This window comes from Pseudomonas sp. Pseusp88, from assembly GCF_047303955.1.
Lineage (GTDB): Bacteria > Pseudomonadota > Gammaproteobacteria > Pseudomonadales > Pseudomonadaceae > Aquipseudomonas.
The window spans coordinates 1-50,703 of the sequence record NZ_JBGLYM010000036.1 but is presented as its reverse complement, the minus strand read 5'-3'; the positions used below and the strand labels follow the sequence as shown (position 1 = coordinate 50,703).

General features: G+C 59.7%; 44 protein-coding genes and 1 pseudogene. 21 read left to right on the top strand and 24 right to left on the bottom strand.

Annotation, left to right across the window (positions count from 1 at the left end; all coding sequences use genetic code 11):
- Nucleotides 1-145: 145 nt before the first annotated feature.
- The gene (gene tyrS, locus ACCD02_RS28180) at nt 146-1,345 is read right to left on the bottom strand and encodes a tyrosine--tRNA ligase (RefSeq protein WP_413309218.1); all 1,200 of its coding nucleotides are present in this window, start codon (nt 1,343-1,345) and stop codon (nt 146-148) included.
- Nucleotides 1,346-1,556: 211 nt separating this feature from the next.
- Here tyrS and ACCD02_RS28175 point away from each other — a divergent pair, with 211 nt between their 5' ends.
- Nucleotides 1,557-3,011 (top strand): peptidoglycan DD-metalloendopeptidase family protein, encoded by a 1,455-nt coding sequence (locus tag ACCD02_RS28175; RefSeq protein ID WP_413309216.1) that lies wholly within the window; start codon nt 1,557-1,559, stop codon nt 3,009-3,011.
- Nucleotides 3,012-3,014: 3 nt separating this feature from the next.
- Nucleotides 3,015-4,115, top strand: a complete 1,101-nt coding sequence (locus ACCD02_RS28170) for an anhydro-N-acetylmuramic acid kinase (protein WP_413309214.1) — start codon at nt 3,015-3,017, stop codon at nt 4,113-4,115.
- 63 nt (nt 4,116-4,178) lie between these two features.
- On the opposite strand, the gene erpA is transcribed toward ACCD02_RS28170, so the two are convergent.
- Together erpA and argC are read right to left on the bottom strand one after the other, a co-directional pair.
- The gene (gene erpA, locus ACCD02_RS28165) at nt 4,179-4,529 is read right to left on the bottom strand and encodes an iron-sulfur cluster insertion protein ErpA (RefSeq protein WP_413309212.1); all 351 of its coding nucleotides are present in this window, start codon (nt 4,527-4,529) and stop codon (nt 4,179-4,181) included.
- Nucleotides 4,530-4,728: 199 nt separating this feature from the next.
- Nucleotides 4,729-5,763 carry an N-acetyl-gamma-glutamyl-phosphate reductase gene (gene argC, locus ACCD02_RS28160; protein ID WP_413309210.1) on the bottom strand — a complete coding sequence of 345 codons (1,035 nt, stop codon included), beginning with the start codon at nt 5,761-5,763 and terminating at the stop codon, nt 4,729-4,731.
- A 133-nt stretch (nt 5,764-5,896) separates the two neighbouring features.
- On the opposite strand from argC, the gene hemJ reads away from it, so the two are divergent.
- The 5 genes from hemJ (at nt 5,897) to coq7 (ending at nt 9,558) form a co-directional block, all read left to right on the top strand.
- Complete coding sequence (hemJ, locus tag ACCD02_RS28155) at nt 5,897-6,322, top strand: protoporphyrinogen oxidase HemJ (protein WP_413309208.1); 426 nt, start codon at nt 5,897-5,899, stop codon at nt 6,320-6,322.
- Nucleotides 6,323-6,564: 242 nt separating this feature from the next.
- Complete coding sequence (locus ACCD02_RS28150) at nt 6,565-7,497, top strand: DUF805 domain-containing protein (RefSeq protein ID WP_413309206.1); 933 nt, start codon at nt 6,565-6,567, stop codon at nt 7,495-7,497.
- A 53-nt stretch (nt 7,498-7,550) separates the two neighbouring features.
- A complete protein-coding gene (locus ACCD02_RS28145; RefSeq protein ID WP_413309204.1) occupies nt 7,551-8,339 on the top strand; it encodes an SDR family NAD(P)-dependent oxidoreductase in 789 nt (262 codons plus the stop codon).
- Nucleotides 8,340-8,402: 63 nt separating this feature from the next.
- Nucleotides 8,403-8,741, top strand: coding sequence for a histidine triad nucleotide-binding protein (locus ACCD02_RS28140; RefSeq protein ID WP_413309202.1), 339 nt, complete (start codon nt 8,403-8,405; stop codon nt 8,739-8,741).
- 169 nt (nt 8,742-8,910) lie between these two features.
- Complete coding sequence (gene coq7 / locus ACCD02_RS28135) at nt 8,911-9,558, top strand: 2-polyprenyl-3-methyl-6-methoxy-1,4-benzoquinone monooxygenase (protein WP_413309200.1); 648 nt, start codon at nt 8,911-8,913, stop codon at nt 9,556-9,558.
- A gap of 81 nt (nt 9,559-9,639) precedes the next feature.
- On the opposite strand, the gene speD is transcribed toward coq7, so the two are convergent.
- Together speD and ACCD02_RS28125 are read right to left on the bottom strand one after the other, a co-directional pair.
- Nucleotides 9,640-10,434, bottom strand: coding sequence for an adenosylmethionine decarboxylase (speD, locus tag ACCD02_RS28130; protein ID WP_413309226.1), 795 nt, complete (start codon nt 10,432-10,434; stop codon nt 9,640-9,642).
- 252 nt (nt 10,435-10,686) lie between these two features.
- Complete coding sequence (locus tag ACCD02_RS28125; RefSeq protein ID WP_413309198.1) at nt 10,687-11,109, bottom strand: OsmC family protein; 423 nt, start codon at nt 11,107-11,109, stop codon at nt 10,687-10,689.
- A gap of 206 nt (nt 11,110-11,315) precedes the next feature.
- Between ACCD02_RS28125 and crp the strand changes: the two genes are divergently transcribed.
- Complete coding sequence (gene crp, locus ACCD02_RS28120; protein ID WP_413309196.1) at nt 11,316-11,960, top strand: cAMP-activated global transcriptional regulator CRP; 645 nt, start codon at nt 11,316-11,318, stop codon at nt 11,958-11,960.
- A 3-nt stretch (nt 11,961-11,963) separates the two neighbouring features.
- Here crp and ACCD02_RS28115 read toward each other — a convergent pair whose 3' ends face one another.
- The 4 genes from ACCD02_RS28115 to ACCD02_RS28100 are packed head-to-tail and all read right to left on the bottom strand — an operon-like array spanning nt 11,964 to nt 15,158.
- Nucleotides 11,964-12,659, bottom strand: a complete 696-nt coding sequence (locus tag ACCD02_RS28115) for a biotin/lipoate A/B protein ligase family protein (RefSeq protein WP_413309194.1) — start codon at nt 12,657-12,659, stop codon at nt 11,964-11,966.
- A gap of 25 nt (nt 12,660-12,684) precedes the next feature.
- Nucleotides 12,685-13,494: an indole-3-glycerol phosphate synthase TrpC gene (gene trpC / locus ACCD02_RS28110; protein ID WP_413309192.1), complete on the bottom strand. Its 810-nt coding sequence runs from the start codon at nt 13,492-13,494 to the stop codon at nt 12,685-12,687.
- Nucleotides 13,491-14,540 carry an anthranilate phosphoribosyltransferase gene (gene trpD, locus ACCD02_RS28105; protein ID WP_413309224.1) on the bottom strand — a complete coding sequence of 350 codons (1,050 nt, stop codon included), beginning with the start codon at nt 14,538-14,540 and terminating at the stop codon, nt 13,491-13,493. The genes trpC and trpD overlap by 4 nt, the downstream gene beginning before the upstream one ends.
- Before the next feature lie 18 nt (nt 14,541-14,558).
- On the bottom strand, nt 14,559-15,158 hold the full coding sequence (locus tag ACCD02_RS28100) for an aminodeoxychorismate/anthranilate synthase component II (protein ID WP_413309190.1): 600 nt from the start codon (nt 15,156-15,158) through the stop codon (nt 14,559-14,561).
- A gap of 480 nt (nt 15,159-15,638) precedes the next feature.
- Between ACCD02_RS28100 and estP the strand changes: the two genes are divergently transcribed.
- Nucleotides 15,639-17,573, top strand: coding sequence for an esterase EstP (estP, locus tag ACCD02_RS28095; RefSeq protein ID WP_413309188.1), 1,935 nt, complete (start codon nt 15,639-15,641; stop codon nt 17,571-17,573).
- Between the two features lie 132 nt (nt 17,574-17,705).
- On the opposite strand, the gene trpE is transcribed toward estP, so the two are convergent.
- The 12 genes and pseudogenes from trpE to ACCD02_RS28035 form a co-directional block, all read right to left on the bottom strand.
- Entirely contained in the window at nt 17,706-19,187 is a 1,482-nt protein-coding gene (trpE, locus tag ACCD02_RS28090) for an anthranilate synthase component I (RefSeq protein WP_413309186.1), read from the bottom strand.
- Nucleotides 19,188-19,257: 70 nt separating this feature from the next.
- The gene (locus tag ACCD02_RS28085; RefSeq protein WP_413309184.1) at nt 19,258-20,088 is read right to left on the bottom strand and encodes a phosphoglycolate phosphatase; all 831 of its coding nucleotides are present in this window, start codon (nt 20,086-20,088) and stop codon (nt 19,258-19,260) included.
- Nucleotides 20,085-20,759, bottom strand: a complete 675-nt coding sequence (rpe, locus tag ACCD02_RS28080) for a ribulose-phosphate 3-epimerase (RefSeq protein WP_413309182.1) — start codon at nt 20,757-20,759, stop codon at nt 20,085-20,087. The genes ACCD02_RS28085 and rpe overlap by 4 nt, the downstream gene beginning before the upstream one ends.
- Before the next feature lie 203 nt (nt 20,760-20,962).
- Nucleotides 20,963-22,390, bottom strand: coding sequence for a hypothetical protein (locus tag ACCD02_RS28075; RefSeq protein WP_413309180.1), 1,428 nt, complete (start codon nt 22,388-22,390; stop codon nt 20,963-20,965).
- 78 nt (nt 22,391-22,468) lie between these two features.
- Nucleotides 22,469-23,617 carry an iron-containing alcohol dehydrogenase gene (locus ACCD02_RS28070; protein ID WP_413309178.1) on the bottom strand — a complete coding sequence of 383 codons (1,149 nt, stop codon included), beginning with the start codon at nt 23,615-23,617 and terminating at the stop codon, nt 22,469-22,471.
- 162 nt (nt 23,618-23,779) lie between these two features.
- A pseudogene (locus tag ACCD02_RS28065) lies at nt 23,780-25,153 on the bottom strand (sigma-54 interaction domain-containing protein).
- Between the two features lie 158 nt (nt 25,154-25,311).
- Nucleotides 25,312-26,136, bottom strand: coding sequence for an ABC transporter permease (locus ACCD02_RS28060; RefSeq protein WP_413309176.1), 825 nt, complete (start codon nt 26,134-26,136; stop codon nt 25,312-25,314).
- 11 nt (nt 26,137-26,147) lie between these two features.
- Entirely contained in the window at nt 26,148-27,395 is a 1,248-nt protein-coding gene (locus ACCD02_RS28055) for an ABC transporter permease (protein ID WP_413309174.1), read from the bottom strand.
- 91 nt (nt 27,396-27,486) lie between these two features.
- Nucleotides 27,487-28,521, bottom strand: a complete 1,035-nt coding sequence (locus ACCD02_RS28050) for an ABC transporter substrate-binding protein (RefSeq protein WP_413309172.1) — start codon at nt 28,519-28,521, stop codon at nt 27,487-27,489.
- Nucleotides 28,522-28,585: 64 nt separating this feature from the next.
- On the bottom strand, nt 28,586-29,710 hold the full coding sequence (locus tag ACCD02_RS28045; RefSeq protein WP_413309170.1) for an ABC transporter ATP-binding protein: 1,125 nt from the start codon (nt 29,708-29,710) through the stop codon (nt 28,586-28,588).
- Between the two features lie 260 nt (nt 29,711-29,970).
- A complete protein-coding gene (locus tag ACCD02_RS28040) occupies nt 29,971-30,603 on the bottom strand; it encodes a response regulator (protein WP_413309222.1) in 633 nt (210 codons plus the stop codon).
- Nucleotides 30,597-32,570, bottom strand: coding sequence for a histidine kinase (locus ACCD02_RS28035; RefSeq protein WP_413309220.1), 1,974 nt, complete (start codon nt 32,568-32,570; stop codon nt 30,597-30,599). The genes ACCD02_RS28040 and ACCD02_RS28035 overlap by 7 nt, the downstream gene beginning before the upstream one ends.
- A 161-nt stretch (nt 32,571-32,731) precedes the next feature.
- On the opposite strand from ACCD02_RS28035, the gene ACCD02_RS28030 reads away from it, so the two are divergent.
- Nucleotides 32,732-33,754 (top strand): alpha/beta hydrolase family protein, encoded by a 1,023-nt coding sequence (locus ACCD02_RS28030; protein WP_413309168.1) that lies wholly within the window; start codon nt 32,732-32,734, stop codon nt 33,752-33,754.
- A 139-nt stretch (nt 33,755-33,893) separates the two neighbouring features.
- On the opposite strand, the gene ACCD02_RS28025 is transcribed toward ACCD02_RS28030, so the two are convergent.
- From ACCD02_RS28025 to ACCD02_RS28015, 3 genes are all read right to left on the bottom strand, one after another.
- Complete coding sequence (locus tag ACCD02_RS28025) at nt 33,894-34,661, bottom strand: DnaJ domain-containing protein (protein WP_413309166.1); 768 nt, start codon at nt 34,659-34,661, stop codon at nt 33,894-33,896.
- Entirely contained in the window at nt 34,662-35,333 is a 672-nt protein-coding gene (gene murU / locus ACCD02_RS28020; RefSeq protein WP_413309164.1) for an N-acetylmuramate alpha-1-phosphate uridylyltransferase MurU, read from the bottom strand.
- 82 nt (nt 35,334-35,415) lie between these two features.
- Nucleotides 35,416-36,426 carry an aminoglycoside phosphotransferase family protein gene (locus ACCD02_RS28015; RefSeq protein WP_413309162.1) on the bottom strand — a complete coding sequence of 337 codons (1,011 nt, stop codon included), beginning with the start codon at nt 36,424-36,426 and terminating at the stop codon, nt 35,416-35,418.
- A gap of 128 nt (nt 36,427-36,554) precedes the next feature.
- On the opposite strand from ACCD02_RS28015, the gene ACCD02_RS28010 reads away from it, so the two are divergent.
- The 11 genes from ACCD02_RS28010 (at nt 36,555) to ACCD02_RS27960 (ending at nt 50,653) form a co-directional block, all read left to right on the top strand.
- Nucleotides 36,555-39,326, top strand: coding sequence for an LPS-assembly protein LptD (locus ACCD02_RS28010; RefSeq protein WP_413309160.1), 2,772 nt, complete (start codon nt 36,555-36,557; stop codon nt 39,324-39,326).
- Nucleotides 39,307-40,629, top strand: a complete 1,323-nt coding sequence (locus tag ACCD02_RS28005) for a peptidylprolyl isomerase (RefSeq protein ID WP_413309158.1) — start codon at nt 39,307-39,309, stop codon at nt 40,627-40,629. The genes ACCD02_RS28010 and ACCD02_RS28005 overlap by 20 nt, the downstream gene beginning before the upstream one ends.
- The gene (gene pdxA, locus ACCD02_RS28000) at nt 40,626-41,615 is read left to right on the top strand and encodes a 4-hydroxythreonine-4-phosphate dehydrogenase PdxA (protein ID WP_413309156.1); all 990 of its coding nucleotides are present in this window, start codon (nt 40,626-40,628) and stop codon (nt 41,613-41,615) included. Before ACCD02_RS28005 ends, pdxA begins: the two co-directional genes overlap by 4 nt.
- A complete protein-coding gene (gene rsmA / locus ACCD02_RS27995; RefSeq protein ID WP_259108435.1) occupies nt 41,612-42,418 on the top strand; it encodes a 16S rRNA (adenine(1518)-N(6)/adenine(1519)-N(6))-dimethyltransferase RsmA in 807 nt (268 codons plus the stop codon). The genes pdxA and rsmA overlap by 4 nt, the downstream gene beginning before the upstream one ends.
- 107 nt (nt 42,419-42,525) lie before the next feature.
- Nucleotides 42,526-42,906 carry a Co2+/Mg2+ efflux protein ApaG gene (gene apaG, locus ACCD02_RS27990; protein ID WP_259108433.1) on the top strand — a complete coding sequence of 127 codons (381 nt, stop codon included), beginning with the start codon at nt 42,526-42,528 and terminating at the stop codon, nt 42,904-42,906.
- Nucleotides 42,906-43,784, top strand: a complete 879-nt coding sequence (locus ACCD02_RS27985; RefSeq protein WP_413309154.1) for a symmetrical bis(5'-nucleosyl)-tetraphosphatase — start codon at nt 42,906-42,908, stop codon at nt 43,782-43,784. The genes apaG and ACCD02_RS27985 overlap by 1 nt, the downstream gene beginning before the upstream one ends.
- Nucleotides 43,785-43,822: 38 nt before the next feature.
- Nucleotides 43,823-44,143 (top strand): thiosulfate sulfurtransferase GlpE, encoded by a 321-nt coding sequence (glpE, locus tag ACCD02_RS27980; RefSeq protein WP_413309152.1) that lies wholly within the window; start codon nt 43,823-43,825, stop codon nt 44,141-44,143.
- 287 nt (nt 44,144-44,430) lie between these two features.
- Nucleotides 44,431-46,353, top strand: a complete 1,923-nt coding sequence (locus tag ACCD02_RS27975; protein ID WP_413309150.1) for a PrkA family serine protein kinase — start codon at nt 44,431-44,433, stop codon at nt 46,351-46,353.
- Nucleotides 46,354-46,492: 139 nt separating this feature from the next.
- The gene (locus ACCD02_RS27970; protein ID WP_413309148.1) at nt 46,493-47,764 is read left to right on the top strand and encodes a YeaH/YhbH family protein; all 1,272 of its coding nucleotides are present in this window, start codon (nt 46,493-46,495) and stop codon (nt 47,762-47,764) included.
- Nucleotides 47,761-49,323, top strand: coding sequence for a SpoVR family protein (locus ACCD02_RS27965; RefSeq protein ID WP_413309146.1), 1,563 nt, complete (start codon nt 47,761-47,763; stop codon nt 49,321-49,323). Before ACCD02_RS27970 ends, ACCD02_RS27965 begins: the two co-directional genes overlap by 4 nt.
- Nucleotides 49,324-49,423: 100 nt before the next feature.
- Nucleotides 49,424-50,653 carry a multifunctional CCA addition/repair protein gene (locus ACCD02_RS27960; protein WP_413309144.1) on the top strand — a complete coding sequence of 410 codons (1,230 nt, stop codon included), beginning with the start codon at nt 49,424-49,426 and terminating at the stop codon, nt 50,651-50,653.
- The last annotated feature ends 50 nt before the right edge of the window (nt 50,654-50,703 follow it).

The following is a 50,703-nucleotide window of genomic DNA, read 5'->3' as shown; positions in this document are numbered from 1 at the left end:
GAAGTGGGGCGAATTATAGATAGATTCTGAGGGGCGTCAAGCGATTATTTCAGGAAGCTTCAAGTTTCTGGCTACAAACCACAAGAAGGACCGGGAATGCCTGCCTCCCGCTTCTAACTTGAAGCTTATAGCTTGCCGCTGACCACTATTCAGCCGTCAGAGTAATCCGCCCGAACGCCTTCTTGCCCGCCTGACACACATGGGTAGCGCCAATCTTGAAGACAAAGCCACGATCAACCACTTCACCATCTATACGCACACCACCGGAACCGAGCAGGTCCCGAGCCACCGCCGAGTTCTTCACCAGGCCCGCCTTATTAAGGACGGCTGCGATAGGCATGTCTTCAGCAGCAGAGATACTGATCTCCGGCAGATCGTCCGGCAACTCGCCTTCCTTCATACGGTTACCCGCGGAACGGTGAGCATTAGCCGCAGCCTCTTCACCATGGAAGCGCGCAACGATCTCTTCAGCCAGCTTGATCTTGATGTCACGCGGGTTGGCGCCAGCCTCGCAGTCAGCCTTGAATGCATTGATCTCATCCATGCTGCGAAAGCTCAGCAGCTCGAAGTAACGCCACATCAGCGCATCCGGGATCGACACCAGCTTGCTATACATGATGCCCGGCGCTTCCTGGATACCTACATAGTTACCCAGGGACTTGGACATCTTCTTCACCCCGTCCAGGCCTTCAAGCAACGGCATGGTGAGGATGCATTGCGCTTCCTGCCCATAGGAGCGCTGCAGCTCACGCCCCATCAGCAGGTTGAACTTCTGGTCGGTACCGCCCAACTCGACATCCGCACGCAGGGCGACGGAGTCATAACCCTGAACCAGCGGGTACATGAACTCGTGAATGGCGATCGGCTGGTTGGCTTTGTAGCGCTTGTCGAAGTCATCGCGCTCGAGCATCCGGGCAACGGTGTACTGCGAGGACAGACGGATGAAATCAGCCGGGCTCATCAAATCCATCCACGTGGAGTTGAACGCAACCTCGGTCCTGGCCGGATCAAGAATCTTGAAAACCTGAGACTTGTAGGTCTCGGCGTAATCCAGAACCTGCTCACGGGTCAGCGGCGGGCGCGTGGCACTCTTGCCGCTCGGATCACCGATCATGCCGGTGAAGTCGCCAATCAGGAAAATGACGTGATGGCCCAGTTCCTGGAATTGACGCAGCTTATTGATAAGGACGGTGTGACCCAGGTGCAGGTCCGGAGCGGTCGGATCGAATCCGGCCTTGATACGCAGTGGCTGTCCACGCTTGAGCTTCGTGACCAGCTCGGCCTCGACCAGGAGTTCATCCGCACCGCGCTTGATCAGCGCCAGCTGTTCTTCAACCGACTTCATATCAGCCCCGTAAATGGCTCGTTTCAAAGGGCTCCAACCATACAAGATCAGCGCCCAATTACAAGTTTTGCCCAGCGCTCATCGGCAAATCCGGACGGGATACGCGCTTAGGGTTGCCTCAGGCAGGATTTGGTTATATTTTATACAGTTATTTCATCTTCATCATGTCATTCATCTTTTCCAATTCATCTTTTTCAAAGTCAAATCACCTATGACAGACACATCGACTAAAGCGCCCCCGCTTTATCCGAAGAGCCATCTGCTCGCTGCAAGCGGAATTGCCGCCTTGCTGAGCCTGGCGCTTCTGGTCTTCCCCTCCAGTGAAGTGGAAGCCAAGAAAACTCATTTGAGCCTTGATATGGAGGCACCTACGCCCTCCGAACAACTGACACAGGAACAAGACGCTCCCGAAGCGGTAGAAGCCACACAAGAAGCAACACCTTCACCCTTTGCCCAGATCGACAACGGCGCCGACGAGCCCGAAGACACCGCGACCACCGAAGCGGAAAAGAAAGACGCCAAGGTAGCGAAGGCAGAGTCCGCCGCCGCGCCGGTCAAGGACGCCAACCACCGCGAAGTCGTCGTCAGCAAGGGCGATACCCTGTCCACCCTGTTCGCCAAAGTCGGTTTGCCTGCAGCGACCGTGCACGAGGTACTGGCCAGCGACAAACAGGCCAAACAGTTCTCCCAGCTCAAGAATGGCCAGATCCTGCAATTCGAGCTGTCCCCTGATGGCCAGTTGAAGCAGCTGCACAGCAAGCTCAGCGAACTGGAAAGCATCAGCCTGACCAAAACCGCCAAGGGCTATGCCTTCAATCAGGAAATCAGCAAGCCCAACGTGCGCACCGCCTATGTCCATGGCGTGATCAGCAACTCGCTGTCACTCTCGGCACAGAAGGCCGGCCTGTCCCATAGCATGACCATGGATATGGCGAAGATTTTCGGCTACGACATCGACTTCGCCCAGGACATCCACAAGGGTGACGAATTCGATGTGATCTACGAACAGAAGGTCGTCAATGGCAAGACCGTCGGCACCGGCAACATTCTCTCCGCCCGCTTTACCAACCGTGGCAAGTCCTACACTGCTGTTCGCTATACCAACAAGCAGGGCACGACCAATTACTACACCGCCGATGGCAACAGCATGCGCAAGGCCTTCATCCGCACCCCGGTTGACTACGCCCGCATCAGCTCGCTTTTCTCCATGGGCCGCAAGCACCCGATCCTGAACAAGATCCGCGCCCATAAAGGCGTCGACTATGCAGCACCGCGCGGTACGCCGATCAAGGCCACCGGTGATGGCAAAGTGTTGTTGGCCGGTCGTCGTGGCGGCTACGGCAATACCGTGATCATCCAGCACGGTGACACCTACCGCACGCTGTACGGACATATGCAGGGCTTTGCCAAAGGTATTCAGACTGGCAGCAATGTCAGACAAGGCCAGGTCATCGGCTATATTGGAACAACCGGCCTGTCGACTGGTCCGCACTTACACTATGAGTTCCAGGTCAATGGTGTGCACGTCGACCCTCTGGGTCAGAAATTGCCAATGGCGGATCCGATCGCCAAGTCCGAAAAACAGCGGTTCATGCAGCAAAGCCAGCCACTGATGGCGCGCATGGACCAGGAAAAGGCCACCATGCTGGCCTCGAGCAAACGATAAGACATGGCCAACTTATATATCGGTGTAATGTCCGGAACCAGCCTCGACGGCTTCGATATCGTGTTACTGGAACAGGATGAGCGGCCACGCCTGCTGGCCACCCACTACATTCCCATGCCCGATGACCTGCGCGCCGAGCTGCTGGGCCTGTGCTCCAGCGGAGTGGACGAAATTGCCCGGGCCGGTATCGCCGAGCAGAAGTGGGTGCACTTTGCCGCGCAGGGCGTTCATGCCCTGCTGGAAAAGCAGAACATCCTTGCCGCAGAGATCCGCGCCATCGGTAGTCATGGCCAGACCATTCGCCACGAGCCGGCGCGCGGTTTCACCGTACAGATCGGCAACCCGGCGCTGCTGGCCGAGCTGACCGGTATTACCGTGGTCAGCGACTTCCGTCGCCGCGACATCGCCGCCGGCGGCCAGGGTGCGCCGTTGGTGCCTGCGTTCCACGAGGCTCTATTCGACGACAACAAAGATCATCGCGCCGTGCTTAATATCGGCGGCTTCAGCAACCTCAGCCTGATCGAGATCGATAAACCGGTCTCAGGCTTCGACTGCGGCCCCGGCAACGTCCTGCTCGACGCCTGGATTCAGGCCCAGCGTGGCGAAAGCTATGACCGCGACGGTGCCTGGGGCGCCAGCGGCAAGGCTGACCCCGCACTGCTCAAGGCATTGCTCAGCGATCAGTTTTTCCAGACCAAAGGGCCCAAGAGTACTGGCCGTGAGGTATTCAACCTGGGTTGGCTGCATCACCACCTGTTCCAACTGCCGACCCTGGCACCCGAGGATGTCCAGGCAACGCTGCTTGAACTGAGTGCACTGAGCGTCACCGAGTCCCTGCAATCGGCGCAGACCCATACCAAAGAGTTGCTGGTCTGCGGCGGCGGCGCGCATAACAAGGCATTGATGGATCGTTTGGCGACGTTGCTGCCACAGACCAAAGTCAGCAGCACGGCAGCCTTCGGCGTCGATCCGGACTGGGTCGAAGCCATGGCCTTTGCCTGGCTGGCCCATTGCTGTCTGGAAGGCGTACCGGCCAACCGACCTACAGTGACTGGCGCCAAAGGCCTGCGGGTTTTGGGCGCAATCTACCCCGCCGGGGCCTGATACCCGCAGAAAGCAAAACGCCGCGTTCGATACGCGGCGTTTTTATTTGGAGCAACAGCAGGATCAGATCGAGAACGACGAACCGCAACCGCAGGTCGTGGTGGCGTTAGGGTTCTTGATGACGAACCGCGAACCTTCCAGACCTTCCTGATAATCCACCTCGGCGCCTGCCAGATACTGGAAGCTCATCGGATCGACCACCAGACTCACGCCTTCGCGCTCGACGATGGTGTCATCGTCAGCGATGTCTTCATCGAAAGTGAAACCGTACTGAAAGCCCGAGCAGCCGCCGCCGGTCACGAAGACGCGCAGCTTCAGGCGATCATTGCCCTCTTCATCGACCAGGCTCTTCACCTTGTGCGCTGCACCCTCGGTGAATTGCAAAGCGGTAGGAGTGAAGGATTCGACGCTCATGTTAACTGTCTCCCGGCACCAGGCCGTCATAATGCGTAATGACGGGCATTATCCGCTTCTCCTAGAAAATTGGTCAACTATTAGAAGGGCAGCTTTGAGCTTCAAGCGACAAGCTTCAAGCGGGTAGTCGCAAGTGACTCGCATTCACCCGCTTGCGCTCTTGGCTTGCCGCTTGAAGCTCGCAACTTACTAGCTTCTTTTAAGGCAGCATCCCCGCATGGGCAAGACCAAGCTTCTCATCCAGGCCGAACAGGATATTCATGTTTTGCACCGCCTGGCCCGACGCACCTTTGACCAGGTTGTCGATCACTGACAGCACGACCACCAGGTCACCACCCTGTGGACGATGCACAGCGATGCGGCAGACGTTGGCGCCACGCACGCTACGGGTTTCAGGGTGGCTGCCAGCCGGCATCACATCGACGAACGGTTCGTTGGCATAGCGCTTCTCGAACAGCGCCTGCAGATCTACCGAGGTATCAACGACGGTGGCGTACAGGGTGGCGTGAATGCCACGGATCATCGGCACCAGATGAGGCACGAAGGTCAGCCCGACATCGCCACCGGCTGCGCGGCGCAGGCCCTGGCTGATTTCCGGCAGATGACGGTGGCCTTTGACAGCGTATGCCTTGAAGCTTTCACTGGTCTCGGAATACAGCGAGCCAACACTGGCACCACGGCCCGCGCCGCTGACACCCGACTTGCAATCAGCGATCAGGCGGGACGTATCAGCCAGGCCAGCTTCGATCAAGGGCAGCAAGCCCAACTGCGTAGCGGTCGGATAGCAACCCGGCACCGCGATCAGGCGCGCCTGTTTGATCTGCTCGCGATTGACTTCCGGCAGGCCGTAGACCGCTTCTTTCAGCAGTTCCGGCGCGCCGTGGGGCTGGTTGTACCACTTGGCCCATTCAACCGGGTCCTGCAGGCGAAAGTCAGCCGACAGGTCGATAACCTTGGTGCCTGCCTCGATCAGTTCGCCCGCCAGGGCGTGCGCTACGCCGTGGGGTGTGGCGAAGAATACGACGTCGCAGGCGCCAAGGGTCTTGACGTCCGGCACGCTGAACGCCAGGCCATCGTAGTGGCCTCGCAGATTCGGATACATGTCGGCAACGGCCAGACCTGCCTCAGAGCGCGAAGTGATGACCACCACCTCAGCTTGCGGATGCTGTGCCAACAGACGCAGCAGCTCGACCCCGGTGTAACCCGTGCCGCCGACGATACCGACCTTGACCATGACCTGCCCTCAACGAACCTACTGGAAAGGCGTCGATGATATGAGCCTGAGCCCCTTGCGACAACCTGCAACGTGCGTCCGGCCGCTCAAGCCTCTACTATTTGGCCTCCGTGAACCTGTGGGATAACTAGAAATGCTTTATTTGTGGGTCAAAGCGCTGCACATCGTCTCGATGGTCTGTTGGTTTGCCGGCTTGTTCTACCTGCCGCGCCTGTTTGTCTACCACTCCATGAGCGAAGACGCTGTCAGTCGCGATCGTTTCGCGGTGATGGAGCGCAAGCTGTATCGCGGCATCATGGGCCCGGCGATGATCGCCACGCTGATTTTCGGCATCTGGATGCTCACCCTCGCGCCAGGCTTCCTGAAACAGGGCTGGTTGCACGCCAAGCTGACCCTGGTGTTTCTGCTGATCGGCTATCACCACGTCTGCGGCGCTCAGATCAAACGCTTCGCTCGCGGCGAGAACGGACGCAGCCATGTGTTCTATCGCTGGTTCAATGAAATTCCCGTAGTGATTTTGCTGGCAGTGGTTATTTTGGTTGTCGTCAAACCGTTCTAACTGCTTTGAGGAGGGGAACTCCTGGCGCTCCCCACCCCCAAAGAGAGTCTGTCGGCCTTGCTGCCCCTGAATAACGTGCGCGTCCCCATAGTTTCGAGCGCGCCTGCTGGCCTGGACACATACCGCAAGGTACAAAGAACAACCTGAAACCCGCCGGTTGAAGGTCTAGCTGAGATGACCACACATGCAGCCTGCTGCCATAGCATGTGCAGTCGACGTTATCACCAGACAAGGAAGCCTCTATGGCCGACACCCATTACAAGATCGTGTTCGAAGGACAACTGCGCCCCGGCGTCGACCTGGAGACGGCCAAGCTGAATCTCGCCCGACTGTTCAAGAGCGAGACCTCCGCCGTCGAGAAGCTGTTCAGTGGCAACGCCATGGCTCTCAAGCGTGGCTTGACCCAGGCCGATGCGCAGCATTATCTCAAGGCCCTCAATGACGCAGGCGTCGAAGCCCGCATCGAAGCGGACCCGGCCATCAGCTTGAGCCTGGAGGAAGTCGATGCGACCGGCACGGCTGCCCGTACCGCCGAATCGATTGCGCCGTCGTCGCCCTATGCGCCACCCCGCGCCCCGGTAGGCAGCGCCGTGCAGGAATACGCCGAACTCAAGATCATGAGTGTCCATGGCCGTATAGGCCGGGTGCGCTATCTGGCCTGGACACTGGTTCTGACTGTCGTTGCAATAGTGACAGCCCTTTGCTGCGCCCTGCTGGCCAGCGTTAACCTGATCCTCGGCGGCCTGCTGGGTGCCGTGGTGGCCGCCGCATTCATCTGCGTCAGCATTCAGATCGGCGTACAGCGCGCTCACGACCTCGGCTGGTCAGGCTGGCTGCTGCTGCTGAACCTGGTGCCGTTCGTCGGCAGCGTGTTCCCTATCCTCTTGGTGGTGATGCCGGGTAATACCGCCGCCAACCAATATGGACCGCCGCCTCCGCCCAATAGCCAGGCGGTCAAAGTCCTGGCCTGGCTGTGGGTGGTGTTCCTCGTGGTGATCATCGCTGCTGGCGTAGCCGGAGGCCTGACGGCGTTCCAGCAGGAGCTCGATAACAGCGCGACCGAATACGAACAGAACCTGCCCGGCGATGACGATGAGGACACCGACGGCAACGTCAAGGACTCAGCCGCTCCCGCCACCTTCTTCAAGGGCGACGAAAACAGCGGCAAAAAGTGACGTAAGCGCTCTGGCACAGGTCTCATCGCCGGACCTCATCAATGGAGAACTGCATGACCCGCTACGCCCTGATCACTGGCGCTTCCAGCGGCATCGGCCTGGCCATGGCCGAGGCCCTGGCACGACGGGGGCATAACCTGCTGCTGGTTGCCCGGCAACGCGACCTGCTGGAAACCATCGCCATTGAGCTGACCCAGCGCTTCGGCGTGGAAGTGCTGTTCCGTGCCTGTGACCTGGGCGAACCGCTACGCCTGTCCGGCTTTCTCCTTGAACTGGAAGACGGCGAACACCCCATCGACCTGCTGGTCAATTGCGCCGGCATCGGCACCAGCGGTCCTTTCCTGGCTCAGGACTGGGGCCTGGAGCAAGACCTGATCGACCTGAATATCCTCGCGCTGACCCGTCTCTGCCACACCGTTGGCAATCTGATGGCCGTGCAGGGCGGCGGGCAGATTCTCAATGTGGCGTCTGTCGCCGGCTTCGCGCCGGGACCGTGGATGAGTGCGTATTACGCCAGCAAGGCCTACGTCCTGCATTTCTCCGAGGGCTTGCGCGAGGAAGTGCGCAAGACCGGCGTGAAAGTCTCGGTGCTCTGCCCGGGCCCGACCCGTTCCGAGTTCTACCGGACCGCCGCGATGGACACCGACAAGCTCAGCGCCAAAACGAAAATGATGAGCGCAGAAGAAGTTGCGCTCTATACCGTACGTGCCCTGGCGAAAAATCGCGCGGTGATCATTCCCGGCTGGCGCAATCGCCTGATGACCCTGACACCACGATTCGCCCCACGCTGGCTGACCCGCAGGATTACCGGCGCTATCAATAAGTCCTACTGCATACACTGACGCATGGCCGGCCGAGCGCTACACTCGGCACACCCGACATCCACCCACAAGGAGCCCATGGCTGTGGATACTTTGTTCACCAAGATCATCAACCGGGAGATTCCGGCGAAGATCATCTACGAAGATGATCAGGTGCTGGCCTTTCACGACATCGCCCCCCAGGCGCCCGTGCATTTCCTGGTCATCCCGAAAAAGCCGATCCGCACCCTCAACGACCTGACCGAAGAGGACAAGGGCCTGGCTGGTCATATCCTGTTCACCGCCCAGCGACTGGCCCTGGAACTGGGCTGCGAGGAGGGTTTTCGCGTGGTCATGAACTGCAATGAGATGGGCGGGCAGACCGTCTATCACATCCATATGCATGTGCTCGGGCAGCGCCAGATGCATTGGCCGCCGGGCTGATCAAGGTTTGATTGATATTTGTGGGACCTGCTTTAGCCAGGAATGCGCTTTCCCGGCTAAAGCCGGCCCCGCATAAAATACGCTCCCTCCTGCCCCACGCTGACCCAGCTCAAACCTGTCCGGCACAATTGGGGTAAACTGGCGACCGTGGATTTATCCGGAGGTGCCCATGGCTACCGAACGTCACTACTCGCCCCTTGATCGTATTCTGTTGCAAGCCGATGCCGCGATGCGCACGTTACTGCCGCTGAGCGCACATCCTCATCGCCCTTCCCCGGCCATTGTCCAGCCTGAAGCCAAGATGGATGAGGTCGACACCAAACATGTCGCCGGGCTGATGCGCATCAACCATACCGGCGAAGTCTGTGCCCAGGCCCTGTATCAAGGTCAGGCGCTGACCGCCAAGCTACCCAAAGTCCGCGCGGCCATGGAGCATGCGGCGGAAGAGGAAATCGATCACCTGGTCTGGTGCGAACAGCGCATTCACCAATTGGGCAGCCATACCAGCGTGCTCAATCCGCTGTTCTACGGCTTGTCCTTCGGTATTGGCGCCGTGGCGGGGTTGATCAGCGACAAGGTCAGCCTCGGCTTCGTCGCGGCCACCGAAGATCAGGTCTGCAAGCATCTGAACGATCATCTTGAGCAACTGCCGCCGGAAGACGAAAAGTCCCGGGCGATTCTTGAACAGATGCGCATCGACGAAGAACATCATTCCGAAAGCGCACTTGAGGCCGGCGGTTACCGTTTCCCGGCACCGGTGAAATTCGGCATGAGCCTGTTGGCCAAGGTCATGACCAAGAGTACGTATCGCATCTGATCCGTGATCCCGGATAACCTCCGGGATCAACACCAACAAAAAAGGCGCCTCAATGGGCGCCTTTCTTGTTTGCTGAATCAATCAGACCGGCATGTTGCGGCCGTAGAAGATTTCCAGCATTTCGTGTTTCACACGCTCGGTAACCTGTTCGCGTTGTTCCGGCGAGAGGTTGCTGGTGGCGTCGCCGAACAGGTAGTTATCCAGTTCGAAGTTCTTCAACAGCATCTTGGTGTGGAACAGGTTCTCCTGATACACGTTCACGTCGGTCATCTGGTAACCGTCGCGGGTGTCGCTGGAGAGATAGTTCTGGATCGAGTTGATCTCGTGGTCGATGAAGTGCTTCTTGCCTTCAACGTCACGAGTAAACCCGCGCACGCGATAATCGACGGTGACGATATCCGACTCGAACTTGTGGATCAGATAGTTCAGCGCCTTGAGCGGTGAAATCACGCCGCACGTCGACACATCGATGTCCACGCGAAACGTCGCGATGCCATCGACCGGATGGATTTCCGGATAGGTGTGGACCGTGATATGGCTCTTGTCCAGGTGCGCAAGAATGGTTTCCGGCAACGGGCCTGGCGACTCTTCGATCTGGCTGTCGGTAGGCGTTACCGGCTGCTCGGAGATCAGGATCGTCACGCTGGCGCCCTGGGGGTCGTAATCCTGGCGAGCGATATTGAGGATGTTGGCGCCAATGATATCGACCACATCAGTGAGAATCCGCGTCAGGCGTTCGGCGTCGTACACACTGTTGATGTACTCGACGTAGGCCTGCTGGTCCTGCGGGGTTTCCGCATAGCAGATGTCATAGATGTTGAAGCTCAAGGTCTTTGTCAGGTTATTGAACCCGTGGAGCTTGAGTTTGCTTTTCACCGTTAAAAACTCTCTATAAATGTGCGGCCCGGCCGCGTGATCAAGCATGCCCGTCAGATGAGCCAGGCTCATTTGCGTAGGACGGTTAACACCTCTTCGCGTTGGCGATTTTGGTTGTCTGTCGGGCACAGCCGCTGAAGACCTGCGGCCTGTGCCCTGAAAAAGGGGCGCATTATGCAGACGTCAGCAACGGTCTGCCAGAGTCTGCGCCTCTTTTATGATAGTTGGGTGTCGCTGATCAGCGGATACCGCTCAACCCAACTCGACGATTTCGTAATCGTGAGTGATCTTGACCCCGGCATTGCCCAGCATGATAGACGCCGAGCAGTATTTCTCCGCCGACAGTTCGATGGCGCGCTTGACCTGGGTCTCTTTAAGACTGCGGCCCTTGACCACGAAATGCAGGTGGATGGCGGTAAAGACTTTCGGATCCTCGGTGGCGCGCTCGGCCTCAAGGAAGGCTTCGCAGCTTTCGATTGGCTGGCGCGCCTTCTTCAGGATACTGACCACATCGAAGTTGCTGCAGCCGCCCAGGCCGATCAGCACCATTTCCATCGGTCGCACGCCGAGGTTGCGGCCGCCACTTTCCGGCGGACCATCCATGACCACTACGTGACCACTGCCGGATTCGCCGAGGAACATGGCTTCACCAGCCCATTGAATGCGTGCCTTCATCGCCAGGACTCCACTGAAAAAAGGGTCGCCAGCTTAGCATAGCGTCGCTGGCGCACCGAGAATGTCGCTAAACGATACGTGTAATGGCATGTACGTAGGAAATTTCGGAAATGATACAAATGCGGCTCTGATAAGCTGCGGCAACGGTTTGTCCGGCCGATAACTAAAATAACGCCGTGAGGCGAAGTACTTTTCGGGATGCAGGCATGGTTGCGATTACCGCTACACACAAGATCAAGAACCTCGACAAACTTCTGTCCCACGCCCAACGTCGCCGCTGCGCCGCTAAAAGCAACATCATCTGCGCTGGGGAGCGCTCCGATTCGTTGTATTTCATCGTCAAGGGGTCGGTCACTATCCTGATCGAAGATGATGAAGGTCGGGAGATGATAGTTGCCTACCTTAATAGTGGTGATTTCTTTGGCGAACTGGGGCTGTTCGAACAGCCTGGGCTGGAAACCCAGCGCAGCGCCTGGGTGCGGGCCAAGACCGAATGCGAAGTGGCCGAGATCAGCTACGTCAAGTTCCGTGAGCTCTCGCAGCAGGAGCCGGACATTCTGTATGCCCTCGGCAGCCAGATGGCCGAGCGTCTTCGTGCCACGACACGCAAGGTCGGCGACCTCGCCTTCCTCGATGTCACCGGCCGTGTCGCCCGCACCTTGCTCGATCTGTGCAAGCAACCCGATGCCATGACTCATCCCGACGGCATGCAGATCAAGATCACTCGTCAGGAAATCGGGCGTATCGTTGGCTGTTCGCGGGAAATGGTTGGTCGTGTGCTCAAGGCGCTGGAAGAACAGCAGCTTGTTAATGTGAAGGGCAAGACCATGGTGGTCTTCGGCACACGCTGACGCTTAGAGAGTGTCGAGCAACCGACGATACGCTTCAGCCAGCGGCGCCAGCACCTGCGCGCCAGGGAAGGCTTCGTGTAACGCGATGTGGCTGTCCGCAGACACTCGCTGATCCTGTTCACAGAGTTCATTGAAGCGGTTGACCGCCGCGACCATCTCCCGCCGCTCGTCTTCCAGCAGCAACGCGCCGTGTACCAGTACCACAGGACGCCGCCCGCCCTGACTCTGACGCCAGCGTTGTGCCGTGCCGACCATCTTGCGCCCATCGAGATTGACGTTGAAGCGCCCGTCGCAGAACGCCCCTTCGACTTCACCCAATGACGCTGCACCACCCAACCCGGTCAATACATCCAGAATCGGCTGACACAGACGCCGGTAAGCCAGCTCGATACGGTCACGATCGGCATCGTTGCCCGGCTGCGCATAAACCAGGGCAATATTGACCGTGGCTGAGGATTGCGGCACCGGCTCACCGCCGCTTTCACGCAGCAGAATCGGCCAGCCACTGTCGCTGAGGGTCTCGCTGGCTTCGACGAAACCCGGCAGCCGACTCATGCGCCGGGGCATGACCAGGGCGCGATCACTGGGCCGCCACATCAACAATCCGGAGTCGACCTCCCCCGCACAGACCGATGCCAACAGATCCTGCTCGGCCTTGAGGCCTTTCTCGACGCAAATATCGACAACTTGCTCAGCCATGCGGGCCTCTCCGACACCAACCGGATTAAGAGTTTTCCGGGAAAAACAGCCGCTGCAACTCTACACCTGGCTCTTCGGCACGCATGAAGGCTTCGCCGACCAGAAAGGAGTAAACGTCGTTGATTTCCATCAGCTCGACATCGGCACGGTTGAGAATGCCGCTTTCGGTCACGACCAGACGATCGCGCGGAATACGCGGCAGCAGGTCCAGGGTGGTTTCCAGGCTGACTTCGAACGTATGCAGGTTACGGTTATTGATGCCGACCAGCGGGGTATCCAGGGTTTTCAGCGCACGTTCCAGCTCATCGCCATCATGCACTTCGACCAGCACATCCAGGCCGACGCTCTTGGCGGTCGCCGCCAGCTCGGCCATCTTGACGTCGTCCAGCGCCGACACGATCAACAGGATGCAATCGGCACCCAGGGCGCGGGCTTCGATGATCTGGTAATTGTCGATCATGAAGTCCTTGCGGATCACCGGCAACGAACAAGCGGCACGCGCTTCTTTTAAATAGGCATCGGCGCCCTGGAAGAAGTCGATATCGGTCAGGACCGACAGGCAGGTCGCGCCGCCTTTTTCGTAACTCCGGGCGATCTCACCCGGGTAGAATTTCTCGCGAATCACGCCTTTGCTCGGCGAGGCCTTCTTGATCTCGGCGATGACGGCCGGCTGCTTGCGCTTGGCCTGCGCGATCAGCGCCTTGGCAAAGCCACGTGGTGCATCGGCCTCGGCGACCAGGTCTTCAAGATCGGACAGGCTGACACGCGCACGGCATGCCGCGACTTCTTCAGCCTTGCGGGCGAGAATCTTTTCCAGAACCGTTGGCACGCTCATCCTTCATTCTCCTGCTTGAATACCGCGGTAAAGGCACCCAGCTCTTCCAGCTTTTCCCGGGCCAAACCTGTGTGCAGCGCATCGTGAGCCAATTCCACGCCTTCTTTAAGCGTAGTGGCATGGTCGGCGGCGTAAAGTGCGGCACCGGCGTTCAAGACAATCATTTCGGCAGCCTTCTGGCCATTTTCGGTCTTGCGTCGGCCCAGAGCATCGCGAATCAGCTCAAGGGACTGCGCCGGGCTGTCGACCACCAGGCCGAACAGGCTCTGGCTTTTCATACCCAAGTCTTCGGGCTGGACCCAGTACTCGGTGATTTCGCCGTTCTTCAGCTCAGCGACAAACGTCGGCGCCGCCAGGCTGAATTCGTCCAGGCCATCCTGGGAATGCACCACCAGTACATGCTTGCTGCCAAGGCGCATCAACACTTCGGCCAACGGACGGCACAGGGCCTGGCTGAATACACCGACCACCTGATGGCGCACGCCAGCGGGGTTGGTCAGCGGACCGAGCATATTGAACAACGTACGCAGGCCCAGATCACGGCGCGGACCGGCGGCGTATTTCATCGCGCCATGATGGGACTGGGCAAACATGAAGCCGATGCCGACGTTATCGATGCAGCGGGCAACCTGTACGGGCGTCAGGTTCAGATAAACACCGGCCGCCTCCAGCAGATCCGCGCTGCCGCTCTTGCCGGATACCGCGCGGTTGCCATGCTTGGCCACGGTGCAACCGGCTGCAGCAATAACGAAGGCAGACGCCGTGGACACGTTGAAGATATTCGCACCATCACCACCAGTGCCGACGATATCCACCACGCCGTCGAGAGTCTTGAGTTCGACCTTGCTCGCCAGCTCGCGCATGACCGATACGGCACCGACGATTTCGTCGATGCTCTCGCTCTTCATGCGCATGCCCATCATGAAGGCGCCGATCTGCGCCTCCGTGCACTGGCCGGTCATGATTTCGCGCATGACATCGCGCATCTCGTCGGTACTCAGGTCCAGCTGGGTCACCACCCGGGCCAGAGCGGTCTTGATATTCATAGTCATAGAAAGCAGTCCTTAACCCTGACGAGTGCCGCCGGTTTGCTTGAGGAAGTTGGCGAACAGCTCGTGGCCCTGCTCGGTGAGGATCGACTCAGGGTGGAACTGGATGCCCTCGACGTTCAGGGTCTTGTGGCGCAAGCCCATGATTTCGTCCTGGGCACCGTCTTCCAGAGCAGTCCAGGCGGTAACTTCCAGGCAATCAGGCAAGGTCTCGAGCTTGACCACCAGGGAGTGATAACGGGTCACGGTCAACGGGTGGTTGAGGCCCTCGAACACGCCCTTGTCTTCATGAATGACCGGGCTGGTCTTGCCATGCATGACTTTACGCGCCCGCACCACATCACCGCCAAAGGCCTGACCAATGGACTGATGGCCCAGGCACACGCCGAGAATTGGCAGTTTGCCAGCGAAGTGCTTGATCACCTCCAGCGAGACACCGGCTTCGTTCGGCGTGCACGGGCCCGGCGAGACGACGATGCGCTCGGGGTTCAGGGCTTCGATTTCAGCGACCGTCAGCTCGTCGTTGCGAATCACTTTAACCTCGGCACCCAACTCGCCCAGATACTGGACGACGTTGTAAGTGAAGGAGTCGTAGTTATCTATCATCAGCAGCATGCTGTGCTTAACCTCTTGAATTTTCTGACTTTATAGCGCCATCCGATCAATCGCCCGCAGAGTCACGCACTAGAGGCTGACGATCCCGCGCAGGGATCAGGCAAATCGGTCGAAGGCATGTCGATACAGGTCCGGCGAAGCCGGCAGGGAAGATAGTCAGGCGCGCCAACGCCAACGGGCGTGAGCCTTGATAACGCGCATCAAGAGTTTGCTGACATTCAACACGGGAGAGGTCTCGTTCATACGTTCCGGCACAGTAGCGTACGCCGCCATATGGCGCAATATCGCCGTACCTGGCTGGCATGACGAGGGGCAATTCTGCGCAAGAATCCGCTCGTTGTAACGCATCAGATACGAAAAAAATCAGGGTATCGGCCAAAATCCGGACCCTGCTGACGTCAGGTGCCGTACGGGCTGGACGCTGGGCGATTGTTGGCTACTTTTCGTAAGGCATAAAAACAACGAGACAGGATGTTCTCAATGACTAAATCCCTGATATCCCTGCCCCTGGTTGCCTGCGCACTGAGTCTGGCCTGCTCTTCGGCACTCGCCGCGTCTTCACCTTACTCGACGATGATCGTATTTGGCGACAGCCTGGCCGATGCCGGGCAGTTCCCCGACGCAGGTGGCCCGCAAGGCGCTACCCTGCGCTTTACCAACCGAACCGGCCCGACTTATCAGAGCGGCAGCGGTGAGTTCTTCAGCCTGAATTCATCGACCTTATTGGGCAGCCATCTGGGCATTGCTGCGGGCGACCTGGGCGCATCCACCTCGCCGGTGAACGCGGCCCTGGGGCGCGCGGATGGCAATAACTGGGCGGTGGGCGGCTATCGCACGGACCAGATCTACGATTCGATCACCTCGCAATCCCAGGTCAGCGATAACAGCAGCGGCACTGACGTTCTGCTCCGCAGCCGTACCGGCTATCTGCCTGCCAATAATCTCCGCGCAGACCCCAATGCGCTCTATTACCTCACCGGTGGCGGCAATGACTTCCTGCAAGGCCGGGTGACCAGCCTCGGTCAAGCGGTGGGGGCCGCCGATCAACTGGCCGCCAGTGCCCGGGTTCTGCAACAGGCCGGTGCGCGTTACATCATGGTCTGGCTGTTGCCGGATATCGGCCAGACCCCGGCCGTCTCCGGAACGCCGCTGCAACTGCCATCGACCCTGCTCAGTGGCGTATTCAATCAGGAACTTGTCAGACAGCTGGGGCAGATCGACGCCAATATCATCCCGCTCAACATCCCGCTGCTGCTCAAGGAAACCCTGGCCGACCCGACCCGCTTCGGCCTCGCGGCCAATCAGAACCTGGTCGGCACCTGTTTCAGCGGCAACAGCTGCGTGCAAAATAGCCAGTACGGCATCAGCAGCACCACGCCTGATCCAGGCAAACTGCTGTTCAACGACGGCGTACACCCGACGGTCACCGGGCAAAAGCTGATCGCTGACTACGCCTGGTCCATTCTTGCCGCGCCCTGGGAAACCACCCTGCTACCGGAGATGGCCAACGCGTCACTGCGCGCTCAGCAGGACGAGCTGCGTGCGCAATGGCTGGCCGACTGGGGCAACTGGCAGGCGATCGGTCAGTGGCAAGCGATAGTCTCGGCCAGCGGCCAGAAGCTGGATATCGATGCCCAGAGCAATTCCGCCAGCGCCGACGGCCATGGCTACAACCTGACCGCAGGCGGCAGCTATCGTCTGGCCGAAGACTGGCGCGTGGGGATGGTCGCAGGCGCCTACCGGCAGAATCTGCAGGCAGGCGAGCGGGATTCGGACTACAAGCTCAACAGTTATATCGCTACCGCGTTCCTGCAATTCCAGGCCAATCACTGGTGGGCCGACCTGTCAGCGTCCGGCGGACGGCTTGACTACGCCAACGCCAAACGCAAGTTTGCCCTGGGCGTCAGCGAAGGCGCAGAAAAAGGTGATACCGACGGCAGCCTGTGGGCTTTGAGCAGCCGTCTCGGTTTTGATATCGCCGGCGCCAACAGCCCGTGGCATCTGTCGCCGTTTATCAGCGCCGACTACGCCCATATCGATGTCGATGGTTATTCGGAGAAAGGCGCACGCTCAACGGCCTTGAGCTTTGATGACCAGACCCGCAAGTCGCGGCGTCTGGGTGCAGGACTGCAAGGCAAGTTCCAACTGACGCCCGCAACTTCGGTTTTCGGCGAGATCGCCCACGAGCGTGAGTTCGAGAACGATCAACAGGACGTGACCATCGCTCTCAAGAGTCTGCCATTCAATGACTTCACCCTCACCGGCTACACCCCGCAACGCAGCCTGAACCGCGCCAGCCTTGGCGTTGCGCAGAAACTCGGGCGGGATGTGACCTTGCGTGGCGGGTATAACTGGCGCAAGAACGATGACATCACCCAGCAGGGGGTGAACGTGGCGGTGAGTGTGGATTTTTGACGGAGCACCGTCGCGGAACACACACGAACTTCTGTAGGAGCTGCCGAAGGCTGCGAATGGCACTACACCGCTTTCGCAGCCTGCGGCAGCTCCTACATATTTCATTTCAGATCATGAATCAGGAATGCCGGATCAATCCTCGGCAGTCTGCTCCGCCAACGCCACCGCCTTGAACATCGCCCGGCGCTTGTTCAGGGTTTCTTCCCATTCCAGCACCGGCACCGAGTCGGCAACGATGCCGCCGCCGGCCTGAACGTGCAGCTCACCGTTCTTGATCACCGCCGTACGGATGGCAATGGCGGTGTCCATATTGCCGTTCCACGCGAGGTATCCAACCGCACCGCCGTAGACACCGCGCTTGACCGGCTCCAGCTCGTCGATGATTTCCATGGCGCGGATCTTCGGCGCGCCGGACAAGGTGCCCGCCGGCAGGATCGCCCGCAGCGCGTCCATGGCCGTCAGCCCGCTTTTCAGTTGGCCGGTGACATTGGAGACGATGTGCATGACGTTGGAATAGCGCTCGATGACCATCTTCTCGGTCAGCTTGACCGAGCCGATTTCCGAGACGCGACCGGTGTCGTTACGGCCCAGGTCGATAAGCATCAGGTGCTCGGCGATTTCCTTGTCGTCGGACAGCAGATCGACCTCCAGCGCATGATCGGCTTCCTCGGTGGCACCGCGTGGGCGGGTACCGGCAATCGGGCGCACGGTGATCAGGTTGTCTTCGACCCGCACCAGTACTTCCGGGGAACTGCCAACGACATGGAAATCGCCGAAGTTGAAGAAGTACATGTACGGCGTCGGGTTGAAGCAGCGCAGCGCCCGGTACAAATCGATGGGCGCGGCCTTGAAGTCGATGGACATGCGTTGCGACGGCACCACCTGCATGACGTCACCGGCCAGGATGTATTCCTTGATGGTGTCGACGGCACGCTCATAGTCGCCTTGGGTGAAGCTGGAGCGGAAGACCGGGTCGGCTGCCTGCGGTCGGCTCAGGTCCAGGCCGCGACGCGGGGTGATCGGCTGGCGCAGCTTTTCCATCAGCTCTTCGAGACGGGCCAGGCCGCCTTCGTAGGCATCCGGCTGCGCAGGATCAACCAGCACGATGGCGTGCATCTTGCCCGCCAGGTTGTCGAACACCACTACGGCGTCGGACACCATCAGCAGGATATCCGGCACGCCCAGCGGGTCCGGGTTGCGATTCTTGCCCAGGCGCTTTTCGACGTAACGCACGCAGTCATAACCGAAGTAACCCACCAGACCACCATTGAAACGCGGCAGGCCAGCGATGGTCGGCACCTTGTAGCGGGCCTTGAAGGTTTCGACGAAGGCCAGCGGATCTTCCGACTCCAGGCTTTCGATCTCGACGCCGTCGTGGGTCACGCTGATCTTGTGCTCATGGGCACGCAGAACCGTGCGGCACGGCAGGCCGATCATCGAGTAACGGCCCCATTTCTCGCCGCCCTGCACCGACTCCAGCAGATAGGAGTTCGGCTCGTCGGCAAGCTTGAGATAGATGGATAACGGGGTATCGAAGTCGGCCAGGGTTTCCAGGGCCAACGGGATGCGGTTGTAGCCTTCAGCGGCCAGACGCAGGAATTCTTCGCGGTTCATGAACAGCCTCGTGGTATGAGGTTAAACAGTCAGTCAGGCAAACGGTGCCGGGTATCCGGCCAGATACAAGTCAGGCGCGCCAACGCCAACGGGCCAGGGCCTTGATGACTTTCATCCAGAGTTTGTGAGTGACAACCACGATGGATTCTCTAAAGGAGGGAGCGTGAACAGGAGGCAACGTTATCTCAGCGCCTTCGTCTAAGCAACCGGCAGAGCTACCGGGAATCAGCTTGCGCAGATCGTCGAGCACCAGCGCCGGGGATTCCTCGGATATCGGACGACCATGGTTATAGCCATAGCTCATGCCGACACAGGCAACGCCCGCCGCCTTGGCCGCCAATACGTCACTGCGCGAATCACCGACGAACAGCGATTGCGAGGCCGGGATATTGGCCATTTTCATGACAAAGAACAGCGCCGCCGGGTCAGGTTTTTTCTGCGGCATGGTATCGCCGCCGATGATCCAGCGGAAAAACCGCCCCAGCTTCATCTCATCCAGAAGCGGCGCGACGAAGCGCTCCGGCTTGTTGGTGATCAGGGCCATTTCCACGCCCATTTTCTGCAACCACTTGAGGGTCTCGCGCACGCCGGGATAGACCACGGTGAACTCATGCTTTTCGGCGTAGGCCTCCATGAACAGCTCCAGGCCCTGCTCGGCCAGGGCATCATCGACGCCGCTGTACTCGATATCATTGGCCAGGGCGCGGCGCACCAGGATCGGCGCACCGTTGCCGACCCAGTGCCGCACCGCCTCCAGCCCGGCGACCGGACGCCCCAGGGCCAGGAGCATCTTGTCCACCGCCACGGCCAGGTCCGGCACCGAGTCGACCAGGGTGCCGTCCAGGTCGAACATGATCAGCTTCGGCAGACGGCCGGGGAACAGCGTTTCGAAGCCGCTCATGCGCGGGCTGACGCCAGTTCGCTACGCATTTTGTCGATGACTTCCTTGTAATCGGGGGCATTGAAGATGGCCGACCCGGCGACGAAGGTGTCGGCACCGGCAGCGGCGATCTCGCGGATATTGTTGACGTTGACGCCGCCATCGATCTCCAGGCGGATTTCACGACCCGACGCATCGATCAAGGCCCGCGCCTCGCGCAGCTTGTTCAGCGTACCGGGAATGAATTTCTGCCCGCCAAAGCCCGGGTTGACGCTCATGAGCAGGATCATGTCGACCTTGTCCATGACGTATTCCAGCAGGTTCAGCGGCGTGGCCGGGTTGAACACCAGGCCGGCCTTGCAACCGCCTTCCTTGATCAACTGCAGCGAGCGGTCGATGTGCTGGGTGGCTTCAGGGTGAAAGGTAATGTAGCTGGCACCGGCTTCGATGAAGTCGCCGATGATGCGATCCACCGGGCTGACCATCAGATGCACATCGATAGGCGCCGTGATGCCGTATTTGCGCAATGCCGAACAGACCATCGGACCGATGGTCAGGTTAGGCACGTAGTGATTGTCCATGACATCGAAGTGAACGATGTCGGCGCCCGCAGCGAGAACATTATCGACTTCCTGGCCCAGGCGGGCGAAGTCAGCGGAAAGAATCGACGGAGCAATGTGGAAGGGCTGCATGACGCACCTTTTAGCTGGAATCACGGTGGCGCGCATTGTACCTCATGACGGCTCTCTCACAGCAAACCCCTGTCTTCGGGAGCTCCGCCCTGCGGGACCGGCTTTAGCCGGGAAAGCGCCACTTCATCCGCTGTATTTTCTTGATCCGGATAACGGCTTCCCGGCTGAAGCCGGTCCCACATGATCGCGTTGGAAATCCTCCCTTACTCGGCAACGGTCTCGGCCACCGTCCGCACAGCAGGCTTCACCGGCTCAGGCTTGATATCCGGCACCGGCAGATCCTTGGCAAAAGTCCCATCGTTCTCGCCCTTGAAGAAGTTCTTGCCGTAAATCAGCAGACACAGCACCACGCCAATGGCGAATGCCCAACTGGCGCCCTTGATCGCCAGTACGGCACCGATCACCCCGGCAATGCCCAGGTCGCGCTGGCTGCGGGCTTCGAGGATCCCCAGACGCACGCTGACATACCCCTGAATCAGCAAGGTCAACGCCAATGCCACGCCAAGAATCGGCTGTACCAGCGTCACTACCGGCAACAGCAACAGGCCGGTATTGGTGCCCCAGCGGAACGAGCCGACGCCGCCGATGATCGATTTCATCGCCTGCGGACCGCCCTTGAAGCGTTCGATGACCACCACCAGCATGGCCGCCCATTTCGGCCCGCACATGGCCACGTCCGGGCCGAAGATGCTCATGAAGGCATTGCGCGCGCCGAAAATCAGGTGGGCGCGGTCCGGGTTGTAATCGACCTTCTCGTCGGTGCGGATATGCTCGGCTTCGTCGAGCAGCGACTTGGCGCTGAGCACGTCACCGAAGACGATGATGTACACCGCGAGCATGGTCGGCAGCGCCGAAATGAACATCGACAGCGGCGGCATGCCCAGGCCGAATACGGTGTAGTTGTTCCACAGCCCGGCGAAGTCCGGCTTGCTGATGCCCCACTGGATGGTCGGCCATGGCGCTTCACCGAAAAGCGGCGCGACGACCACTGCCAGTAGAACGATGGGCAGGATGCCGAGCTTGGCGAAGTTCCACCAGAAGCGATTGCGTTGTTTCAGCGCGTTGAAGTGCTGGGAAAAGATCAGGTAGAAGGCAATGCCCACGGTGATGGAGATGGTCCACGGCAGCACGTTGAACTTGCCGCCAACCTGGAACACCGCGCTCACCGCACTCAGGCCGGCGCCAACGATAATCCCTGACTTGATCGCCGAGGGCACGTACTCCACCACCTTCTTCGCCATCCCCGTGGCGCCGAGGGCGATGGAAAACACCCCGAGCATCAACTGGAAGGCAATCAAGGCATGGACGCGCTCCGGGCCGATGGGGAACTGCGCGCAGTAGGCCATCAGCAGCGGCACCGCCGGGGTGATCCAGCCCGGTACGGTAGGGTCACCGAGCAAGTGGTGAGTCAGGTACAGCAAGCCATTGAGCATGACCACGGCCAGGGCCACTTCGAATGGCATGCCCAGCAGTTCAGTCATCAGCGGGATGGCGGCCAGGTCCACGGCACACATCAGCAGGCCTTGCAGGTAGTCCGGCAACTCGAACTTGTAGTGAACCAACGGAAGGCGGACCTTGAATGGCCCCAATGGAATATACGGGCTCTCGCGCCCCACGCAATCTTTGGACATGAACGGTACCTGTTTATTGGTTTTATAAGGCAATGCGCCCGGCACCATGAGGATGTCGGGCGGCGATACAGCGGGTAATCAGTAAGCGGCGCGGTAGATCTGCTCAATATCCGCGGCCGTCAGCTTGCGCGGGTTATTGCGCATCAGCCGGTCGATCTTGCTCGCTTCTTCGGCCATGGCCGGGATCGCGTCTTGCGGCACATTGAAGCTGCGCATGCCACGTGGAATGTCCACGGCGACACACAGATCGGTCATGGCCTGGACCGCCCGATCGGCGGCTTCATGATCGCTCAGGTGGGCAACCCGCACGCCCATGGCTTCGGCGATATCGCGAAAGCGCTCGACGCAGGCCATCTTGTTCCAGGCCATGACGTAAGGCAGCAGCAAGGCGTTGCTGACCCCGTGGGCAATATTGAAGCGCCCGCCCAGCGGGTAAGCCAGGGCATGCACCGCGCCGACCCCGGCATTACCGAACGCCATGCCGGCCATCAGGCTGGCGGTGGCCATGTCTTCCCGGGCCTGCAGGTTGGCCGGGTTGGCGTAGGCCTTGGGCAGCGCCTTGGCGATCAGCTTGATCGCGCCCAGCGCCAGGGAATCGGTGATGGGTGAAGCGTTGACTGACAGGTAGGACTCGATGGCATGCACCAAGGCATCGACGCCACTGGCCGCCGTCACGCTGCGCGGGCAGGTCAGGGTCATGGTCGGGCTGACCAGAGCCACGTCGGGCAGCAGATAATCGCTGACGATGCCTTTTTTCAGCTGCGCCTGCTTGTCGGAGAAAATCGCCACGTTGGTCACTTCAGAGCCAGTACCGGCCGTGGTCGGAATGGCAATCAGCGGCGGCCCCTTGCGCTTGACCTGATCGACACCGAACAGCTCGGCCAGCGGCCCTTCGTGCCCGGCGAACGCGGCAACACCCTTGGCAATATCGATGGCGCTGCCGCCGCCGACGCCGATCAGGCCGTCATGTCCGCCTTCGCGGTAGGCACGGGTGCAGTCTTCGACAATGGAGATCTCGGGCTCGGGCTTGACCTGATCGAAAATCTTGTACGGGCGGCCACCCAGTTGCGCCAGGGCAATATCCACGGTGCCGGAAGTGACCAGAATGGCATCGGTCACGATCAACGGATTGGAGATATTCAGGCGGGTCAGTTCGGCGGCCAGTTGCTCGATGGCGGCGGAGCCGGTCAGCAACTTATTGGCAATCTTGAAGGCGCAAATGCTCATCGGCTCGTCCTTTATTAATTGTTATGACGTCGAGCACTGATAGCCAAAGCCGTGCCAACACGCGCAAAGCCCCGTGACACAAGGGTTGGCGTGATTCAGCAGGATAATTGAGGGGTTTGAGCGAGTAGTTTTCTGATCGCTGGAACGGCTTTGATTGAAATCCTAATCAGTGCGTTCCCAACGCTTCATCTTCTGCACCACCGTGGCCTGGCTCACACCCAGGGCCTTGGCAGCCTGGCGCGTGGTCTTGTGCAGCTGCAGCGCGGCACGAATTGCCGTGCGTTCGGCGTTCTCCAGGACCTTGCGCAGGGGCAGGCGACTGTCGTCGGTGTGTTGTGGATCGAGGTTGAGAATTTCTTCCGGCAGGTCCAGGGCCTCGATGATATCGCCACGACTGGTCACCACCAGGCGCTCGATGATATTGATCAGCTCGCGGATATTGCCCGGCCATGGGTAATCGCAGAGCAGATCCAGCGCCTCAAGGCTGAGTTGCACCTGACGCTGATAGCGTTCGTTGCAACTGGCCAGGTAGTAATGCAACAGCGGCGGGATTTCTTCGCTGCGCTCGCGCAGGGCGGCGATGCTGATCGGCACGACGTTGAGGCGGTAATACAGGTCGGCACGAAAACGCCCTTCGGCCACCAGTTGTTTGAGGTCGTGATGGGTGGCGCTGATGATGCGCACATCGACCTCCTTGAGCTCCAGGCCGCCCACCGGGATAAAACGGTTTTCTTCGATGACTTTGAGCAGTTTGACCTGCACCGGCAACGGCAGGTCGCCGATTTCATCGAGAAACAGGGTGCCATGGTTGGCCAGCTCCAACAGACCGCGCTTGCCCTTGGGTCCCGCGCCGGTAAAGGCACCGGGGGCATAGCCGAATAGCTCGGCCTCGATCAGGTTCTCCGGCAACGCCCCGCAGTTAAGGGCCAGGAACGGCTCCTTGGCGCGGCCGCTGGCGTTATGAATGAACTGCGCCACCAGGGTCTTGCCGACGCCGGTCTCGCCTTGCAGCAGGACTTTCACATCCGTGGCCGCCACCTGCCGGGCCAGGGCGAATACGCGACCGGAGACTTCCTGATCGGCCATCAGCGGGGAATGCAGAAGGTTGTCGCGCTGCCCGGCATGCAGGCGCGCCGTGCTGCTGCGCAGTTGCTTGAGTTGTTGCAGTTCGTCGCGCTCATGCTTCATGCGCAGCAGTTCGGTCATGTCGCGCACGGTGCTGACCACATAGCGAATGCTGCGGTCGGCAGCGAGAATCGGCGTGGCACTGACCAACAGCTTCTTGCCCTGGCTGAGACTCTGCATCACCGAGATCGGCTTGCCTTCCTGCAAAACGCGCAGCGAAGCGGACTGGGAAATCACCCCTTCCTTGACCAGCTCCTGCATGGGGCGGCCGATCAGCGCGGCGCTTTCCAGGCCGGTAAGCCGCTCCTAGGCACGGTTGACCTTCAGCGTCTTGCCATCGCCGTCGGTGATGTACACACCGTCGTGCAGGGCATCGAGCAGTTCTTCGAAACTGGGGTCGTTGAGGTTCACCGAAAGCTCCGGGCGGGTGGGGAGCGGTGAAGTTTAGCGGTTTAAGGGATGGATGGTCTTCGCGGCAAAAGCCGCTTCTGCGGTGGATATGGTTTCTGTGGGACCGGCTTCAGTCGGGAAGACGCCTTCCCGGCTAAAACCGGTCCCACAATGCCGGACTACTCCGCCGCCGTGCGCAACTTCTCACTGCGTCCACGCAACCATTCCAGCACCAGCAACAGCACGACGGAGAAGGCAATCAGCAGGGTCGCCGCAGCGGCGATGGTCGGGCTGAGGTTTTCGCGGATGCCGCTGAACATCTGCCGAGGCAGGGTGGCCTGCTCGGGACCTGCCAGGAACAGCGTCACGACCACTTCATCGAAGGAGGTAGCGAAGGCGAACAGCGCACCGGAAATCACCCCCGGGGCAATCAACGGCAACGTCACTCGACGGAACGCGGTCACCGGCGAGGCGCCCAGGCTGGCCGCAGCCCGGACCAGGTTGTAGTTGAAGCCCTGCAGGGTCGCCGACACGGTGATGATGACGAATGGCACACCCAGCACCGCATGCACCAGGATCAGCGAGGTGTAGCTGTTACCCAGGCCCAGCGGGGCGAAGAACAGGTAGCTGGCAACCCCGATGATCACCACCGGCACGACCATCGGCGAGATGACCAGGGCCATCACCAGGGACTTGCCGCGGAAATTGCCGCGGGTCAGGCCGATGGCTGCCAGGGTGCCGAAAACCATGGCCAGGATGGTCGCGGCCGGGGCCACGATCATGCTGTTCTTCAGCGCGCGCATCCACTCGTTGGAGCCAAAGAAGTCCTGATACCAGTGCAGGGAGAACCCTTGCAGCGGGTACACCAGAAAGCTGCCGGAGTTGAACGACAACGGCACAATTACCAGCACCGGCAGCACCAGGAACAACAGCACCAGGCCACACAGGATACGCAGGGCGTAATACCAGACGCGCTCTACGGGCGACGTGTAAGGACTCAGCATGGTGACTCTCCTCAGCTCAAACGCAGGCGGCTGGCGCCGACCAACCAGCTATAGATCAGATAAAGCACGATAGTTGCCAGCAACAGCAGGCCACCCAACGCAGTAGCCATACCCCAGTTGATACTGGTGTTGGTGTAGAACGCGACGAAGTAGCTGACCATCTGATCGTTCGGGCTGCCCAACAGCGCAGGGGTGATGTAGTAACCGATGGCCAGGATGAACACCAACAGGCAGCCGGCGCCGACACCGGCATAGGTCTGCGGGAAATACACGCGCCAGAAGCTGCGGAAAGGCGGGCAACCCAGGGAGATTGCGGCACGCATGTAAGTCGGGGAAATGCTCTTCATCACGCTGTAGATCGGCAGGATCATGAACGGCAGCATGATGTGAACCATGGAGATGTACACGCCGACCCGGTTGAACACCAGCTCCAGCGGCTTATCGATGATGCCCATGGCCATCAGGGCACTGTTGATCAGGCCACTGGATTGCAGCAACACGATCCACGCGGCGACCCGTACCAGAATCGAAGTCCAGAACGGCAACAACACCAGAATCATCAGCAGGTTGCTCTGCCGTGCGGGCAGGTTGGCCAGCAGGTAAGCCAGCGGATAGGCCAACAGCAGGCAGATCACAGTGATCACCAGGCCCATCCAGAAGGTACGGGCGAAGATATCCAGGTAGATCGACTGATCAGGCGTCGCGGCGGCCACTTCACCCAGATCATCGATCCGGTGGTCAACGGCGGCCAACAGGTAATAGGGAGTCACGCTACTGGTATTGCGGCGAATCGCCTGCCAGTACGCCGGGTCGCCCCAACGCTCGTCAAGGGCTTCGAGGGCTTCCTTGTAGGACGCCGGCTCTTCCTTGAATGGCAGGGCGCGGGCGGTTTTGGTCAACAGGCTGCGATAGCCTGCTACCTCGATATTCAGACGCCTGGACGTTTCGCCCAGAGTCGAGTTTTTGCGGGCTTCGCCCAGGTCCACGCTCAGCGCTTTATAGACCGGTTCGGACGGCAAGCCTTTGCCATCCCACTTTTTCACTTCGACGACGGTGTTCGGCAAGCCATTGACGACTTCCGGGTTGCCCACGCTCTTGAAGAGCAGTGCTGCAATCGGTACCAGAAACACCAGCAGCAGGAAGATGACCAGCGGCGCAATCAGGGCCTGGGCCTTCCAGCGATTGACCCGCTCGGCACGAGCCAGGCGTTGCTTCAAGGTGGGGCTGGCGCCTTCAGTCAGGGGCACGGCGATGGCCATAGCGAACTCCGAAATCTTTGAACAAGGGATGTGCGCCCTCCCGTGTCAGCCGACAACGGGAGGAACACACCCAGGATCTAACTAACGTTAATTACTTGGCAGCCCAAGAATTGAAACGCTGTTCCAACTGCTCACCGTTATCGGTCCAGAAGGCAACATCAAGCTGCACCTGATTGGCGATGTTTTCTGCCTTGGTCGGCATGTTCGCCTGGTTTTCTGCGGTCAACAGGCTGACTGCCTTGGTGTTGGCAGGGCCGTAGGCGATGTTTTCCGAGTAGGTCTTCTGCTGGTCAGCGCCGAGGGTGAATGCGAGGAATTTCTTCGCTTCAGCCGCGTTTTTCGAACCCTTCGGAATTGCCCAGGAGTCGAAGTCGTAGACGCCGCCGGTCCACACCACTTTCAGGTTGCTTTCCTTGGCGACCGCAGCGATACGACCGTTGTAGGCCGAGCTCATCACAACGTCACCGGATTGCAGGTACTGTGGCGGCTGAGCGCCAGCTTCCCACCACTGGATGTTCGGCTTGAGCTCATCCAACTTTTTGAATGCGCGGTCCTGACCGTCTTTGCTGGCCAGCACTTTGTAGACATCTTTCGGCGCAACGCCGTCGGCCATCAGCGCGAACTCCAGGGTGTACTTGGCGCCTTTGCGCAGGCCACGCTTGCCCGGGAATTGCTTGACGTTCCAGAAGTCAGCCCAACTGGTCGGTGCGGTTTTCAGTTTGTCGGCGTTGTAGGCCAACACAGTCGACCATACGAAGAAGCCAACGCCACAGGTCTGGATGGCACCCGGTACGTAGTCTTCTTTCTTGCCGAGGATGGCCGGGTCGATCTCTTCGAACATGTCTTCGCTGCAACCGCGAGCCAGTTCAGGGGATTCGACTTCTACCAGGTCCCAGGAAACGCTTTTGGTGTCGACCATGGCTTTGACCTTGGCCATTTCACCGTTGTATTCGCCAGCAATGATCTTGCCGTTGCCAGCCTTTTCCCACGGTGCGTAGAACGCTTTTTCCTGGGCCGTCTTGTTCGCACCGCCAAAGGAAACAACAGTCAGATCGGCGGCTGCCATGGCTTGCGCTGCGCACATCATGCCCAGCGTCATTGCGGTGAGTTTCATCGTTTTCAGCATTTGTACGTCACTCCACGAGCAGTTGGTTTCGCGATGGGGAGAGGGCGATCTGTTCGCCTCTTGGTTATTGCACTTCTTGCAAGGGATCGAGTGCGCGGACGTGCTCGACCTGCCAGCCAATCGGTACGACATCGCCAACGCTCAGGGCCGGGTCCAGTTCGGCGACGGGTTGCTTGACGAAGAAATCGGTCTTGCCTGCCACTTCCAGGCGCACACGTACGTGGTCGCCCAGATAGATGAATTCAGCGACACGCCCGGAGAAGCGATTCACACAGCTTTCGCTCTTGCCATTGAGGCTGATGCGCTCGGGGCGAATCGACAGGGTGACCGGATCACCGGTGCGACCGACGTTGACCGCCAGCGCCTCGACTCTCTCGCCTCGTTCCAGCTCGATCACGCAGCGATCGTCGTTCTGGCTGATCAGGCGGCCGTTGAGACGGTTGTTTTCACCGATGAAGTTAGCCACGAAAGTGTTGCAAGGCTCTTCGTACAAGGTACGTGGCGGTGCAATCTGCTGGATCTCGCCCTGGTGGAACACGGCCACGCGGTCGGACATGGTCAGGGCTTCGCCCTGGTCGTGAGTCACGTAGACCACAGTCACACCCAGACGCTGGTGCAGATGCTTGATTTCCATCTGCATGTGTTCGCGCAATTGCTTGTCCAGTGCGCCCAGGGGTTCGTCCATCAACACCAGTTGCGGCTCGAATACCAGAGCACGGGCCAGGGCCACACGCTGCTGCTGGCCACCGGACAACTGGGCCGGGTAGCGATGGGCAAAGCTGCCCAGTTGCACCATGTCCAGGGCACGCTTGACCTTCTCGCCGATGTCGGTCTTGTTCAGGCCACGTACCGACAGCGGGAACGCCAGGTTCTCGGCCACGGTCATGTGCGGAAACAGCGCGTAGTTCTGGAAGACCATGCCGATGTCGCGTTTGTGCGGCGGCACATTGTTGATGGAGCGGCCATCAAGCAGGATTTCACCGGCGGTCGGCGTCTCGAAGCCGGCCAGCATCATCAGGCTGGTGGTCTTGCCCGAACCCGATGGCCCGAGCAGGGTCAGGAATTCGCCTTTGCGAATATCCACATTGAGGTCTTTGACGATGAGAGCTTCGCCGTCGTAGCTCTTCTGCACACCACGAAAGCTGACTAGAACATCTTTCGCCCCAGCGCTTGTATCGACGTCGCTCATTGCCCACACCTTTGTTTTGTCTGCGTGGATCTAGCCTAGTTTAGGCCGCAGGCCCCGCAAATCGGGAGGCAGGAGAGATTCGCCTAAGCACAATGGAAGGTTGCCTGTAGGGAACGCCCTACAAGGATGGCGGGGATAGGTATGTCGGTTTTTACCTGGGCTGACGCCTTCGCACCTGTGGGACCGGCTTTAGCCGGGAAGGCGCATTCCCGGGCAAACCCGGTCCCACGCTTGGCTCAGACCAAGAGGTCGTTTTTGGATCAGAGCAATTTGTGCTCAACCGCGTACTTGACCAGATCCGCCAGGGAATTGAGGTTCATTTTCTGCATCAGCCGCGCTTTATGGGTGCTGATGGTCTTGCTGCTCAGGGCCAGTTGCTGAGCAATATCGTTAACGTTGGCGCCCTGAGCCAAACGCTCGAATACCGAAAACTCACGCTCGGACAACAGCGAGTGCAGCGGCCGATTGTCGGTCAGGCCCACCTCGAAAACCATGCGGTCGGCCAGGTCCGGGTCGATATAGCGTCCGCCACCGGCGACCCGACGAATCGCTGTCAGCAACAAGGCCGGATCGCTGTCCTTGGTGGCATACCCTGCCGCGCCGACTTTCAGCGCCCGAGCAGCCATTTGTGCTTCATCATGCATGGACAACACCAGAATCGCCGGCGGATTGGTCAATGCCCGGATCCGCGGGATTGCTTCCAGGCCATTGACCCCCGGCATGGAAATGTCCAACAGCACCACTTCGCAAGCGATGTGGCGCAAGGTATCGAGCAGTTGTTCGCCATTGCTGGCCTCACCGACCACCAGCATGTCCTTGGCCAGGCCGATCAATTGCTTGATCCCCTCGCGCACGATGGTGTGGTCTTCGGCTACCAATACACGAATCACGATATCGACTCCTCGTTGACTGGATCCAATGGAATAAAGGCGCGCAAGGTTGTGCCCTCTCCCGACTCACTGTCCAGCTCCAATCGTCCGCCGAGCATCAAAACCCGCTCGCGCATGCCGACCAGACCGAAGGAAACCGGACGTCCGTGTTCCGGCACAAAGCCGCGGCCATCATCGGCGATGGTCATGCACATCAGGCCGCGCTCGCTGTCCAGGGTCAGACTGACTTCCACAGTATGGGCCTGGGCGTGGCGCATGACATTGGTCAGCGCCTCCTGAAGGATGCGGAACATACCAATGGCCCGGGCATCGCTCAGCGTTGGCAGGTTATCCGGTACCTGAACCAGGCAGGGAATCTGCGTGCGCGACTCAAAGCGCCGGGCCTGCCATTCAATGGCCGAGGCGATGCCCGCATCAAGGATCGGCGGACGCAATGCCGTGGCGACGTCGCGCACCAACTGGAATAACTGGGCAATCAGGCGCTTCATGCTGTTGAGCCGATCACGCAGGCCGGGGTCGAGATCGGCATAGGCCAGTTCGCACATGGAGGTTTCCAGCTTGAGCACGGTGAGCATCTGCCCCAGCTCGTCGTGAACTTCCCGAGCGATGCGGGCTTTCTCTTCCTCGCGCACGCTTTCCAGATGCGCCGACAACTCGCGCAACTGCTCATGGGCACGGCGCCGGTCGCTGACGTCGCTGAGAAATACCACCAGATATTCGGCATCGCGAAAACGCAGGAAACTCAAGGACACGTCGGCGGGCAGGATGCTCCCATCGGCGCAGGTCAGGTTGGTCTCGAAACTCAAGGGCGCGTCTTCATTGGAGCGCGCGCTGTTCCACAGATTGAGCCAACGGTCCATGTGCAGGCCGGGCTCGAAATCAATCAAAGGTCGATCCACAGCGCCGCCTGCGTCATAGCGCAGCATCGATTCCGCCGCCCGGTTGGCATAACGCACGCGACTGTCCCAATTGACCCAGAGAATCCCCAGCGTGCTCTGATCGATGGAAAACTGCGCCAGACGCAACGCCTCCTCACCCCGTTGGCGACGCGCGATGTCCTGCCGGGCACTGAGCAAGGCCTGCTCCAGCTCTTGCTGTTGGCGACGCTGCCAGATCACGATGGTGAAGCAGGCCAACAACAAGACCAGCAGCAGGAAGCTGATGTTCTGCCAGAACCCCGGCGATGTATTGGCCTGGGGATACTTGAGCGGAAACCAGCGGGTATGCAGTTGATCCAGGTCCCTGGCCGGAATGGCACGCAGGGCGACGGCAACAATGTCGGCCAGCTGCGGCCAGTCCTTGCGCGTTGCAACCCGCAACAATTGCGGATAACCGATATCACCTACGACCGCCAGTTCGCTGAACTCCGGCTCCCGGGACAGACGACTGAGCTGCGCTTCATCAACCACGGCGTAGCGTGCCTGCTGGGTCAGCAGCAATTGCAGGGCCTGACGTTCCTGAGGCACGCCTTGCAGGTTCAGGTGCGAGTAGGTGCTGCGCAGGTAGTCGGCGGTGGCACTGGGCATGCGTACGGCCACACGCGACTGATCACCGAGCTTTTCCAGATCCACGGTACCGGCGCCGTCACGCTCACCGACGATGAGTTGCGAAATCCGCAGGTAAGGGTCGGAAAACACCCAGCGACGCAAACCAGCCGGAGTCTGGGTCAGGCCGGGAGCGATATCGACGGCGCCTTCGGCCAGGGCTTTCTCCAGAGCGGCCTGATCAGGAAAATTGCGCCACAACAATTCCACACGCAGGCTTTTTTCCAGCCAGTTCATTACATCGACGTTGGCTCCCGACAACTGCTGCAAGCGCCGGTCGAACTGCGCATATGGCGCCTGCATCACCAGGCCGACGCGCAACTGGCTGCGCTGATTGAGCCATTCACGCTGTTCCAGACTCAGCTGGATACCCGCCTCACTTTCATTCGGCGCAGCCTGAGCGCGTGCTATCGACAGCACGGCCATCAAGAGCAGCGCCAGACCGCCGATAAATCCATTGCGCAATGAACAACTGGTCAATGTGTCACTCCCTCGTGCTCCTCTGGCTGCGTCATGCATGTCTGCGCCTGACAAATGCCGGTCAACCCATTAGGCTGCCGGGATCGTTTCTGGCTTTGGAATATCCGATGTCTTACACCTATCGCGCAATGTTTCCCGCGCTGTGCCTGGCACTGATACTACCCTGTGCCCTGCCCGTTCAGGCAGCGGACCCTGCTCCGGCCAAGCCCGCGGAGGCCAAGGAGCCACCACCGCCCGAGTACGCACCGCTGTTGCAGCGCACCCAGGAAGACGCCATCGCCCTTGAGCGCAGCCTGCCCCAGGCTGACCTGCAAAAGCTGCAGGCTGGCGACGACAATTTTCTCGCCCTGTGGAAACCGGCCAATACGGATGATCCCAAAGGCACGGTGGTCATCGTTCCCGGTGCTGACGAATCCGCCGACTGGCCGGAAGCAGTTGGCCCGCTACGTCGCAAACTCCCCGATGCCGGCTGGGCCAGCCTGAGCATTACCTTGCCTGACGCCCTGAGCGACGGCAGCGACCCTCGCGAAGAGGACGCGGCCACTGGTGATGCGAGCGCAGGCGACAAGGACAAAAAAGAAACAGCTAAAAAAGAGCCGGCGAAAGACGCGCCCAAGGATGCCGCTGCCAGCGAGGCCAGCGCGGCCGCTGCCGCTGAAAAAGAAGCCGCTGCCACCGCAGCCAAAGCGGCCGCCGCAGAAGAGCGCGCCAAGGCCGCCACCGATCGCATCTTCGCCCGTATCGACAGCGCCATCGCCTTCGCCCAACAGAACAAGGCCCGCACCATCGTCCTGCTCGGCCACGGCAATGGTGCCTACTGGGCTGCCCGCTATACCAGCGAAAAACCGTCACCGCTGGTCCAGCACTTCGTCATGGTCTCGGCCCGCGAACCCGTCGACGCCAAGCCATTACTCGCCGCACTGGTACCGACCCTGAAAGTGAAAACCTCGGACTTCATATTCAAGGGCTGGCCGAATGAACAACGCGCAGCCCAGGACCGCCTGCAGGCGAGCAAACGGGTCAAGGGTTCCGCTTTCACGCAGATCCAGCTGACGGCGATCCCCGGCAACAAGGCTGCCGAGCAGGAACAGATGTTCCGTCGGGTCAGAGGGTGGCTGGAGGCGAAGTAGCCAGTATTGCTCTGCGGGACCCGCTTGTGGGACCGGCTTTAGCCGGGCAAGGGCCTTCAGATCCGCTCAATGTCCTTGGACAGATCAGACGCCTTCCCGGCTAAAGCCGGTCCCACGGTAGTTTCTACGCGACAGCCTCTTAACGAAACCCGCGCCTTTCCTTCACCAGCTTGTAGGCGTTATGCAATTCACTGGTGATCTCCGTGGCATCGCGCACCTGCAGCTCGTTGGCCCCGGCCCCGGCAACCTTGTCCGGGTGATAGCGGCTGAGCAGGCGCCGATAGGCGTGTTTGATCTGCGCAGGCTCGGTTTCGGTAGTGACACCGAGCAGGATCAGCGCATGCTGATACTCCTCGGCCCGGGTCGGTAGCGCACGCTTCAGCGGATCGGAATCGGCGGATAGCGCCTCGACTTTCGCCGCTGTCCAGCCCAGCCATTTGCCCCACAGAATGATCAGGTCGCGCTCGACGCGGGTAGGCCGCCCCTCGGCCCAGGCCATGCGCCAGCAGGCACGCAACAGGCCCTCAGCGGCATGGGGCTGAGTATTGAGGCGACGCAGGTAACCGCGCAGCTTGTCGCGTCCGTCCTTGCCCCGGTTGAATGCAGCAATGGCTCGACGCTGGGCCGCCTCACTAAGGTCCAGACGACGCATTTCCACGCGCGCAAGCAGGATATGGCTGTCCCGCACCCGACCATTACTCTTGGCCAGGCGCCCGAGCAGAATGAACACCAGCTCGTCATCGCGCGGCACCGGACGGCCGCCCAGGCGCGCGCGCAGATGCGCCCAGCTGTGCAGTTCAAGACGACGATCCAGTGCCTGCCCCAACAGGGCGCCAAGCAGGGCCCCAGGGATACTGGCAATGACAAAGCCGGTTCCTGCGCCGATCAATGTGGTTGGCCACAGCATCTAGTGAGTCACCGCAAGCAGTTGCTCGACTTCGGCCAGACGCTCATGGGTGCCGACATCTACCCAGCGTCCACGGAAGTGCTCGCCGGTCACCTGCCCTTCGGCCATCGCCGCGCGCAGCAACGGCGCCAGCTTGAAGGCGCCGTCCTGGCAACCGTCGAACAGGCGCGGGTGCAGAATCGCGATACCGCTGTAGGTCAATTTCGGGGTATCGGGAAGACCGTCATGGACCTGCCCGTCGATCAGAGCAAAGTCGCCGCCCGGATGGTGCGCAGGGTTGTCGATCAACACAAGGTGCGCCAACCCGGCGAGGGGGCGACGCAGGGCGGTCATGGCGTAATCGGTCCAGATATCGCCATTGATCACGGCAAAGGGTTCATCACCGAGCAATGGCAGGGCCCGGAAGATCCCGCCGCCGGTTTCCAGCGGCTCGCCTTCGGGGGAATAACGAATGCGCAGGCCGAAGCGCTGCCCGTCACCCAGATGGTCCTCGACCTGCTGCCCCAGCCAGGCGTGATTGATCACCACGTCGGCGAAACCCGCCGCGCGCAGTGCCAGCAGATGGTATTCGATCAGCGGCACACCGCCTGCACGCACCAACGGTTTTGGCGTGTGCAAGGTCAGGGGGCGCATTCGCTCACCCTTACCGGCAGCGAGAATCATCGCTTTCATGCATCCCTCTTCAAAACATTCGAACCTTATTAGAATGATCACCTTCATACAGCCCTGTACGAGGCGTAGCAACCCGCGCCGCTCAGGCGTGTGGCAGGCTGCTCAACAACTGCCGCAAATCGTCCAGTTCAGGCCGCCGCGCCAACACCGCGTCTATATAGGCAAAGAAACGCGGTACGTCAGTCAGATAACGCGGCTTGCCGTCACGATGGCAGATACGCGCAAAAATCCCGATCACTTTCAAATGGCGCTGCACGCCCATCAGGTCGCTGTCGCGCATGAACGCTTCAACGCTGTCCTGAACCGGGATGCCCAACGCACGGGCCTTGCCCCAATACTCCCCCAGCCAACCCTGGACCTGCTCTTCAGGCCAGCTCAGGAATGCGTCCTTGAACAGGCAGGTCACGTCATAGGTGACCGGACCGTATACGGCGTCCTGAAAATCCAGTACCCCGGGATTCGGCGCACTGACCATCAGGTTGCGCGGCATAAAGTCGCGGTGCACCAGTACCTTGGGTTGCGCCAGGGCGCTGTCGATCAGCAAATCACTGGCCCGCTGCCAAAGCGCCAACTGGACCTGATCCAGCTCGACGCCCAGATGACGACGCACATACCACTCTGGAAACAGCTCCAGCTCGCGCCGCAGCAAGGCTACGTCGTAGCTGGGCAGCGGTGCATCCATCGGCAATTGCTGAAAAGCCAGCAACGCTTCGAGGGCATCGGCAAACAAGCCATCGGCGCTGTCGGCATCGATCACATCCAGGTAGGTTTTCGCCCCCAGATCACTGAGCAACAAAAACCCTCGCGTCAGGTCTTCGGCATAAATTTTCGGAACATTAATGCCCGACCGGCTTAATAAATGCGCGATATCCACGAAGGGTTTGCAGTTTTCCTGGGGTGGCGGAGCATCCATGACAATAAAAGTCCGGTCTTCGCCCTGCCAGCGGAAATAACGACGGAAACTCGCGTCACTACTGGCCGCAGTCAACGTGGCCGGGGGTATCGCGCCCCAACCCTCGGCTAAAAAAAGTGCTTGCAATTGCTCATCGAGCCAAACTTTGAGGTGTTGCAGGCGTACATCTTGATCAGGCATTACAAGGGTCTCCGACGGCGCTAGCCGTCAAGCGGGTCATGCTTTATTATCGGGGCCTTTTTCAGCCCATCGAAAGGCGTGCGGCCCCCCCGCGGGCAGATGGCACGCAGGAAGCCCGGACTAATAAGATGGCATTGAAATCCCCCGCGTTTCGTAAAAAATTTCCGTTGCTGGTCACCGGCAGTCTGCTGGTAATGCAACCCCTGGCTACTCCATTCGTGGTTGCCGCTGAACAGTATGACTGCTCAGTCTCTGCTTCGGGAGCGTGGAATTGCGCCCCGAAAAGCCCCACGGCTGTACTGCCACCACGTCCCGTGCACAGCGCGACCGCCGTCAGTTCCAATGGAACCGTGACGGAGACCGGTACTGGCGGTGAGACGGTGGCCACGACCAAACTGGTCACCGAAGCCAAGGGCAAGGGCCTGCGCTCGCGCAGCGCCGACTACAGCCACCTGGACTGGGTACCACGCGAGAAGCTTACCGCTGCGCAACTGGCCGAGACCGCGCCTTATTGCTCCGGTGCCTATATCGAGCCGATCCGTCCGGGCATGAACGACTCGACGCCCAAGGGCGAGTCGCCGACCTTCCTCGGCGCCAAGGCTTCGCGTTACGAGCAGGAATCCCAGACCGCAACCCTGGCCGGTGACGTCGTCATGCGCCAGGGCAGCATGCAGATCCAGGCAGAAGAAGCCAGCCTGCACCAGGCCGAAAACCGTGGTGAGCTCAACGGTGACGTCCGTCTGCGCGACAACGGCGCGCTGATCGTCGGCGACCACGCCGAAATCCAGCTCGACACGGGTGAAGCCAAGGTCGACAACGCCGAATACGTGCTGCACAAGTCGAACGTGCGCGGTAACGCGCTGTACGCCAAGCGCGCGGAAAACGCGATCATCCGGCTCAAGGACGGCACGTACACCACGTGTGAACCGAACAGCAACGCCTGGACGCTCAAGGGCAACAACATCACCCTGAACCCGGCCACCGGCTTCGGTACCGCGACCAACGTGACCCTGCGCGTCAAGGACATTCCAGTCCTGTACACGCCGTACTTCTACTTCCCGATCGACGACCGTCGTCAGTCGGGCTTCCTGCCGCCGACCATCGGCACCGGCAGCAAGACCGGCCTGATGCTGGTCACCCCGTACTACTTCAACCTGGCGCCTAACTACGACGCCACGTTGTATCCACGCTTCATGGCCAAGCGCGGCGAATTGCTCGAAGGCGAATTCCGCTACCTGACCAAGACCAGCGAAGGCCAGTTCGGCGGCGCGTACCTGAACGACAAGGACGACGACCGCAAGCTGCAGACGGACTACGACAAGACCCGCTGGATGATCAACTGGCAGCACAAGGGCGGTCTCGACTCGCGCTGGCTGACTCAGGTCAACTACACCGATATCAGCGATCCGTACTACTTCCAGGACTTGCAGACAGACCAGATCGGCGTGTCGAAAACCGACTACGTCAATCAGCAGGGCTCCCTGACCTATCGCGGCGACAACGTCTGGGCACAGATCAACGCCCAGGCCTACAAGCTGGCGACCGTGGCCAACATCACGCCTTACAACCGCCTGCCCCAGATCAGCCTCAGCGGCGCGTTGCCGTGGGAGCCTGAAGGCCTGAAGTTCAACTGGCAGGCCGAGCTGGTACGCTTTGACCGCGACCTGAAAAACGGCGACTACGTCAACGAAGATGGTTTCTCGGCACCTCGCCTGGACCGAAACGTCCAGGGCCTGGCTCGTGCCAACGGCAACCGTCTGAACCTGCAACCGTCGATGAGCCTGCCACTTGACTGGACCTTCGGTTACCTGAAGCCAACGCTCAAGTATGTCTACACCCAGTACGATCTGGACCTCGACGGTGAAGGCAAGACTACCTTGCAGACCGACGAGAAGTACAACCGCAGCCAGAGCCGCAGCGTGCCTATCGCCAGCGTCGACAGCGGCCTGTACTTCGACCGCAATACCAACTGGTTCGGCACCAACTATCGCCAGACCCTGGAACCCCGCGCGTACTACCTCTATGTACCTGAGGTCGATCAAACGGACATTCCGGTCTTCGATACCGCCGAAACCACGTTCAACTACGCCTCGCTGTTCCGTGACAACCGCTTCGTCGGCTCCGACCGCATCGGCGACGAGAACAAGCTGTCGCTGGGCGTGACCAACCGCTGGATCGAAGACAACGGCTTCGAGCGTCAGCGCTTCAGCATCGGTCAGGCGTTGTACTTCAAGGATCGCAAGGTCCAGTTGCCAGGCGTGGTCTTCAAGGATCGCTCCGACGCACAGTCCGACGTTTCGCCTTACGCACTGGAATACGAATATCGCTTCGACCGCGACTGGCGTGTCAGCTCGGACTTCAACTGGGATCCGGACAGCCACAGCACCCGTTCCGGCAGCGCGATGTTCCATTACCAGCCTGAAAGCAATCCAGGCAAGATCGTCAACTTCGGCTACCGCTACCGCAATGACCTGGTCCGTTACGACCAGACCACCGGCAAGTGGACCGTGGGCGGCGGCGACTATGGCACTCCAGGCACTCCAGGCTACGTCAAGGATTACTACAAGATCCAGCAACACGACTTCTCGGTCATCTGGCCCATCGTGCCGCAGTGGAGCGCTATCAGCCGCTGGGAATACGACTACAACCGCAACCGTACTCTGGAAGCCTTCGGTGGCTTCGAATACGACAACTGCTGCTGGAAAATGCGTCTGATCAGCCGTTACTGGGTCGACTATGACGAGTTCAGCCAGGACGCCCCTCAGAACGAAAAAGGCGACCGCGGCATATTCCTCCAAATTGTGTTGAAGGGACTTGGTGGCGTTACCGGCGCCAAAGTAGAGAGCTTCCTCGACAAAGGCATCCAAGGTTATCGTGAACGTGAAGACCAAGCTTTCTGATTCTCTGCGCCCGCTGTTGCTGGGCGCGTTACTCCTGGGTTCCGCAGTTCACGCTGCGGTACAGCCGCTCGACAGCGTCGTGGCCATCGTCGATAACGACGTGATCATGAAAAGCCAGTTGGACCAGCGTACCCGCGAAGTCAAACAGAACCTCGCCAAACGAGGTGGCGCCATGCCGCCTCCGGGCGTTCTGGAACCTCAGGTGCTGGATCGCCTGATTCTGGAAAACCTGCAATTGCAGGTCGGTGAACGCTCCGGCATTCGCATTACCGACGAAGAATTGAACGCGGCCATCGCCACCATTGCTCAGCGCAATAACATGACAGTGGAGCAGTTCCGCAAGGCCATCGCTCAGGATGGCGGCTCGTTCAACGACGCCCGTGATCAGGTCCGCCGGGAAATGATCATCAGCCGCGTACGTCAGCGCCGGGTGGCCGACCGCATCCAGGTATCGGATCAGGAAGTGAAAAACTTCCTCGCTTCCGACCAGGGCAAGGCTCAGCTGTCCCAGGAATTCCACCTGGCCACCATCATGATCGGCACCCCGGAAAGCGCCAACGCGGCGACCATCCAGGCTGCCGCCGCCAAGGCCAAGGGCATCTACGACAAGCTCAAGGCCGGCGCCGACTTCGGTCAGATGGCCGTTGCCAACTCGTCCAGCGAAAACGCCCTGGATGGCGGCGATATCGGCTGGCGCAAGTCGGCCCAGTTGCCACCTCCATTCGGGGACATGCTTGGTTCCATGCCCATTGGTGACGTCACTCCGCCAGCGCGCACGCCAGCCGGCTTCATCATCATCAAACTGCTGGAAAAACGCGGCGGCGCAGGCCAGGCACAGATGCGCGATGAAGTGCATGTGCGCCACATCCTGATCAAGCCAAGCGAAATCCGCAGCGAAGAAGAAACCAAGCGCCTGGCGCAGAAGCTGTACGACCGTATCGAGGCTGGCGAAGACTTCGGCGAACTGGCGAAGAGCTTCTCGGAAGATCCGGGTTCGGCGCTTAACGGCGGCGATATGAACTGGGTCGATCCAACCAACCTGGTCCCCGAGTTCCGTGAAGTCATGAATTCGACGCCGCAAGGCCAGCTGTCCAAGCCGTTCCAGACGCAATATGGCTGGCACGTCCTGGAAGTCCTGGGTCGTCGCTCCACTGACGCCACCAACCAGGCGCGTGACCAGCAAGCGATGAACGTACTGCGTACCCGTAAATATGACGAAGAGCTGGAAAGCTGGCTGCGTCAGATTCGCGACGAAGCCTACGTGGAAATCAAACTGCCTGGCGCTGACAAGGCCCCACAGTGAAACAAAAACGCTTCGCCCTGACACCCGGTGAGCCCGCAGGCATAGGTCCCGACCTGTGCCTGCTGATCGCCGCCGAATCGCAGCCGTATCCCCTGATTGCCATTACCAGTCGTGACCTGCTCACCGAGCGGGCCGCGCAACTGGGCGTGGCCGTCAACCTGCTGAGCGTCAGCCCTGACGCCTGGCCCGAGCTGCCAGCCCCGGCCGGCAGCCTGTATGTCTGGGATACACCGCTGCGCGCTGCCGTAGTGGCAGGGCAACTGGACAAGGCCAATGGCGCGTTCGTCCTGGAGACCCTGACCCGTGCCGGCCAAGGCTGCATCGACGGCGCCTTCACAGGCATGATCACCGCCCCCGTGCACAAGGGAGTGATCAATGACGGCGGCATCGCCTTCTCCGGCCATACCGAATTTCTTGCCGAACTGACCCAGACCGAACAAGTGGTAATGATGCTCGCCACCGGTGACCTGCGTGTCGCCCTGGTGACCACCCACCTGCCTCTGCGCGATGTGGCCGATGCTATCACCCCACAGGTGCTGGAACGGGTCACACGCATCCTTCACGCGGATCTGGTCCACAAATTCGGCATTCCCCGTCCGCGTATCCTGGTGTGCGGGCTCAACCCCCATGCAGGTGAAGGCGGGCATCTGGGCCGCGAAGAAATCGACATCATCGAACCTGCCCTGGAGCGCCTGCGCAGCGAGGGCATGGACCTGCGTGGCCCGTTGCCTGCAGACACTCTGTTTACCCCCAAGTATCTGGAGCACTGCGATGCAGTGCTGGCGATGTATCACGATCAGGGCCTGCCCGTGCTCAAGTACAAAGGCTTTGGCGCGGCGGTCAACGTGACCCTGGGCCTGCCGATCATCCGCACCTCCGTCGACCATGGCACCGCCCTGGACCTGGCAGGCAGCGGCAGAATCGATACCGGCAGCCTGCACGTCGCCTTGCAAACTGCCTACCAGATGGCCGAGACCCATTCATGAACGAGCAATACCAACACAAGGCGCGCAAGCGCTTCGGCCAGAACTTCCTGCACGACGCCGGCGTGATCGACAAGATCCTGCGCTCCATCCGCGCCAAGCCTGATGACCGCCTGCTGGAAATCGGCCCGGGCCAGGGTGCATTGACTGCCGGTCTGCTCAACAGCGGCGCGCGCCTGGACGTAATCGAACTGGACAAGGACCTGGTGCCGATCCTCAACCACCAGTTCGGCGGCAAGCCCAACTTCTCCCTGCATCAGGGTGATGCGCTCAAGTTCGACTTCAACAGCCTCGACGCAGCGCCAGGCAGCCTGCGCGTGGTCGGCAACCTGCCGTACAACATCTCGACACCGCTGATCTTTCACCTGCTGGCCAACGCCGCGCTGATCCACGACATGCACTTCATGCTGCAGAAAGAAGTGGTCGAACGTCTCGCCGCAGGCCCCGGTGGTGGTGACTGGGGTCGCCTGTCGATCATGGTCCAGTACCATTGCCGCGTGGAACACCTGTTCAACGTTGGCCCGGGGGCGTTCAACCCGCCGCCGAAAGTGGACTCTGCCATCGTGCGCCTGGTGCCCCATGCCACACTGCCACATCCGGCCAAGGACCATCGTGTTCTGGAACGGGTCGTGCGCGAGGCGTTCAACCAGCGTCGCAAAACCCTGCGCAATACCTTGAAACTGTTGCTCAGCGCCGACGAAATCACCGCCGCAGGCGTCGATGGTGGCCTGCGCCCCGAACAACTGGACCTCGCTGCCTTTGTCCGCCTGGCAGACAAACTGAGCGAAAAACCGATCCCGGCATAAGCTGTAGAGAGACATGTAGCGGCCAATGTTTTTCTCCGATACATGTCCTAGACTGATTGCACCGGGATCTCCGGCATTATTTCGCATTAGTTTCCAAGGCCCTCTGCATGTCCGATTCCCGTTACCAGGTCGACGTCAGCGTCGTGACCCGCTTCCTCGCAGAACAGTCGCAGCCCGAGCAAAACCGCTTTGCCTTCGCCTACACCGTCACCGTGCACAACAGTGGCGAGGTGCCCGCCAAGCTGTTGTCGCGGCATTGGGTCATCACCAACGGTGACGGCCAGGTCGAAGAAGTCCGCGGTGAGGGCGTCGTGGGTCAGCAACCGCTGATCGGCGTTGGCAAGAGCCATACCTACAGCAGTGGCACCGTCATGACGACCAAGGTGGGCAATATGCAGGGCAGCTACCAGATGCTCGCTGACGACGGCAAACGCTTCGACGCCGTGATTGCCCCATTCCGCCTCGCCGTACCAGGCTCGCTGCACTGATGGCAGTGTATGCAGTCGGCGACCTGCAAGGTTGCCTGGAACCGTTGCAATGCCTGCTCGAGCATGTTCATTTCGAACCCGGCAAGGATCGGCTCTGGCTGGTAGGGGACTTGGTCAACCGGGGCCCGCAGTCCCTGGAAACCCTGCGCTTTCTCTACAGCATGCGCGACTCCCTGGTCTGCGTACTCGGCAATCATGACCTGCACCTGCTCGCCTCGGCGCGCAAGATCGAACGCCTGAAACGCAACGACACCCTGCGCGAGGTTCTTGAAGCACCGGATGCTGGTGAACTGCTGCTCTGGCTGCGCCAGCAGAAGCTCATGCATTACGATGCAGACCGCGATATCGCCATGGTCCACGCCGGCATTCCACCACAATGGACGCTGAAAAAAGCCCTCAAGCTGGCTGGCGAAGTCGAAGCGGCACTACATGACGATCTGCTGTACGAGCCCTTCCTCGAAGGCATGTACGGCAACGAACCGACCAAATGGGACAACGAGTTGCACGGCGTGACCCGTCTGCGGGTTATCACCAACTACTTTACCCGCATGCGTTTCTGCACTCCGGAAGGCAAGCTCGATCTCAAGGGCAAGGAAGGCGCTGACACCGCCATGCCGGGCTATGCGCCCTGGTTCACGCACAAGGAGCGCAAGACCCGCAGCCAGAAGATCATCTTTGGCCACTGGGCAGCCCTTGAAGGGCGCTGCGATGAACCTGGCGTGTTCGCTCTGGATACCGGCTGCGTATGGGGTGGGGCGATGACCCTGCTCAATGTCGACACCCTGGAACGTTACCATTGCGATTGTGACGCCAAAGGCCTGGCCAACGCCACGCCGGTAAAGGATCCGACTTCCCCAATCCCTGCGGCCAGGCCCTGACGCCAGGCCTCACCCTCACCTCTCAGGAGCCAGTGTCCATGACCGACTTCAAACGCATTCCCCCGGAAAAAGCCCACGAGCTGCGCGAAAACGGCGCCGTTGTCGTGGATGTGCGCGACGCCCAGACGTTTGCCGGCAATCACATTCCGGACTCACATCATCTGGATAATCACTCGATCGCCGACTTCATCCGAGAAGCCGACCTGGACAAGCCTCTGCTCGTCGTCTGCTATCACGGCAATTCCAGCCAGCAGGCTGCGGCCTACCTGGTAGGCCAGGGTTTCTCCGATGTCTACAGCATCGATGGCGGATTCGAGCTGTGGAAGTCCACCTTCCCAACCGAAACTTCGCAAAGCTGATCCAAAAAAAATTTATGCCCCTCGATCCCGCGTACTACGCGGGTTCGCGCTCGAACTGACCAGCGGTCGGCCAGAGTTATCGCTCATCCCTTCTTTATCTTTGCGATTCCGAACTATCCTTAGCCTCAGGCCATCCGTAATCAGGGGAGAGCCGGTACACCGGCGCGTGGGTCATCGGTAGTTACTTTTATGGTGTTCTGGGGGGTAAACGGCATCTGGATACTCAGCTGCTGCCAGCATCGACTGACGATCCGCCGCCGGCTCCACGTATCGAGCGAGGTGACGTCATGAGTATTTTTAGCCACTTCCAACAACGCTTTGAATCGACACGCCAGGAAGAGCTCTCGCTACAGGAGTATTTAGAGCTCTGCAAACAGGATCGCAGCGCATACGCCTCTGCGGCAGAACGTCTTCTGCTGGCTATTGGCGAGCCTGAGTTGCTCGACACATCGACCAACTCGCGTCTTTCTCGAATCTTCTCCAACAAGGTCATCCGGCGCTATCCGGCCTTTGCGGACTTCCATGGCATGGAAGAATGCATCGACCAGATCGTCTCGTATTTCCGCCATGCCGCCCAAGGCCTGGAAGAAAAGAAACAGATCCTCTACCTGCTTGGCCCGGTCGGCGGTGGTAAGTCGTCTCTGGCTGAAAAACTCAAACAACTGATTGAAAAAGTACCCTTCTACGCCATCAAGGGCTCGCCGGTCTTTGAATCGCCCCTGGGTCTGTTCAATGCCACGGAAGATGGCGCGATTCTCGAAGAAGACTTCGGTATTCCGCGCCGCTACCTGAGCACCATCATGTCGCCCTGGGCGACCAAACGCCTGGCTGAGTTCGGGGGCGACATCAGCCAGTTCAAGGTGGTCAAACTCTATCCATCGATCCTCAACCAGATCGCTGTGGCCAAGACCGAGCCGGGCGACGAGAACAACCAGGACATTTCCGCCCTGGTCGGCAAGGTTGATATCCGCAAGCTCGAAGAATTCCCACAGAACGACGCCGACGCCTACAGCTATTCGGGCGCATTGTGCCGGGCCAACCAGGGCCTGATGGAATTCGTCGAGATGTTCAAGGCGCCGATCAAGGTGCTGCACCCACTGCTCACCGCCACCCAGGAAGGCAACTACAACAGTACCGAAGGCCTGGGCGCGATCCCCTTCAACGGCATCCTGCTGGCCCACTCCAACGAATCGGAATGGCACAGCTTCCGTAACAACAAGAACAACGAGGCTTTCATCGACCGGATCTACATCGTCAAGGTGCCGTACTGCCTGCGCGTCAGCGACGAGATCAAGATCTACGACAAGCTGCTGTTCAACAGTTCCCTTTCCAAGGCTCATTGCGCGCCGGACACCCTGAAAATGCTGGCGCAGTTCACCACGCTGTCGCGCCTGAAAGAACCGGAAAACTCGAATATCTACTCGAAAATGCGGGTGTACGACGGCGAAAACCTCAAAGACACCGATCCAAAGGCCAAATCGATTCAGGAATACCGCGACAGCGCCGGCGTCGACGAAGGCATGAACGGTCTTTCCACTCGTTTTGCGTTCAAGATCCTGTCCAAGGTCTTCAACTTCGACCCGCATGAAATCGCCGCCAACCCGGTACATCTGCTCTATGTACTGGAACAGCAGATCGAGCAGGAGCAATTCCAGGCCGAAACCCGCGAGCGCTATCTGCGCTTCATCAAGGAGTACCTGGCACCGCGCTACATCGAGTTCATCGGCAAGGAAATACAGACCGCCTACCTGGAGTCCTACAGCGAATACGGTCAGAACATCTTCGACCGCTACGTGCTGTACGCAGATTTCTGGATTCAGGATCAGGAATACCGTGATCCGGAAACCGGTGAGATCCTCAATCGCGTGGCTCTGAACGAAGAACTGGAGAAAATCGAAAAACCGGCCGGGATCAGCAATCCGAAGGATTTCCGCAACGAAATCGTCAATTTCGTGTTGCGTGCCCGCGCCAACAACAACGGCAAGAATCCGACCTGGCTCAGCTACGAGAAGCTGCGGGTGGTGATCGAGAAGAAAATGTTCTCCAACACCGAGGACTTGCTGCCGGTCATCAGCTTTAACGCCAAGGCCAGCAAAGAGGACCAGCAGAAACACAACGACTTTGTTACCAGGATGGTCGAACGAGGCTATACCGATAAGCAGGTGCGACTGCTCTCCGAGTGGTACCTGCGCGTTCGGAAGTCGCAGTAAAGGCAGCGGCAAGCGGCAAGCTACAAGCCTCAAGCGGGCCTTAGGCGCGCTTGAGGCTCAGGTTATGCCACCGCTTGCTTTGTGAGCTTCAGGCTTGCAGCTTGAAGCTTGTAACTGGAAGCTGCCCGGAGGGCTCCAGATGAGCTATGTGATCGACCGACGCCTCAATGGCAAGAACAAGAGCACGGTAAACCGTCAGCGCTTCTTGCGCCGCTACCGTGACCACATCAAGAAAGCAGTCGAAGAAGCCGTCAGCCGCCGCTCCATTACCGATATGGAGCATGGCGAGCAGATCAGCATTCCCGGTCGCGATATCGATGAGCCGGTGCTTCATCATGGCCGCGGTGGCAAGCAGACCGTCGTCCACCCCGGCAACAAGGAATTCACCACTGGCGAACACATCGCCCGTCCGCAAGGTGGCGGTGGTGGCAAGGGCGCGGGCAAGGCGAGCAACTCCGGCGAAGGCATGGACGAGTTTGTCTTCCAGATCACTCAGGAAGAGTTTCTTGAGTTCATGTTCGAGGACCTGGAACTGCCCAACCTGGTCAAACGCAACCTGGTCGGCACCGAAACCTTCAAGACCGTGCGTGCCGGTATCAGTAACGAAGGCAACCCGGCCCGTATCAATATTATCCGCACCCTGCGCTCGGCCCATGCCCGGCGCATCGCCCTGTCAGGCAGCAGCCGTGGCAAACTCAAGGAAGCGGTAAGCGAACTGGATCGCCTGAAACGCGAAGAACCGGACAACTTCGGCGATATTCAGGAACTTGAGAGCGAAATCGAACGCTTGAAGGCGCGTATCCGTCGCGTGCCTTACCTGGACACCTTCGACCTCAAGTACAACCTGCTGGTCAAGCAACCCAACCCCAGCTCCAAGGCGGTGATGTTCTGTCTGATGGACGTTTCCGGCTCCATGACCCAGGCGACCAAGGATATCGCCAAGCGCTTCTTCATCCTGCTGTACCTGTTTCTCAAGCGAAACTACGACAAGATCGAAGTGGTGTTTATCCGCCATCACACCAGTGCCCGGGAAGTCGACGAAGAGGAATTCTTCTATTCACGGGAAACCGGCGGCACCATCGTTTCCAGCGCCTTGAAACTGATGCAGGAAATCATGGCTGAACGCTACCCGGCCAGCGACTGGAACATCTATGCCGCCCAGGCCTCCGACGGTGACAACTGGAACGACGACTCACCGATCTGCCGCGACATTCTGATCAAGCAGATCATGCCGTTCGTGCAGTACTACACCTACGTGGAAATCACGCCCCGCGAACATCAGGCGTTATGGTTCGAATACGAGCGTATCGGCGAAGCCTTCGCCGACACCTTCGCCCAGCAACAGCTGGTCTCTGCCGGTGATATCTATCCGGTATTCCGTGAACTCTTCCAGCGCAGGTTAGTGACATGACCGCTAGAGAGCAGAAACGCCAACCCCTCTCCACGGGTTCCGAGTGGACATTCGAACTGATCCAGGCCTACGACCGCGAAATCAGCCGTATCGCCGAGCGTTATGCCCTGGATACCTATCCCAACCAGATTGAAGTCATTACGGCCGAGCAGATGATGGATGCCTACGCCTCGGTGGGTATGCCTCTTGGTTATCACCACTGGTCCTACGGCAAACACTTCCTTAGCACCGAAAAATCCTACTCACGAGGCCAGATGGGGCTGGCCTACGAGATCGTCATCAACTCAGATCCCTGCATCGCCTACCTGATGGAAGAAAACACCATCTGCATGCAGGCCCTGGTAGTGGCCCATGCCTGCTACGGGCACAACAGCTTCTTCAAGGGCAACTACCTGTTCCGCACCTGGACCGACGCCAGTTCGATCATCGATTACCTGGTGTTCGCCAAGCAGTACATCATGCAGTGCGAAGAACGCCATGGCATCGACGCCGTGGAAGACCTGCTCGATTCCTGCCACGCCCTGATGAACTACGGCGTCGACCGTTACAAACGGCCTTATCCGATCTCCGCCGAAGAAGAACGGCGCCGGCAGAAAGACCGTGAAGAGCACTTGCAGAAGCAGATCAACGACCTGTGGCGCACCATTCCGAAAAGCGCTGACAAGAACAGCAAGGAAGACAACGCCCGCTTCCCGTCGGAGCCACAGGAGAACATCCTCTACTTCATCGAGAAGCACGCCCCGTTGCTGGAGCCCTGGCAGCGCGAAGTGGTGCGCATCGTGCGCAAGATCGCGCAGTACTTCTACCCGCAGCGCCAGACTCAGGTAATGAACGAAGGTTGGGCCACGTTCTGGCACTACACCTTGATGAACGACCTCTACGACGAAGGCCTGGTCACCGACGGCTTCATGATGGAGTTCCTTACCTCCCACACCAGCGTGATCTACCAGCCCGGCTTTGACAGCCCCTATTACAGCGGGATCAACCCCTACACCCTGGGGTTTGCCATGTACCAGGACATCCGCCGCATCTGTGAGAAACCAACCGAGGAAGATTACCGCTGGTTCCCGGACATCGCCGGTGGCGACTGGCTGGCCACCATCAAGTTCGCCATGAGCAGCTTCAAGGACGAAAGCTTCATCCTCCAGTACCTGTCGCCCAAGGTCATTCGTGACCTCAAGCTGTTCAGCATCATGGACGATGATCAAAAGGATGACCTGATCGTACCGGCCATTCACGATGAACCCGGCTATCGCACCATTCGCGAAACCCTCGCCGCCCAATACAACCTCGGCAACCGTGAACCCAACGTGCAGATTTACAGCATCGACCGCCGCGGCGACCGCTCGCTGACCCTGCGCCATCAGCAACATGACCGCAAACCCCTGGGAGACTCCACAGACGAAGTGCTCAAGCACCTGCACCGCCTCTGGGGCTTCGACATCCATCTGGAGACCCTGCAAGGCGATCAAGTGATGAAGACTCATCATGTCCCACCGAGAAGCGAGCACCCCGACAGTGAATATCCCCGGCTCGATCTGGCGGTTGTTCACCTCTAGGGCCTGAGTCGATGGCCCGAACGATATCGGGTCATCATCCGGTTTTAACCTCCCTGAAGGCGACGCAAGGTTTATCCTGTCGTCCTCACGGAGGTTTTTTATGCAGATTTATAAAGTTGGCGGTGCCGTACGCGATCGCCTGCTGGGTAAACCGGTCACTGATATCGACTGGGTTGTGGTGGGCGCCACCACCGAAGAAATGCTGATCAAAGGCTACCGCCCCGTCGGTACTGATTTTCCGGTTTTCCTCCACCCGCTGACAGGCGAAGAACACGCCCTGGCGCGCACCGAACGCAAGAGCGGCAAGGGTTACGGGGGCTTCGTGTTCCATGCCAGCCCCGAAGTAACCCTTGAACAGGATCTGATCCGCCGCGACCTGACCATCAATGCCATGGCCGAGGATAAAGACGGCAACCTGACCGACCCCTATCATGGTCAGCAGGATCTGGAAGCGCGCATTTTACGCCACGTATCCCCGGCGTTCGCCGAAGATCCCCTGCGAGTACTGCGAGTCGCACGCTTCGCCGCGCGCTATGCCGCCGACGGTTTCCGCATCGCTCCCGAAACCCTTGAACTGATGCGCCAGCTCAGCGAATCAGGCGAACTCCAGGCCCTGACCCCGGAGCGCTGCTGGAAAGAAATTTCCCGGGCACTGATGGAAGGGCACCCCGAGGTCTTCATTCAGGTCCTGCGTGATTGCGGTGCGCTCAAGGAGTTGCTACCAGAAGTCGACGCCCTGTTTGGCGTGCCTCAGCCTGCCGCCCACCACCCGGAAATCGATACCGGCACCCATGTACTCAGCGTATTGGCGCAGTCAGCGCGCTTCAAGCAACCTTTGAGCGTGCGCTGGGCCTGCCTGGTACATGACCTGGGCAAAGGGCTGACACCCGAAGCCGAATGGCCAAGACATATCGCCCATGAGCACAAAGGTTTGCGCCTGGTAAAAGCCGTCAATGAGCGCTTCAAGGTGCCGCGGGATTGCCAGGAGCTGGCGCTATTGGTCTGCCAGTACCACACCCACGCCCACCGCGCATTGGAACTCAAGCCCTCGACGCTGCTGGAACTGCTGCAAAGCTTTGACGTCTATCGCCGCCCCCAGCGTTTCGAGGAGTTTATCGTCGCCTGCGAGATGGATGCCCGAGGTCGCGATGGTTTCGAGGAGCGCAGTTATCCCCAGGCCGAATACCTGCGTAGCGCCGCCTTGGCCGCCCGGGCGGTCTCGGTGCAACCGTTGCTGGAGAAGGGTTTGAAGGGGCAGGAATTGGGCGAGGCGCTTAAAGTAGAGCGGCTGGATGCACTGAAGGTTTACAAGGCCGAGCACAACACCTGAAACCCTGAGAGACCGGCTTTAGCCGGGAAGACGTCTTCCCGGCTAAAGCC

Coding starts and splice junctions, on each gene's coding strand:
- ACCD02_RS28100 (WP_413309190.1), bottom strand. CDS start 15,158: ATGCTGCTGATGATAGATAACTACGACTCCTTCACTTACAACGTCGTC.
- ACCD02_RS28125 (WP_413309198.1), bottom strand. CDS start 11,109: ATGAAGGCACGCATTCAATGGGCTGGTGAAGCCATGTTCCTCGGCGAA.
- glpE (WP_413309152.1), top strand. CDS start 43,823: ATGACCGACTTCAAACGCATTCCCCCGGAAAAAGCCCACGAGCTGCGC.
- tyrS (WP_413309218.1), bottom strand. CDS start 1,345: ATGAAGTCGGTTGAAGAACAGCTGGCGCTGATCAAGCGCGGTGCGGAT.
- ACCD02_RS27960 (WP_413309144.1), top strand. CDS start 49,424: ATGCAGATTTATAAAGTTGGCGGTGCCGTACGCGATCGCCTGCTGGGT.
- ACCD02_RS28115 (WP_413309194.1), bottom strand. CDS start 12,659: ATGGCTGAGCAAGTTGTCGATATTTGCGTCGAGAAAGGCCTCAAGGCC.
- ACCD02_RS28010 (WP_413309160.1), top strand. CDS start 36,555: ATGGCATTGAAATCCCCCGCGTTTCGTAAAAAATTTCCGTTGCTGGTC.
- rsmA (WP_259108435.1), top strand. CDS start 41,612: ATGAACGAGCAATACCAACACAAGGCGCGCAAGCGCTTCGGCCAGAAC.
- ACCD02_RS28035 (WP_413309220.1), bottom strand. CDS start 32,570: ATGGCCGTGCTGTCGATAGCACGCGCTCAGGCTGCGCCGAATGAAAGT.
- ACCD02_RS28150 (WP_413309206.1), top strand. CDS start 6,565: ATGGCCGACACCCATTACAAGATCGTGTTCGAAGGACAACTGCGCCCC.
- ACCD02_RS28170 (WP_413309214.1), top strand. CDS start 3,015: ATGGCCAACTTATATATCGGTGTAATGTCCGGAACCAGCCTCGACGGC.
- ACCD02_RS28015 (WP_413309162.1), bottom strand. CDS start 36,426: ATGCCTGATCAAGATGTACGCCTGCAACACCTCAAAGTTTGGCTCGAT.
- coq7 (WP_413309200.1), top strand. CDS start 8,911: ATGGCTACCGAACGTCACTACTCGCCCCTTGATCGTATTCTGTTGCAA.
- ACCD02_RS28025 (WP_413309166.1), bottom strand. CDS start 34,661: ATGCTGTGGCCAACCACATTGATCGGCGCAGGAACCGGCTTTGTCATT.
- ACCD02_RS27985 (WP_413309154.1), top strand. CDS start 42,906: ATGGCAGTGTATGCAGTCGGCGACCTGCAAGGTTGCCTGGAACCGTTG.
- ACCD02_RS28060 (WP_413309176.1), bottom strand. CDS start 26,136: ATGCTGAGTCCTTACACGTCGCCCGTAGAGCGCGTCTGGTATTACGCC.
- ACCD02_RS27965 (WP_413309146.1), top strand. CDS start 47,761: ATGACCGCTAGAGAGCAGAAACGCCAACCCCTCTCCACGGGTTCCGAG.
- argC (WP_413309210.1), bottom strand. CDS start 5,763: ATGGTCAAGGTCGGTATCGTCGGCGGCACGGGTTACACCGGGGTCGAG.
- murU (WP_413309164.1), bottom strand. CDS start 35,333: ATGAAAGCGATGATTCTCGCTGCCGGTAAGGGTGAGCGAATGCGCCCC.
- ACCD02_RS28050 (WP_413309172.1), bottom strand. CDS start 28,521: ATGCTGAAAACGATGAAACTCACCGCAATGACGCTGGGCATGATGTGC.
- apaG (WP_259108433.1), top strand. CDS start 42,526: ATGTCCGATTCCCGTTACCAGGTCGACGTCAGCGTCGTGACCCGCTTC.
- erpA (WP_413309212.1), bottom strand. CDS start 4,529: ATGAGCGTCGAATCCTTCACTCCTACCGCTTTGCAATTCACCGAGGGT.
- trpE (WP_413309186.1), bottom strand. CDS start 19,187: ATGAACCGCGAAGAATTCCTGCGTCTGGCCGCTGAAGGCTACAACCGC.
- trpD (WP_413309224.1), bottom strand. CDS start 14,540: ATGAATATCAAGACCGCTCTGGCCCGGGTGGTGACCCAGCTGGACCTG.
- ACCD02_RS28030 (WP_413309168.1), top strand. CDS start 32,732: ATGTCTTACACCTATCGCGCAATGTTTCCCGCGCTGTGCCTGGCACTG.
- ACCD02_RS27970 (WP_413309148.1), top strand. CDS start 46,493: ATGAGCTATGTGATCGACCGACGCCTCAATGGCAAGAACAAGAGCACG.
- trpC (WP_413309192.1), bottom strand. CDS start 13,494: ATGAGCGTGCCAACGGTTCTGGAAAAGATTCTCGCCCGCAAGGCTGAA.
- ACCD02_RS28070 (WP_413309178.1), bottom strand. CDS start 23,617: ATGAGCATTTGCGCCTTCAAGATTGCCAATAAGTTGCTGACCGGCTCC.
- ACCD02_RS28145 (WP_413309204.1), top strand. CDS start 7,551: ATGACCCGCTACGCCCTGATCACTGGCGCTTCCAGCGGCATCGGCCTG.
- estP (WP_413309188.1), top strand. CDS start 15,639: ATGACTAAATCCCTGATATCCCTGCCCCTGGTTGCCTGCGCACTGAGT.
- ACCD02_RS28055 (WP_413309174.1), bottom strand. CDS start 27,395: ATGGCCATCGCCGTGCCCCTGACTGAAGGCGCCAGCCCCACCTTGAAG.
- ACCD02_RS28175 (WP_413309216.1), top strand. CDS start 1,557: ATGACAGACACATCGACTAAAGCGCCCCCGCTTTATCCGAAGAGCCAT.
- ACCD02_RS28045 (WP_413309170.1), bottom strand. CDS start 29,710: ATGAGCGACGTCGATACAAGCGCTGGGGCGAAAGATGTTCTAGTCAGC.
- rpe (WP_413309182.1), bottom strand. CDS start 20,759: ATGCAGCCCTTCCACATTGCTCCGTCGATTCTTTCCGCTGACTTCGCC.
- ACCD02_RS28085 (WP_413309184.1), bottom strand. CDS start 20,088: ATGAGCGGCTTCGAAACGCTGTTCCCCGGCCGTCTGCCGAAGCTGATC.
- ACCD02_RS28075 (WP_413309180.1), bottom strand. CDS start 22,390: ATGTCCAAAGATTGCGTGGGGCGCGAGAGCCCGTATATTCCATTGGGG.
- ACCD02_RS27975 (WP_413309150.1), top strand. CDS start 44,431: ATGAGTATTTTTAGCCACTTCCAACAACGCTTTGAATCGACACGCCAG.
- hemJ (WP_413309208.1), top strand. CDS start 5,897: ATGCTTTATTTGTGGGTCAAAGCGCTGCACATCGTCTCGATGGTCTGT.
- crp (WP_413309196.1), top strand. CDS start 11,316: ATGGTTGCGATTACCGCTACACACAAGATCAAGAACCTCGACAAACTT.